The sequence below is a fragment of the Acidovorax facilis genome (assembly GCF_050626955.1).
Lineage (GTDB): Bacteria > Pseudomonadota > Gammaproteobacteria > Burkholderiales > Burkholderiaceae_C > Acidovorax > Acidovorax facilis.
In genome coordinates this window covers 4,706,287-4,763,258 of the sequence record NZ_CP192460.1, presented here as the reverse complement: position 1 = coordinate 4,763,258, position 56,972 = coordinate 4,706,287, and the positions used below count along the sequence as shown (strand labels likewise).

48 protein-coding genes, 1 pseudogene and 1 riboswitch (1 of these 50 running past the window's edge) are annotated in these 56,972 nt (G+C 61.5%); of the genes and pseudogenes, 21 read left to right on the top strand and 28 right to left on the bottom strand.

The window, feature by feature from the left end:
- The 5 genes from ACQ4MJ_RS21850 to otnI all read right to left on the bottom strand — a co-directional run.
- Positions 1 to 112 carry the start of a lysophospholipase gene (locus tag ACQ4MJ_RS21850; RefSeq protein ID WP_431151288.1) on the bottom strand. Its footprint begins 767 nt before the window's first position, so 112 of the gene's 879 nt are visible here — the first part of the coding sequence; the start codon lies at positions 110 to 112; the stop codon falls past the left edge of the window.
- 155 nt (positions 113 to 267) lie between these two features.
- Positions 268 to 1,749, bottom strand: coding sequence for a M20 family metallopeptidase (locus ACQ4MJ_RS21845; protein WP_431151289.1), 1,482 nt, complete (start codon positions 1,747 to 1,749; stop codon positions 268 to 270).
- A 183-nt stretch (positions 1,750 to 1,932) separates the two neighbouring features.
- Positions 1,933 to 3,189, bottom strand: coding sequence for a GGDEF domain-containing protein (locus ACQ4MJ_RS21840; RefSeq protein ID WP_121421690.1), 1,257 nt, complete (start codon positions 3,187 to 3,189; stop codon positions 1,933 to 1,935).
- 120 nt (positions 3,190 to 3,309) lie between these two features.
- Entirely contained in the window at positions 3,310 to 5,370 is a 2,061-nt protein-coding gene (locus ACQ4MJ_RS21835) for a methyl-accepting chemotaxis protein (protein ID WP_431151290.1), read from the bottom strand.
- 229 nt (positions 5,371 to 5,599) lie between these two features.
- On the bottom strand, positions 5,600 to 6,412 hold the full coding sequence (gene otnI, locus ACQ4MJ_RS21830; RefSeq protein ID WP_431151291.1) for a 2-oxo-tetronate isomerase: 813 nt from the start codon (positions 6,410 to 6,412) through the stop codon (positions 5,600 to 5,602).
- A 191-nt stretch (positions 6,413 to 6,603) separates the two neighbouring features.
- Between otnI and ACQ4MJ_RS21825 the strand changes: the two genes are divergently transcribed.
- A complete protein-coding gene (locus ACQ4MJ_RS21825; protein WP_431151292.1) occupies positions 6,604 to 7,074 on the top strand; it encodes a MerR family transcriptional regulator in 471 nt (156 codons plus the stop codon).
- Positions 7,075 to 7,146: 72 nt separating this feature from the next.
- Entirely contained in the window at positions 7,147 to 7,782 is a 636-nt protein-coding gene (locus ACQ4MJ_RS21820) for an NAD(P)H-dependent oxidoreductase (RefSeq protein ID WP_431151293.1), read from the top strand.
- Here ACQ4MJ_RS21820 and ACQ4MJ_RS21815 read toward each other — a convergent pair.
- From ACQ4MJ_RS21815 to ACQ4MJ_RS21800, 4 genes are all read right to left on the bottom strand, one after another.
- On the bottom strand, positions 7,766 to 8,896 hold the full coding sequence (locus ACQ4MJ_RS21815) for a glycerophosphodiester phosphodiesterase (protein ID WP_431151294.1): 1,131 nt from the start codon (positions 8,894 to 8,896) through the stop codon (positions 7,766 to 7,768). The genes ACQ4MJ_RS21820 and ACQ4MJ_RS21815 overlap by 17 nt on opposite strands.
- A 68-nt stretch (positions 8,897 to 8,964) precedes the next feature.
- The gene (metW, locus tag ACQ4MJ_RS21810) at positions 8,965 to 9,549 is read right to left on the bottom strand and encodes a methionine biosynthesis protein MetW (protein WP_108498592.1); all 585 of its coding nucleotides are present in this window, start codon (positions 9,547 to 9,549) and stop codon (positions 8,965 to 8,967) included.
- A complete protein-coding gene (metX, locus tag ACQ4MJ_RS21805; protein ID WP_431151295.1) occupies positions 9,546 to 10,676 on the bottom strand; it encodes a homoserine O-succinyltransferase MetX in 1,131 nt (376 codons plus the stop codon). The genes metW and metX overlap by 4 nt, the downstream gene beginning before the upstream one ends.
- 132 nt (positions 10,677 to 10,808) lie before the next feature.
- Positions 10,809 to 11,375 (bottom strand): TMEM165/GDT1 family protein, encoded by a 567-nt coding sequence (locus tag ACQ4MJ_RS21800; protein WP_121421696.1) that lies wholly within the window; start codon positions 11,373 to 11,375, stop codon positions 10,809 to 10,811.
- Between the two features lie 9 nt (positions 11,376 to 11,384).
- Positions 11,385 to 11,577, bottom strand: a riboswitch (yybP-ykoY riboswitch).
- A 333-nt stretch (positions 11,578 to 11,910) separates the two neighbouring features.
- Here ACQ4MJ_RS21800 and ACQ4MJ_RS21795 point away from each other — a divergent pair.
- Together ACQ4MJ_RS21795 and ACQ4MJ_RS21790 are read left to right on the top strand one after the other, a co-directional pair.
- Entirely contained in the window at positions 11,911 to 12,303 is a 393-nt protein-coding gene (locus tag ACQ4MJ_RS21795; RefSeq protein WP_100408622.1) for an RNA recognition motif domain-containing protein, read from the top strand.
- 272 nt (positions 12,304 to 12,575) lie between these two features.
- Positions 12,576 to 13,103 (top strand): RNA recognition motif domain-containing protein, encoded by a 528-nt coding sequence (locus ACQ4MJ_RS21790; RefSeq protein ID WP_431151296.1) that lies wholly within the window; start codon positions 12,576 to 12,578, stop codon positions 13,101 to 13,103.
- Positions 13,104 to 13,235: 132 nt separating this feature from the next.
- On the opposite strand, the gene ACQ4MJ_RS21785 is transcribed toward ACQ4MJ_RS21790, so the two are convergent.
- From ACQ4MJ_RS21785 to ACQ4MJ_RS21770, 4 genes are all read right to left on the bottom strand, one after another.
- Positions 13,236 to 14,015 (bottom strand): SDR family oxidoreductase, encoded by a 780-nt coding sequence (locus tag ACQ4MJ_RS21785; protein WP_431151297.1) that lies wholly within the window; start codon positions 14,013 to 14,015, stop codon positions 13,236 to 13,238.
- A gap of 27 nt (positions 14,016 to 14,042) precedes the next feature.
- Positions 14,043 to 14,666: an LPS export ABC transporter periplasmic protein LptC gene (gene lptC / locus ACQ4MJ_RS21780; protein WP_121421699.1), complete on the bottom strand. Its 624-nt coding sequence runs from the start codon at positions 14,664 to 14,666 to the stop codon at positions 14,043 to 14,045.
- Positions 14,667 to 14,733: 67 nt separating this feature from the next.
- On the bottom strand, positions 14,734 to 15,297 hold the full coding sequence (locus tag ACQ4MJ_RS21775) for a KdsC family phosphatase (protein ID WP_121508088.1): 564 nt from the start codon (positions 15,295 to 15,297) through the stop codon (positions 14,734 to 14,736).
- Between the two features lie 120 nt (positions 15,298 to 15,417).
- Positions 15,418 to 16,419: a KpsF/GutQ family sugar-phosphate isomerase gene (locus ACQ4MJ_RS21770; RefSeq protein ID WP_431151298.1), complete on the bottom strand. Its 1,002-nt coding sequence runs from the start codon at positions 16,417 to 16,419 to the stop codon at positions 15,418 to 15,420.
- 125 nt (positions 16,420 to 16,544) lie between these two features.
- Here ACQ4MJ_RS21770 and ACQ4MJ_RS21765 point away from each other — a divergent pair, with 125 nt between their 5' ends.
- Positions 16,545 to 18,530: a monovalent cation:proton antiporter family protein gene (locus ACQ4MJ_RS21765; protein WP_055401241.1), complete on the top strand. Its 1,986-nt coding sequence runs from the start codon at positions 16,545 to 16,547 to the stop codon at positions 18,528 to 18,530.
- Positions 18,531 to 18,756: 226 nt separating this feature from the next.
- On the opposite strand, the gene ACQ4MJ_RS21760 is transcribed toward ACQ4MJ_RS21765, so the two are convergent.
- The gene (locus tag ACQ4MJ_RS21760; protein ID WP_431151299.1) at positions 18,757 to 21,810 is read right to left on the bottom strand and encodes an EAL domain-containing protein; all 3,054 of its coding nucleotides are present in this window, start codon (positions 21,808 to 21,810) and stop codon (positions 18,757 to 18,759) included.
- 194 nt (positions 21,811 to 22,004) lie between these two features.
- On the opposite strand from ACQ4MJ_RS21760, the gene ACQ4MJ_RS21755 reads away from it, so the two are divergent.
- Positions 22,005 to 22,559, top strand: coding sequence for an adenine phosphoribosyltransferase (locus ACQ4MJ_RS21755; RefSeq protein WP_121421703.1), 555 nt, complete (start codon positions 22,005 to 22,007; stop codon positions 22,557 to 22,559).
- A 45-nt stretch (positions 22,560 to 22,604) separates the two neighbouring features.
- On the opposite strand, the gene ACQ4MJ_RS21750 is transcribed toward ACQ4MJ_RS21755, so the two are convergent.
- The 7 genes from ACQ4MJ_RS21750 to rpmH all read right to left on the bottom strand — a co-directional run bounded on the left by ACQ4MJ_RS21750 (position 22,605) and on the right by rpmH (position 28,506).
- A complete protein-coding gene (locus tag ACQ4MJ_RS21750) occupies positions 22,605 to 23,522 on the bottom strand; it encodes a hypothetical protein (RefSeq protein WP_055401235.1) in 918 nt (305 codons plus the stop codon).
- 110 nt (positions 23,523 to 23,632) lie between these two features.
- Positions 23,633 to 24,124 carry a Crp/Fnr family transcriptional regulator gene (locus ACQ4MJ_RS21745; protein ID WP_055401233.1) on the bottom strand — a complete coding sequence of 164 codons (492 nt, stop codon included), beginning with the start codon at positions 24,122 to 24,124 and terminating at the stop codon, positions 23,633 to 23,635.
- Between the two features lie 143 nt (positions 24,125 to 24,267).
- Positions 24,268 to 25,692 (bottom strand): tRNA uridine-5-carboxymethylaminomethyl(34) synthesis GTPase MnmE, encoded by a 1,425-nt coding sequence (gene mnmE, locus ACQ4MJ_RS21740; RefSeq protein ID WP_431151300.1) that lies wholly within the window; start codon positions 25,690 to 25,692, stop codon positions 24,268 to 24,270.
- 94 nt (positions 25,693 to 25,786) lie between these two features.
- Positions 25,787 to 27,496, bottom strand: a complete 1,710-nt coding sequence (yidC, locus tag ACQ4MJ_RS21735) for a membrane protein insertase YidC (RefSeq protein ID WP_121421705.1) — start codon at positions 27,494 to 27,496, stop codon at positions 25,787 to 25,789.
- Positions 27,493 to 27,786 carry a membrane protein insertion efficiency factor YidD gene (gene yidD / locus ACQ4MJ_RS21730; protein WP_176889075.1) on the bottom strand — a complete coding sequence of 98 codons (294 nt, stop codon included), beginning with the start codon at positions 27,784 to 27,786 and terminating at the stop codon, positions 27,493 to 27,495. Before yidD ends, yidC begins: the two co-directional genes overlap by 4 nt.
- Positions 27,783 to 28,298, bottom strand: a complete 516-nt coding sequence (locus ACQ4MJ_RS21725; RefSeq protein ID WP_055401229.1) for a ribonuclease P protein component — start codon at positions 28,296 to 28,298, stop codon at positions 27,783 to 27,785. The genes yidD and ACQ4MJ_RS21725 overlap by 4 nt, the downstream gene beginning before the upstream one ends.
- A 73-nt stretch (positions 28,299 to 28,371) precedes the next feature.
- On the bottom strand, positions 28,372 to 28,506 hold the full coding sequence (gene rpmH, locus ACQ4MJ_RS21720) for a 50S ribosomal protein L34 (RefSeq protein ID WP_005798102.1): 135 nt from the start codon (positions 28,504 to 28,506) through the stop codon (positions 28,372 to 28,374).
- 430 nt (positions 28,507 to 28,936) lie between these two features.
- Between rpmH and dnaA the strand changes: the two genes are divergently transcribed.
- From dnaA to ACQ4MJ_RS21680, 8 genes are all read left to right on the top strand, one after another.
- Positions 28,937 to 30,361, top strand: a complete 1,425-nt coding sequence (gene dnaA, locus ACQ4MJ_RS21715; protein WP_121421707.1) for a chromosomal replication initiator protein DnaA — start codon at positions 28,937 to 28,939, stop codon at positions 30,359 to 30,361.
- Positions 30,362 to 30,491: 130 nt separating this feature from the next.
- Positions 30,492 to 31,610 carry a DNA polymerase III subunit beta gene (dnaN, locus tag ACQ4MJ_RS21710; protein WP_055401227.1) on the top strand — a complete coding sequence of 373 codons (1,119 nt, stop codon included), beginning with the start codon at positions 30,492 to 30,494 and terminating at the stop codon, positions 31,608 to 31,610.
- Positions 31,611 to 31,754: 144 nt separating this feature from the next.
- Positions 31,755 to 34,370, top strand: coding sequence for a DNA topoisomerase (ATP-hydrolyzing) subunit B (gyrB, locus tag ACQ4MJ_RS21705; RefSeq protein WP_055401225.1), 2,616 nt, complete (start codon positions 31,755 to 31,757; stop codon positions 34,368 to 34,370).
- 261 nt (positions 34,371 to 34,631) lie between these two features.
- The gene (locus tag ACQ4MJ_RS21700) at positions 34,632 to 35,672 is read left to right on the top strand and encodes a hypothetical protein (protein ID WP_431151301.1); all 1,041 of its coding nucleotides are present in this window, start codon (positions 34,632 to 34,634) and stop codon (positions 35,670 to 35,672) included.
- Positions 35,673 to 35,681: 9 nt separating this feature from the next.
- Positions 35,682 to 36,233, top strand: a complete 552-nt coding sequence (locus ACQ4MJ_RS21695) for a MarR family transcriptional regulator (protein ID WP_317359953.1) — start codon at positions 35,682 to 35,684, stop codon at positions 36,231 to 36,233.
- A 116-nt stretch (positions 36,234 to 36,349) separates the two neighbouring features.
- Positions 36,350 to 37,471: an E2/UBC family protein gene (locus ACQ4MJ_RS21690; RefSeq protein ID WP_431151302.1), complete on the top strand. Its 1,122-nt coding sequence runs from the start codon at positions 36,350 to 36,352 to the stop codon at positions 37,469 to 37,471.
- Positions 37,468 to 38,853 carry a ThiF family adenylyltransferase gene (locus ACQ4MJ_RS21685; RefSeq protein WP_431151303.1) on the top strand — a complete coding sequence of 462 codons (1,386 nt, stop codon included), beginning with the start codon at positions 37,468 to 37,470 and terminating at the stop codon, positions 38,851 to 38,853. The genes ACQ4MJ_RS21690 and ACQ4MJ_RS21685 overlap by 4 nt, the downstream gene beginning before the upstream one ends.
- A complete protein-coding gene (locus tag ACQ4MJ_RS21680; protein ID WP_317359962.1) occupies positions 38,853 to 39,185 on the top strand; it encodes a DUF6527 family protein in 333 nt (110 codons plus the stop codon). The genes ACQ4MJ_RS21685 and ACQ4MJ_RS21680 overlap by 1 nt, the downstream gene beginning before the upstream one ends.
- Before the next feature lie 488 nt (positions 39,186 to 39,673).
- Here ACQ4MJ_RS21680 and ACQ4MJ_RS21675 read toward each other — a convergent pair.
- From ACQ4MJ_RS21675 to ACQ4MJ_RS21655, 5 genes and pseudogenes are all read right to left on the bottom strand, one after another.
- Positions 39,674 to 40,647, bottom strand: a pseudogene (locus ACQ4MJ_RS21675) (integrase core domain-containing protein).
- Positions 40,648 to 40,789: 142 nt separating this feature from the next.
- Positions 40,790 to 42,823 carry an N-6 DNA methylase gene (locus ACQ4MJ_RS21670; RefSeq protein WP_431151304.1) on the bottom strand — a complete coding sequence of 678 codons (2,034 nt, stop codon included), beginning with the start codon at positions 42,821 to 42,823 and terminating at the stop codon, positions 40,790 to 40,792.
- 35 nt (positions 42,824 to 42,858) lie between these two features.
- On the bottom strand, positions 42,859 to 45,411 hold the full coding sequence (locus ACQ4MJ_RS21665; RefSeq protein ID WP_431151305.1) for a DEAD/DEAH box helicase family protein: 2,553 nt from the start codon (positions 45,409 to 45,411) through the stop codon (positions 42,859 to 42,861).
- 2 nt (positions 45,412 to 45,413) lie between these two features.
- Entirely contained in the window at positions 45,414 to 45,602 is a 189-nt protein-coding gene (locus ACQ4MJ_RS21660; RefSeq protein ID WP_317359971.1) for a hypothetical protein, read from the bottom strand.
- A gap of 583 nt (positions 45,603 to 46,185) precedes the next feature.
- Positions 46,186 to 47,052, bottom strand: a complete 867-nt coding sequence (locus ACQ4MJ_RS21655; protein ID WP_431151306.1) for a competence protein CoiA family protein — start codon at positions 47,050 to 47,052, stop codon at positions 46,186 to 46,188.
- Positions 47,053 to 47,085: 33 nt separating this feature from the next.
- On the opposite strand from ACQ4MJ_RS21655, the gene ACQ4MJ_RS21650 reads away from it, so the two are divergent.
- A complete protein-coding gene (locus tag ACQ4MJ_RS21650) occupies positions 47,086 to 48,138 on the top strand; it encodes a hypothetical protein (RefSeq protein WP_431173678.1) in 1,053 nt (350 codons plus the stop codon).
- Between the two features lie 128 nt (positions 48,139 to 48,266).
- Here ACQ4MJ_RS21650 and ACQ4MJ_RS21645 read toward each other — a convergent pair whose 3' ends face one another.
- Entirely contained in the window at positions 48,267 to 48,902 is a 636-nt protein-coding gene (locus tag ACQ4MJ_RS21645; protein WP_431151308.1) for a hypothetical protein, read from the bottom strand.
- Positions 48,903 to 48,904: 2 nt separating this feature from the next.
- The gene (locus ACQ4MJ_RS21640) at positions 48,905 to 49,390 is read right to left on the bottom strand and encodes a helix-turn-helix domain-containing protein (RefSeq protein ID WP_137745952.1); all 486 of its coding nucleotides are present in this window, start codon (positions 49,388 to 49,390) and stop codon (positions 48,905 to 48,907) included.
- A gap of 16 nt (positions 49,391 to 49,406) precedes the next feature.
- Between ACQ4MJ_RS21640 and ACQ4MJ_RS21635 the strand changes: the two genes are divergently transcribed.
- The 6 genes from ACQ4MJ_RS21635 (at position 49,407) to ACQ4MJ_RS21610 (ending at position 56,408) form a co-directional block, all read left to right on the top strand.
- Complete coding sequence (locus ACQ4MJ_RS21635; protein ID WP_395457196.1) at positions 49,407 to 49,685, top strand: hypothetical protein; 279 nt, start codon at positions 49,407 to 49,409, stop codon at positions 49,683 to 49,685.
- Between the two features lie 496 nt (positions 49,686 to 50,181).
- Entirely contained in the window at positions 50,182 to 50,829 is a 648-nt protein-coding gene (locus tag ACQ4MJ_RS21630; RefSeq protein WP_431151309.1) for a TnsA endonuclease N-terminal domain-containing protein, read from the top strand.
- Positions 50,810 to 52,801, top strand: a complete 1,992-nt coding sequence (locus tag ACQ4MJ_RS21625; protein ID WP_431151310.1) for a hypothetical protein — start codon at positions 50,810 to 50,812, stop codon at positions 52,799 to 52,801. The genes ACQ4MJ_RS21630 and ACQ4MJ_RS21625 overlap by 20 nt, the downstream gene beginning before the upstream one ends.
- Complete coding sequence (locus ACQ4MJ_RS21620; RefSeq protein ID WP_431151311.1) at positions 52,798 to 53,838, top strand: TniB family NTP-binding protein; 1,041 nt, start codon at positions 52,798 to 52,800, stop codon at positions 53,836 to 53,838. The genes ACQ4MJ_RS21625 and ACQ4MJ_RS21620 overlap by 4 nt, the downstream gene beginning before the upstream one ends.
- A complete protein-coding gene (locus tag ACQ4MJ_RS21615; RefSeq protein ID WP_431151312.1) occupies positions 53,838 to 54,536 on the top strand; it encodes a TniQ family protein in 699 nt (232 codons plus the stop codon). Before ACQ4MJ_RS21620 ends, ACQ4MJ_RS21615 begins: the two co-directional genes overlap by 1 nt.
- A gap of 555 nt (positions 54,537 to 55,091) precedes the next feature.
- The gene (locus ACQ4MJ_RS21610) at positions 55,092 to 56,408 is read left to right on the top strand and encodes a hypothetical protein (RefSeq protein WP_431173677.1); all 1,317 of its coding nucleotides are present in this window, start codon (positions 55,092 to 55,094) and stop codon (positions 56,406 to 56,408) included.
- Positions 56,409 to 56,972: the final 564 nt, after the last annotated feature.

Here is a 56,972-nt window from a genome sequence, read left to right as displayed (position 1 = left end):
GGCAGGGCTCGCCCTCGGGCAGGGGCCAGTCCTGCACAGCCAGGTTTTCGCCGTCGCTGGCGGTGAAGGTGGTGAGGGTGGAGGGAGCGAGTTCGTCGGCGTCGAGGGTCATGGCGAAAGGGCTGGCACGGACAGGGGAGCAGAACGCGGATCAGGCGGGGCGCAACACGGGGGATGCCGAGCAAGGGCCGCCCCGCAGCGAGGGCATCGTCCCCCTTCCCGAAGTCACGCAGCGACTTCGAGAGAAGGGGGAAGACGCGCAGCGACTCAGGGGGTTGTACCCGAGCTTTCCGCCATGCCTGCAATCACCTGCGCCACGGCGGCGGTGAGCTTTTTGGCGTAGGGCACATGCAGGAACTCGTTGGGGCCGTGGGCGTTGCTCTTGGGGCCGAGCACACCACACACCATCATTTGCGCGGTGGGGAAGCCTTCGCTGAGCATGTTCATGAGCGGGATGGTGCCGCCCTGGCCGATGTAGCCGCAGGGCGCACCAAAGTGGGCCTGCGAGGCGGCGTTGAGCGCCTGCTCGAACCAGGGCGTGGTGGCGGGGGCATTCCAGCCTGTGGCGCCGCTCATGCTCTGGAAGGTGACCTTGGCCTGGTAGGGCGCGTTGTCTTCCAGCAAGGCCTTGAGTTCCTGCACAGCCTGGGCGGCATCTACCAGGGGCGGCAGGCGCAGGCTGAGCTTGAAGGCGGTGTAGGGGCGCAGCACATTGCCTGCGTCCTGCAGGGCCGGGAAGCCTTCGGCGCCGGTCACGCTCAGCGTGGGCTCCCAGGTGCGCTTGAGCAGGGCCTGCAGCGGGTCGGTGGTGGTGGGCAATGCAAAGGTGGTGGAGCCGCCGCAGTCGTAGTGCGCCCAGGGGAAGCGCTTGTACACCTCTTCGCCCAGGATGCCCGCCGTGGCGCGGGCCTGGGCCAGGCGGTCGGCAGGCACTTCGCAATGAAAGCTCTGGGGCAGGAGACGGCCGGTGGCACTGTCTTCGAGCCGGTCGAGCACCTGCCGCATGATGCGGAACGACGAAGGCACCAGGCCCGAGGCGTCACCGGAGTGGATGCCTTCGGTGAGGATCTCGACCTTGAGCGTGCCGGTGGCCATGCCGCGCAGGCTGGTGGTGAGCCACAGCTGGTCGTAGTTGCCGGCGCCCGAGTCCAGGCACACCACCAGTGCCACGTTGCCCATACGGGGCTTGAGGGCGTCGATGTAGGGCAGCAGGTCGCGCGAGCCGCTTTCCTCGCAGGTCTCGATCAGGCCCACGATGCGCGGGTGGGGCACGTTCTGGCGCTTGAGCTCCTGCACGGCCGCGATGCTGGCGTAGACCGCGTAGCCGTCGTCGGCACCGCCGCGGCCATAGAGCTTGCCGTCTTCGTATTTGGGCGTCCAAGGGCCGAGGTCGTTGCGCCAGCCGCTGAACTCGGGTTGCTTGTCGAGGTGGCCGTACATGAGCACGGTATCGGTGGCGCCGGCCTGGGTGGCGTCGATTTCAAAGAACAGCACGGGGGTGCGGCCTGGGAGGCGCACGATTTCGAGCGTGAGGCCTTCAACCTTCTGCGACTCGACCCACGCGGCGGCGTTGCGCACCACGGTGTCGAGCAGGCCCTGCTCGGCCCAATCGGGCGAGAACATGGGCGACTTGGCGGGGATGGCGATGTAGTCGGTGAGCTGGCGAACAATGTCGTTGTCCCAGGCTTGGCTGACCCGTTCGAGGGCCAGGGCGGGTTGCAGGGCGTGGGGGGGGACTCGGGCGTTCATGGGCAGCTCTCCTGAATACGGCGGATCTTGTGGACCGAAACCAGCATTCCAACACAACGCCTGTGCGGGCGCCATGGCAGGTATCCATACACCCGCGACATAGTCTGGCAGCGCTGTGGCAGGGGGCGCAGCTCTTCTTCGGGTGGTGCGCCCAGCGTGGCCCGTCCCGCGTCCCTCTTGGGGTCAATACCGAGAAACAGGATGCGTGTCGGGATTGGCCTGTGCCGCCGCCAGGGAGGCGGGGCGCCGCAGGCTGGTGGACACCTCCACCCGGTTGCGGCCGTTTTCCTTGGCCTGGTAGAGCGCACGGTCGGCTGCGGCGATCAGCATGTCCCAGCTGTCGCCGGGCTCCAGCCGGCCGCCAAAGACGCCAATGCTGACCGTGACGGCAATGCCCAGGGCCGCGTCGGTGGTTGCATCTGGCGCGGCTCCGCCCACTGCGCGGATGCGGCAGCGCGATTCCTCCACCGCCTTGCACAGTTCTCGCGCCAGCTGCTCGGCCCCCAGCAACGTGGTGTCGGGCAGCACCACCATGAATTCCTCACCCCCGTAGCGGCCCACCAGGTCCTGCGCCCGCACGCGCTCGCTCAGCACATTGACCACGCTGCACAGCACCTGGTCACCGGCGGGGTGCCCGTAGCGGTCGTTGACCCGCTTGAAGTGGTCGATGTCCACCATCATGAGCGCGATGGATTCGCGCGAGCGCACGGCGCGCGAGACGTCGCGGTCCAGCGCCGCGATCAGCGAGCGGCGGTTGGCCACGCCGGTAAGCGGATCCAGCGCCGCCATGATGCGGTTGTTCTCGTCGGCACGGTCGCGTGACATGAACACAAATCCCATGGAGCTGATGAGCACCACAGAAAACGTGGCCATGAAGGTCAGCGTCTGCAGCAGGCTGCCCTGGAGGATGCTGGTGGCCGTCTGGCTTTCGCCCAATGCCAGCAACGCGCGGCCGCCCAGCACCAGCGCCTCAAGGCCCAGCCCGGCCACCAGCAGCCACTGCCCGCGCCCCACGGTGGCATGGCGGCGCTCCAGGGCCGCTACCAGAGCCCACACGGCCTGCAGCCCGATGACCAGGCCCACAAAACTCGCGCGCGCCGGAAAGTTGTCGATAAACACGATGACAAAACACGTGACCAGCGCCGACGGTGTGAGCAGCAGCAGCCACCGTGGCGGGCGCCCCTGGAACTGGTAGATCGCGGCGATCATCCCCACAAACACGCAGGACAGCAGCAGGTTGCCCAGCACGATGGACACCACATCCGGCACCAGGCCCCGCAGCATGATCAGCAAATGCCCGACGGCATTGACCATCAGGGCGGCCGCCCACCGCCCCAGGCCATCGCGCCGACGCCCCCAGCCCACCACAGCCATGGAGGCGGCCATCATGAGCGAACTCACGATGATCATGACCAGCATGGTGGGAACGTGGGCGGCCATGGATGGGGGTGGGCGGTGTGGTGGGGGGTTTCAGATCAGCATAAACGAAGGTCTGCAGACCGCAAACCGCCAGATGACCACGCGCCCCCGCCGCACAGCCGATTGGTCGGGTGCAGTGGGCTATTGCAACTGGGCGGGTGCGCGCGCGCCACTGCCGGGGGCGTGCACCGCCTCGCCCTCGCCCGTTTGTGCCATGGGCGCGGCCAGGGCCGCGCGCTGGGTGTAGCCGATACCGCCACCGGCCGCGCCCTCGGTCCGCGAGAGCTTGAACACCTGCACCGCCCCCGCCAGGCGGGAGGCCTGCTCCCGCAGGCTTTGGGCTGCGGCGGCGGATTCCTCCACCAGGGCAGCGTTCTGCTGTGTCATCTGGTCCAGTTGGTTCACGGCAGTGTTGACCTGGCCGATGCCGTCGGACTGCTCGCTCGATGCCGCTGTGATCTCTCCAATGATGTCGCCCACGCGTTTGACCGAGCCCACGATCTCGTCCATGGTGGTGCCCGCGTTCTGCACCAGGCGTGCGCCCGATTCCACCCGCTCCACCGAGGCGCCAATGAGCGCCTTGATCTCGCGCGCGGCCTCGGCACTGCGCCCTGCCAGACTGCGGACCTCGCTGGCCACCACGGCAAAGCCCCGGCCTTGTTCACCTGCGCGGGCGGCTTCCACCGCTGCGTTCAATGCCAGGATGTTGGTCTGGAACGCAATGGAATCGATCACGCCGATGATGTCGGCAATCTTGCGCGAGCTTTGGTTGATGTCGCCCATGGTGGTGACCACCTCGCCCACCACCTGGCCACCGCGTGCGGCCACGGCGGCGGCGGTGCTGGCCAGCTGGTTGGCCTGGCGCGCGGCGTCGGCCGACTGGCGCACGGTGGAGGTGAGGTGCTCCATGCTCTGCGCGGTCTGCGCGAGGCTGCTGGCCGTGGCCTCGGTGCGGGCCGACAGGTCCTGGTTGCCGCTGGCGATCTCGGCGCTGGCGGTGGTGATGCTGTCCACCGCCGTGCGCACCTGCTGCAGCATCTGCGTGTAGCGCTGGCGCATGCCTTCCACCTCCTGCACCAGCGCGCCGATTTCGTCGCGCCGCGTGGTGCGGAATTCTTCGGTCAGGTCGCCCTGCGCTACCAGGGTGATGGCCTGGGTCAGGTCCTGCAGCGGGCGGCTTACGCCCCGGCGCAGCATGAGGAACAGGCCGATGGCCAGCAGCACCACGGCCACGGCCATCAACCCCCACACGGCGAGCGTGACGCGGCGCTGGCTGGCCATGGCCTCGCCATCGGCCACCTCGGCCACCACCCACCAGCCGCCGCCGGTTTTGCGCACCAGGGCCCAGGGGTCTTCGGCGCCTGCGCCCAACACGGGGGCGGCTTCACGAACAAAGCCATCGGGCGATGCGGCCAAGGCTTCAAAAAACGGGCGGGCCTGGGGGTAGGCTTCCAGCACACGCTTGCCGCGTGCGGTGGGGTGGTACACGAACACCGCCTTGTCGAGCGAGGTGCCGGGGTTGATCACGTACGTGCCGCCATGCTCGAAGAATTTTGTCTGCGCTACCTGCTTTTGCAGCATGGCGTGGAACACGCTGATATCGTTGCCGATGAACAGCAGCGCAATCACCTTGCCCGATGCATCCTTGGCGGGCAGGTAGTGGCCCATGAAGGGCTTGCCGCCCACCACGGTGACGCCGGTGTAGGGCTCGCCTTTGGCCACGGTGGCATAGGCCGGGTCGTCCTTGCCCAGCGGCGTGCCCTGCTGGCGCGCGCCCTGTTCGTTCTTGACCGAGGTGGTGATGCGCACGAAGTCATCGCCCTTCTTGGCGAACACGGTGGCGATGCCGCCGGTCTCGCTGGCGAATTTATCGACCGAGCCATAGTCCTCGTTGACCAGCGCACCGTAGCTGCGCAGCTCGCCCGTGGCCTCGTCGAGCTGCATGGTGGCCTCGAAGTAGCGCTGGAAGCCCTTCATGGTCAGCTGCACCAGCTCGCGGTTGGTGTTGTCGGCCGCGTCCAGCGACTGGGCCACGCTCTGCGCGGTGTCGCCCACACTGGAGGCGACCAGGGCGCGGGTGCTGCGCTCGGTCAGCACGGCAATGGCCAGCCCCACCAGCACCAGCACCAGGGCCACCAGCGCAATGGCGGTCAGCGTGACCTGGCGCGCGACGGAACGGTTGTTGGCAAGGGAAGCAGCCATGCAGTGTGTCTCCTGGAGATTGAAAGCCCAAAGCCGGCTGTCGCCGGTCTGCGGTCACTCTACGTCCAGAGGCTTGTTACATTTATTCACGCATTCCCTTACGCAAAGCTGCGTACCTCAACGCCGCCGATGTGTGAGTCATGGCCTGCGAAACTGGCACTGCCCAAGCCGAGGACGCCGAGCAAGTACCGCCCTACAACGAAGGCGTAGGGGGAAGGCGCAAAGCGACTCAGCGGATATTCCCAGTCATCCAGCCCAGGCCTTGCGAGGTGCCCGCTGCGGGCCGGTATTCGCAGCCGACCCAGCCGCCGTAGCCCAACGCGTCGATGGTGTCGAAGAGAAAGGGGTAGTTCAGCTCCCCCCGGTTAGGCTCGTGGCGCCCGGGCACACCGGCAATCTGAACATGCGCCACCCGGCCCGTGGGCAGGTACTGGTGCAGCTTGGTGGCCACGTCACCTTCCACGATCTGGCAGTGGTAGAGGTCCATCAGCACCTTGAGGTTGGGGGCCTGCGCCGCATCGAGCAGCTCGTGCGCGTGATCCTGCCGGTTCAGAAAGTAGCGCGGCATGTCGCGCAGGTTGATGGGCTCGATGAGGATGTCGCACCCCGCACGCGCAGCCTCGGCCGCCGCCCAGCGCAGATTGCCAACGCACAGGTCCTTGAGGGATTCGCGCTCCACGCCGGGCGGCACGATGCCCGAGAGCACGTGGATGCGCGGGCAGCCCAGCACCTCGGCATAGCGCAGGGCTTCTTGCACGCCCGCGCGGAACTCGGCCTCATGCCCAGGCAGCGCTGCGGTGCCGCGCGCGTTCTGGTCCCACGCCGCCGCCATGCGGCTGCGGTCGGTGCCGCCAGGCGGGGCATTGAACAGCACCAGCTGCAAGCCGTTGTCCGCAAGCCGGGCCGCCACCTCGACGGGCTCGAAGGCATAGGGAAACAAGAACTCCACCGCCGTGAACCGGTCGCGCGCCGCAGCGGCAAAACGGTCCAGAAACGGCAGCTCGGTGTACATCAGGCTCAGGTTGGCGGCAAACTGGGGCATGGCGGGCGCGGGCGGAAGGTGGAATCAGAGCGCAGCAGCTTATCGTGCAGCATCGGGGCCAGCAGCCCTTGACAAGCCTCAACCAGGCTCCACCCATGAAAAATATGAGCAAAATTGTCACCTAGCGCTTAATGGGTAAGCGCCAGTAGCTATTAATTTGATAGTATTTTGCTCTCCTACCAGGACACCCAATGCGCATCGGAGAACTCGCCCAACGCACCGGCACCACGCCCAAGGCCATCCGGCTGTACGAGGCCCGGGGCCTGCTGGGCACGGTGGCGCGTGCAGGCAGCTACCGCCACTATGGCGAGGCCGATGTAGCCCGCGTGTTGCTGATCCGCCAGGCCCAGGCGCTGGGTTTTCGGCTGTCGGAGCTGGATGGCCTGCCCCACATCGACACCGCTGCAGGCTGGGAACGCATGGCCCAGCTGGTGGCCGGGCGGCGGGCCGCCGTGGCGCAGGAGCTGGCGCGCCTGTCAGCGCTGGACGCGCAGCTGGCGCTGTTGGAAGCCGAGCTGCACACCTGCGACACGCTGGCCGTGCCCGTGGCACCCGAAGCCTGCGCTGCGCCCTCCACACTGGCGGTGGCACCTCCAGCGCACAACCCCGCGCAATTTGGTGCAGCTACCAAGGCGGGCGCTGCGAGATTCACCGCGACTTGACCTGACCGCTTGACTCTGCCCCGTGGGGCAGGGTGACCATGGCGCCATCAACAACACCGTGATGGAGCGTCTGTGGCAGAGCAACAAAACATTCTGGTCATCCTGGGCCACCCCACCGCCGAGAGCCTGTGCGCAGGCATGGCACGTGCCTATGCCGACGGCGCCAGGCGCGCAGGGGCGCAGGTGCGGTTTCTGGACGTGGGGCAGCTCGCCTTCAACCCGCTGTTTCAGGGCTACGGCGCCGCCCAGCCGCTGGAGCCCGACCTGCTGGCCGCGCAGACCGACATCACTTGGGCCCATCACCTGGTCTGGGTCTACCCCATCTGGTGGGGCGCCATGCCCGCGCTGCTCAAGGGTTTTATCGACCGTGTGCTGCTGCCGGGTTACGCCTTCAAGTACCGCAAAGGCTCATCGCTGTGGGACAAGCTGCTGGCCGGCCGGTCGGCCGAGCTGCTGGTGACCATGGACTCGCCGCCCTGGTACTTTCGCTGGGTCACGCGCATGCCGGGGCACCACCAGATGAAGAAGGCCATCCTGGAGTTCTGCGGCATCAGCCCCGTGCAGGTGCACAGCTTTGGCCCGGTGCGCAGCGCCAGCACCGAGCGGCTGGCGCAGTGGGTGGAAAAGGCGCGGCAACTGGGGTTGCGCCAGGGGGCACGCTCCGCGCCGGGTAAGCCGCGCCCGGCACCCGTCACTTCGTCGCCGTGAATGCTTGAACGGCAGCTCGGCCCACGGCCGGGTCATCGGTGAAGAAGCCATCGATGCCTGCGCGCAGATAGGCCGTGATCTCGCCCACGCTGTCGCCGCGCACGGTGCCATCGGTGGCGGGCGCCTTTTTCAGCCCGGCGGGCAGAAAGGCGTTTTCGGGCCGCAGCGTCCAGATGTGTACGCCCAGGCCTTCGGCGCGGGCGCGCGCCACCAGCGTCGTGGGCTCGCCGGGAATGCCGTCCTTGACCGGCATCACCAGGGTCTTGAAGGGGCCGATGGCATTGGCATAGGTGGCCACCTGCTTGAGGCCCTCGGGCGTGATGAGGTCGGCATAAGCGCGCGTGTTGGCCGCGCCCTGGGCTACAAAGTCATAGGGCCGGCCCGAGGGCGCCACCAGCTGCACTAGGCGCACGCTGCTGAGCTTGCGGATCGCCTGCAGGTTGCTGACCTCGAACGACTGCACGAACACGGGCGCGTCCTTGTGGTTCCAGCCGTTTTTCTCCAGCACGGCCAGCAGCGGCGCCTCCAGCGGCAGGCCGATGGACTGGAAGTAGGTGGGGTGTTTGGTCTCGGGGTAGATGCCGATGGTCCTGCCCGTCTTGGCCGTGGCCGCCTTGGCCAGGTCGATCACCTCCTGCAACGTGGGCACCTCGAACCGACCGTTGTAGGCCACGTTGGCCGGGCGCTGTGCAGGGATGCGCTCGCGGGCGCGCAGGGTTTTGAGCTCGGCCAGCGTGAAGTCTTCGGTGAACCAGCCGGTGATGGCTTGGCCGTCGATGGTCTTGGTGGACTTGCGCGCGGCGAACTCGGGGCGGTCCACCACGTCGGTGGTGGCTTCCTTCACAGAGCCATCGGCGCCCAGGATGGCAATGGCGTTCTCGTGCCGGGCCACCAGCACGCCGTCCTTGGTGATGACGAGGTCGGGCTCGATGATGTCGGCGCCGTCGTCAATGGCCTGCTGGTAGGCGGCCAGCGTGTGCTCTGGCCGCAGCGCCGAGGCGCCCCGGTGGGCAATGACGGTGGGGGTGGGTGGCCAGGCCTGGGCCACGGCGCCCAGCGCCCAGGTGGTGAGCAGCGCGGCGGCAGTCACGGCGCGCAGTGCAATGCGTTTCATGCGGGTCTCCTACAAACGGAGCCCGCACCTTAGCCGATGCGGTTGACAGCGTCGTGTCGCGAGGAGGCCTACGCGTGTTCGAAGTGAAAAACGGCCGTGCCCGCGCGTGCATTGGGCAGCCAACGCACCTCTTGCCCGTCCTGCAGCCCGAAGGAGTCGAGGATGCGCAGGCTGTTCTTGGTGGCCAGCACTTCGAAGTCTTTGTAGGTACCCACGCGGATGTTGGGCGTGTCGTACCACTGGTAGGGCAGGCGCCGCGTCACGGGCATGCGCCCGCGCAGGATGGACAGGCGGTTGGGCCAGTGCGCGAAGTTAGGGAAGGCCACCACACCCGTGCGGCCCACGCGCGCCGTCTCGCGCAGCATGGTTTCGGCATTGCGCAAGTGCTGCAGCGTGTCGATCTGCAGCACCACGTCAAAGCTGTTGTCGTCGAACATGGCCAGCCCCTCGTCGAGGTTGAGCTGGATCACATCCACACCGCGCTGCACGCAGGCCAGCACGTTGGCGTCGTCGATCTCCACGCCATAGCCACTGCAGCCGCGCTCGCGCTGCAGGTAGTCGAGCATGGCGCCGTTGCCACAGCCCAGGTCGAGCACGCGCGAGCCGGGGGGCACCAGGCGCGCCAAGGCTTGCATCGCCGCTTTTTCGGTCATGGTTGCAACTCCTTGGCAATGCTATCAAAGTAAGAGCGCATGACGCCCATGTACCGGGCGTCATCGAGCAAAAAGGCATCGTGCCCGTGGGGCGCGTCGATCTCGGCGTAGCTCACGCAGCGGCGGTTGTCGAGCAGGGCCTTCACGATCTCACGGCTGCGCTTGGGCGAGAAGCGCCAGTCAGTGGTGAAGCTCACCAGCAGGAAGCGTGCGGTAGCGCGCGCCAGCGCCCGGGTGAGGTTGCCGCCATGGGTGCGCGCGGGGTCGAAGTAGTCGAGCGCGCGGGTGATGAGCAAATAGGTGTTGGCGTCGAAGTAGTCGCTGAACTTGTCGCCCTGGTAGCGCAGGTAGCTTTCAATCTGGAACTCGATGTCCTGCGTGCTGTATTTCAGGTCGATGCCTTCACGCAGCTGACGTCCGAACTTCTCATTCATCACGTCGTCGCTGAGGTAGGTGATGTGGCCGATCATGCGGGCGATGCGCAGGCCACGCTTGGGGATCACGCCATGGCGGTAGAAGTGGCCGCCGTGGAAGTCCGGGTCGGTCACGATGGCGCGGCGCGCCACTTCGTTGAAAGCGATGTTCTCGGCCGTGAGGTTGGGCGCGCTGGCCACCACCACCGCGTGGCGCATGCATTCGGGGTACTGCAGCGTCCAGCTCAATGCCTGCATGCCGCCCAGGCTGCCGCCCAGCACGGCGGCCAGTTGCTGGATGCCCAGACGGTCGAGCAACCGCGCCTGGGCGTTGACCCAGTCTTCCACCGTGACCACGGGGAAGTCCGCGCCGTAGACCTCGCCCGTATCGGGATGGTTGTGCATGGGGCCGGTGGAGCCAAAGCAGGAGCCCAGGTTGTTCACGCCGATCACGAAGAAGCGGTCGGTGTCCACGGGCTTGCCGGGGCCGATCATGTTGTCCCACCAGCCCTCGCTCTTGTCCTGCCCGGCGTAGACGCCCGCGACGTGGTGCGAGGCATTGAGGGCGTGGCACACGAGCACGGCGTTCGAGCGGTCGGCATTGAGCGTGCCGTAGGTCTCGTAGGCCAGGTGGTAGTCGCGGATGGACGCACCGCTTTGCAGCGGGAGCACCTCCGGAAAATGCATGGACTGGGGCGTGGCAAAAAACGACATAAAAAAACCCGGCGTCGCTAAAAACGAGGCCGGGCGGATGTGTCGGACGGGTCTTTAGCAGGATTTATAAAGCGCCCGCAAGCTGTGGCAAATCGGCGCGTCTGGCAAATATACCAAAACGGCCGCTGCTGCTCACCCGGCGGGCGTGAAGATCGCCACCAGCCCCAGCACCAGAAAAATCACCGCCGAGACCACATGGACGGCGCGAATGGGCACGCGGCGAGTGATGCGCTCGCCCAGCCATACCACCGGCGCGTTGGCGATCATCATGCCGAGCGTGGTGCCCGCCACCACCCACAGGTAGGCGTTGTACTGCGCGGCCAGCATGACGGTGGCGATCTGGGTCTTGTCGCCCATTTCGGCCAGGAAGAATGCAACCACGGTGGTGCCAAACACCCCCCAGCGTGGCGATCCGTCGGCTTCGCCTTCGTCCAGCTTGTCGGGGATCAGCATCCACACCGCCATGGCGATGAACGATGCACCCAGGATCCAGCGCAGTACCTGGGGGCCGAGGAACGTGGTCACCCAGGCACCCAAAGCCCCGGCCAGGCCGTGATTCACCAGGGTCGCCACCAGGATGCCAAGCACGATCGGCCAGGGTTTGCGAAAACGTGCGGCCAGCACGAGCGCGAGCAGCTGCGTCTTGTCGCCCATCTCGGCGAGCGCGACGATGGCGGTAGAAATGAAGAAGGCTTCCATGGGGGAGGGGGTCCTATCCGGCCGGATGGGTGGAAAACGCATTGACTGCACCCCGACTCCGGCCATGTGGATCGGTTTGCAGTCAATGGTCTCGCCCAGCTCAAAAGCCGCATACGCCATAGGTTTCGAAGAACCCAAGTGTGTTGACGCATGCCCCCGGCGCATTGCGCGGCCGGGCGGGCTACTCCCCAAAGACTCGCGGATTTTACCCTGCTTCCGACAGGGAAAACTGGCGGGTGGTTGCCGAAAGGTGGCGACGGGCCAGGTTCGGGTGGCTGTTCAGACCCTGCGGGTTTCCCCTGAAAACCACCGTTGCACGCTCCAAAATACCCACAAATTTGTGCAGGATGGATGGCTTGATCCAGAAATAAACCCCACACGCCTCATAAAGTGATTAATAATGGGTTCGCTTTTCTGCTTGCAGGAAAGCAGTTAGCTTAGCGGTGAATGGTCAGTTTCGCGTCTTTGAAGTCGTCACAGGTTTGTTGATTGCGTCGGACTCCATCGCGTTTTTGTGTTTTTTCAGGAGTCCTTCATGGGCAACAAACTTTACGTGGGCAACCTGCCCTACTCTTTCCGCGACGAAGATCTGCAACAGACCTTCAGCCAGTACGGCTCGGTCGGCAGCGCCAAGGTCATGATGGAGCGCGACACCGGCCGCTCCAAGGGTTTCGGCTTTGTCGAAATGGGCAGCGATGCTGAAGCCCAAGCCGCCATCCAAGGCGTGCATGGCACCAATTTCGGTGGCCGTGACCTCGTGGTCAACGAAGCCCGTCCCATGGAGCCCCGCGCTCCCCGTAGCGGCGGCTTCGGCGGCGGCAACGGTGGTGGCGGCGGCTACGGCGGTGGTGGCGGCGGCGGTTACGGCGGTGGCCGTAGCGGCGGCGGCGGTGGTGGTGGTTACGGCGGTGGCCGTAGCAGCTACTAAAAAGACCTTGCTGGCAGACCTTTGCGGTCTGCCAAAGGCAAAACAAAGGAGCCCCTGGGCTCCTTTTTTCATGCCTGCGCGGCATCGCCACCACAGTCGGCATTGCCGCTTGCTTTTTCCGCAAAAGTGTGGCGCATAATGAGCCAGCGGGGTTTCCCCCGCTTAAAGTTTGCGGTGATCCGTCAGTTTCGCGCTGAGAGCGTCATTGAGATTAGCTGGCTGCGTTTTCGGGACTCCATCGCTTTTTCCATGTGTTTTTGAGGAGTCCCTCAATGGGCAACAAACTGTACGTCGGCAACCTGCCGTACTCGGTGCGCGACAGCGATCTCGAACAGGCCTTTGGCCAATTCGGCGCAGTGACCAGCGCCAAGGTCATGATGGAGCGCGACACAGGCCGCTCCAAGGGCTTTGGTTTCGTGGAAATGGGCAGTGACGCGGAAGCCCAGGCCGCCATCAATGGCATGAATGGCCAGCCACTGGGTGGCCGCAGCATCGTCGTGAACGAAGCACGCCCCATGGAGCCCCGCCCACCCCGCAGTGGCGGATTTGGCGGCGGTGGCGGCGGTTACGGCGGCGGTGGTCGCAGTGGTGGCGGCGGTTACGGCGGTGGCCGTGAAGGCGGTGGTGGCTATGGCGGCGGCCGCGAGGGTGGCGGCGGTTACGGCGGCGGTGGTGGCGGTGGCCGCAGCGAAGGCGGATTCCGCAGCCCCTACGGCTCTGGCTCCCGCAACGGCGGTGGCGGCGGTGGCCGCAACGGCGGTGGTGGCGGCTATGGTGGTGGTGGTGGCAACGGCTACTGAAGCAGGCCAGTGACGTTTCTCTGAAAGCCCCCTCGGGGGCTTTTTTCATGCACGACCGCCACGTCTTGCTTCTATCGCAGCCAGGACCGCCCCGAACCGGCGGCCAAAAACCACCTCCGGTGGACCTAGGAGCTACTGCTCGCTCTGCCGCCGCTTGCGCGGGCGCCCGGCCAGCAGCTTGTCGAACAGCACGTTCGGCACCATGCGCAGCAACTTGGCAACCACCCCCATTTGCCAGGGGATGACCCGGTAGCTGACACCGGCCGTGATGGCCCGGAAGGCACGGTCCGCAAAATCATCGGCCTGCATCAGAAACGGCATGCTGTAGCGGTTCTGGCGGGTGAGCGGCGTGTCGATGTAGCCCGGAGAAATGGTGACCACACGCACTCCGTGGGGGCGCATCTCCCCGCGCAGGCTCTCGCAGTAGCTGATGACGGCCGCCTTGCTGGCGCAATACGCACCATGCCCGGGCAGGCCACGGATGCCTGCCACGCTGCCGATGCCCACCAGCGTGCCGCTGCCACGCTGCGCCATCGCGTCCGCAAAGGGATGGAAGGTGGCCGCCACGCCGATGTTGTTGGTGGCAAAGGTGCGTGCCATCACGTCGATGTCGTCGCGCACTGCCGTGTCCATGCCCACACTGATGCCCGCATTGGCAATGACCACGTCAGGCACCCCTTGGCGTGCGATGCAATCGCGGCCCGCAGCAACGATGCTGTCGGTCACGGCTACATCTGCACTATAAATTTCGTAGCTGTCAGCGCTTATTCCTTGAGCCCTAGCCCATGTTTTGACCTCAGAAGTGCGGCGCGCCACCAGGGCCAGGCGGTAGCCCGACCGGTGAAAGCGCAGGGCCAGGGCCTGGCCGATGCCGCTGGACGCGCCGGTGATGAAGACAAGGGGAGTGGTCATGCAGGTTCGGGACGTGGGCAACGCGTACTAGGGTTTGGCCGCGCCGGGCTGGAGCACGCCACGCACACGTCCGCGCAGCTGCAGCACCTGGTCGAGGTTGTCGTAGTCCATGCCGTCGGCCGTGAAGCGATCATTGCCGCGCGTGAGGGTGACGGGCTTGTCGGAACGCACGCGCTCGGTGTTGGTGTAGGCGTGCAGGAATTCGCTGCGGAACTCCAGCCGAGGCTGGGCGGGTGACCCAGGCTTGGCGGGCAGGGGCTCGCGCGTGACGATGGCATTTCCAAACAGCTGCACCTCCGAACCATCGGCGTTGGTCAGGGCGCGGTCTGCCGTGGCCACGGTGAGGCGGCCCTGCGGCGTCACCGAGCGCATGCGCGCTTTGTCGATCTCCAGCGTGTCGGAGTCGGGGTAGTGCCGCGCTTCTTCGCCCTGCACTTCGCTTTGCAGGCGCCCGCTCGCGTCAAAGCTTTTTACCGAGAACGACTTCATGAAATAGTCGGGCTGGTTGCCTTGTTGGCGCTCGATGGCAGGCAGCAGGGGCATGGGCGCGTTGCGCACCAGCCACCAGGTGCCCAGCGCCAGCAGCCCCATGAGCACGACGGGCAGATAGAGCGAGAACTGTTCCCAGCCCTGGCGGACCCAGTTGCGCATCACGGTGTTGCCTCCGGGCTAGGCACGACAACCTGGCAGGTGGGGAAAGAGCGCAGAAAACCCCGGTTCATGCGGTGTACTCCGCCAGCAGTGCGGCATAACGGCCCGAGGCCACCAGCAGCAGATCACACAGTTCGCGCGCGGCACCATCGCCGCCCCGGGCCTGCGTCACAAAATGGGCGGCGTGGCGCACTTCGGCCTGGGCGTTGGCCGGGGCGCACGCGAAAGCACTGCGGCGCATCACCGGCAGGTCGGGCCAGTCGTCACCCATCGCAGCAGCCTGGGACCAGTCCAGCCCCAGCGTGGCCAGCATCTGCTCAGCGGCGGGGCGTTTGTCTTCGGTGCCGAACACCGCGTGTTCGACCCCCAGCGCCTTCAGGCGCACGCGCAGCGGTGCGGAGTCGCGGCCCGTGATGACCGCAGGCGTGATGCCTGCCTTTTGCAGCAGCTTGAGCCCATGCCCGTCCAGCGTATTGAAGCGCTTGAGCGTTTCGCCCGATTCGCTGAAATACAGGCCGCCATCGGTCAGAACGCCATCGACATCAAAGAAAGCGATACGCACGCTCTGGGCGCGCAGCAGCAGCTCGGGGGGAAATTGCAGCACGGGCAGGGTCATTTCAATAAGAGGCATGCAGATCGAACGGGCACAGCCAAGACCAGTGCACCCGTGGAACCGGCTTCGCCGGGCCACCGGGTGCGTCCCCTAAGGGGGAAGGCGCGCAGCGACTCAGGGGGGTCATATGAAGTGAGGTCATATGACTTTGGCTCGCATCAGGTCGCCGATGTGTACCACGCCCGTCAGCAGGCCAGCGGCGTCCACCACCAGCACGCTGGTGATGGCATGCGCCTCCATCATTTCGGCGGCGTCCACCGCAAGGGCATCCGGGGCAATGCGGCGCGGGTGGGGGTGCATGACCTGGCCCGCCGTGGCCGTGCGCAGGTCGGCCCCGGCCTCGATGCGGCGGCGCAGGTCGCCGTCGGTGAAGATCCCCAGCACCTGGCCGGCGGCATCCACGATGGCCGAGGCGCCCAGGCCCTTGGCACTCATTTCGCGCATAAGGTCGCTGAAGGAGGCGTCGGGCGCCACACGCGGCACCTCGCTGCCGGTGCGCATGACATCGCTCACATGGGTGAGCAGCTTGCGCCCCAGCGCACCGCCAGGGTGCGAACGGGCAAAGTCTTCAGGGCGGAAGCCCCGGGCGTCGAGCAGGGCTACGGCCAGCGCGTCACCCATGGCCAGCTGGGCTGTGGTGCTGGCGGTGGGGGCCAGGTTCAGGGGACAGGCCTCACGCTCCACGCTGCAGTCGAGCACCAGGTCGGCATGGCGGGCGAGCGTGGACTGCAGCCCGCCGGTCATCGCGATCAGCGGGGCGCCCAGGCGCTTGAGCACGGGCAGGATGGCCGTCAGTTCACCACTTTCGCCACTGTTGGAGATCGCCAGGACCAGGTCGTCGCCCGTGACCATGCCCAGATCGCCGTGGCTGGCCTCGGCCGGGTGCACAAAAAACGCCGGCGTGCCCGTAGATGCCAGCGTGGCTGCAATCTTGCGGCCCACGTGGCCGCTTTTGCCCATGCCCATCACCACCACACGGCCACGGGCCTGCAGCACCATCAACACAGCCTCGGCAAACACGCCATCGACGCGGGCCGCCAGCCCGGTCAGCGCCGCCGCCTCAATGTCAAAGGTCTCGCGGGCCAGGCGCAGGGCCTGTTCGGCGTCAAAAGGGGGCAGCGTGGCGGGCACAGGGATCATCCGGTGGATTCTATCGACCGGGCATGCCTGCGCGGGTGGCAGATTTTTTGCCCTGGCTCTGGCATGGACCCTGCTTCGGACAGAAAACACCGAGGGCCGCAGGAAGGCTCGGATAGCATCGAACCATGTCCTCACTCGCCCTCACCTTGCTTTACCTGTTGGCCGCAGTGCTGGGTGTTGTGGTCTGCCGCAGCCTCAAGCTGCCACCCATGCTCGGCTACCTGGCTGCGGGGGTGCTCATTGGCCCCCATGCGCTGGCGCTGACGCAGAACTCGGAAGGGGTGCGGCACCTGGGCGAGTTTGGCGTGGTGTTCTTGATGTTCGCCATCGGGCTGGAGTTCAGCCTGCCCAAGCTGCGCGCCATGCGGCGCCAGGTGTTCGGCCTGGGGCTGATGCAGGTGGTGCTGACGATGGTGGTGGTCACCGGCGCGGCACTGGTGCTCTCCCGCTGGGTGGGCGGCGTGTGGGATATGGGCTGGCAGACGGCGCTGGCGCTCTCGGGCGTGATGGCGATGAGCAGCACGGCCATTGTGGTCAAGCTCATGGCCGAGCGGGCCGAGCTCGAAAGCGAACATGGCCGCCGCGTGATGGGCATTCTGCTGTTCCAGGATCTGGCCGTGGTGCCGCTGCTGGTGTTGATCCCCGCGCTGAGTTCCTCGTCAGACCAGCTGCTGACCGCGCTGGCGTGGGCGCTGGTCAAGGCCACGGTGCTGGTGGGCATTCTGCTCACGGGCGGGCAGCGGTTCATGCGCTGGTGGCTCACGCTGGTGGCGCGGCGCAAGAGCGAGGAGCTGTTCATGCTCAACCTGCTGCTGATCACGCTGGGCCTGGCCTGGCTGACCGAACTGGCGGGGCTGAGCTTGGCGCTGGGCGCCTTCATCGCGGGCGTGCTGGTGTCCGAGACAGAGTACAAGCACCAGGTGGGCACGGACATCCGCCCGTTTCACGACGTGCTGCTGGGGCTGTTTTTCATCACCATCGGCATGATGCTGGACTGGCACATCCTGGTGGACCGCTGGGCGCTGGTGCTGGCCCTGCTGACGGTGCCGCTGGTGGTCAAGCTGGGGATCATCCTGGTGCTGGCCCGCAGCATGGGGGCCACCACGGGCGTCGCCCTGCGCACCGGGCTCTACCTGGCCCAGGCGGGGGAGTTCGGATTTGTGCTGCTGTCGCTCACGCAGGCCAACGGGCTGGTGCAGCCCGCGCTGATGAACCCCATCCTGGCGGCCATGGTGCTGTCCATGCTGGCGACGCCCTTCCTCATCATGTACAGCAACCGCATCGTGATGAAGCTGGTGGCCAGCGACTGGCTGCAGCAGTCGCTGCAGATGACGTCCATCGCGCGCAAATCCATCAACACCAGCAAACACGTGATCATCTGCGGCTACGGCCGCTGCGGACAAAACCTGGCGCGCATGCTGGAGCATGAAGGCATCCCCTACATGGCGCTGGACCTGGACCCGGACCGTGTGCGCCAGGCCGCCGCTGCGGGCGATTCGGTGGTGTATGGCGACGCCACCCGCCTGCAGGCGCTGATGGCCGCTGGCCTGGTGCGTGCCAGCGCGGTGGCGATCACCTACATCGACGTGCCGGCCGCCCTGAAGGTGCTGGCCAACGCGCGCTCGCACGCACCGCAGGTGCCCGTGGTGGTGCGCACGCAGGACGACCTGCACCTGGACAAGCTGCAAGAGGCGGGCGCCACCGAGGTCGTGCCCGAGGCCATCGAAGGCTCGCTCATGCTCGCCAGCCACGCGCTGGCCCTGGTGGGCGTACCCATGCGCCGCGTGCTGCGCCTGGTGCAGGACCAGCGCGATGCGCGCTACAACCTGCTGCGCGGCTACTTCCACGGCGCCGACGACGACACGGCCAACGAGCGCGACCAAGAACGCCTGTCCACCATCAACCTGCCGCCCGGCTCCACGGCCCTGGGCCGCAGCCTGGGCCAGCTGGCCCTGCCCGCCATGGGCGTGCGGGTGGTGAACCTGCGGCGTGGCAACGGCCACATCAGCGCAGCGGAGGACGACGCACAGTTGGCCGAAGGCGACACGCTGGTGCTCTCAGGACACCCGGCGGCGCTGGCGCTGGCGGAGGACAAGTTGTTGCGGGGGTAAAGGCAGGGTACATCCCCCTGAGGCACTGCGTGCCTTCCCCCTTCTCTCTACGCGCTACGCGCTACGCGCTCCGGGAAGGGGGACGATGCCCTCGCTGCGGGGCGGCCCTTGCTTGGCATCTCTCGCCTAGTGCGTGCCAGTGGCTGAGGCTGGCGCCAAAATTTGAATTAAATATGGCTCTAGCGCTTATCTACCAAGCGTCAATAGCTATCCATTTAATAGCAAACTACAAAAGCTCGGCGGGCCCGGGCCGCCCGAACAGATAGCCCTGGAACTGCTGGCAACCGTTGCGCAGCAGGAACGCGCGCTGCCCTTCGGTTTCCACCCCTTCGGCCACCACGTCCAGACCCAGGCTGTGGGCCAGGGTGATGATGGTGCAGGCGATGGTGGCGTCGTTGGGGTCGGTGAGCACGTCGCGCACAAAGCTCTGGTCGATCTTGAGCTGGTCCAGTGGCAGGCGCTTGAGGTAGCTCAGGCTCGAATAGCCCGTGCCAAAGTCGTCCAGCGAGAAGCCCACGCCGAGCGTGCGCAGTGCCTGCATCTTGAGGATGCTGTCTTCCACGTCATGCAGCAGCAGGCTTTCGGTCAGTTCGAGCTTGAGGTGCGCCGGGTCCGCCCCGCAATCGCGCAGCACGCTGAGCACTTCGTCGGCAAAGCCGGGTTGGCGAAACTCCTGCGCGCTCACGTTCACGGCCACGGTCCAGTCCGCAGTGTGCGGCGCTGTTGCCCAGAGCGCCAGCTGGCGGCAGGCCATGGTCAGCACCTGGCGCCCTAGCGCCAGGATCAGTCCGGTCTGCTCTGCCAGGGGGATGAAATCGCCGGGAGGCACCATGCCGCGCTGCGGGTGGTTCCAGCGCACCAGCGCCTCGGCCCCCAGCACCTTGCCGGCCTCGTCCACCACCGGCTGGTAGTGCAGCAGGAACTCGTTGCGCAGAATGCCCTGCCGCATGTCGCCTTCCAGCGCCGACCTCGCAGACGCCGCCGCCTGCATGGCAGGGTCAAAGAAACACAGCGTGTTGCGGCCCTGCGCCTTGGCCTGGTACATGGCCAGATCGGCGCGCTGGAGCAGCTCCTGCACGGGCAGCTGCACACCGCGAAAAAGGGCAATGCCGATGCTGGGCGTGCTGTGCACTTCGCTGTTTTGCACCACGTAGGGCTCGTTCAGCGCCGCCAGCACCTTTTGCGCCACGGCCTCGGCTTCGGCGGCCGCAACGTCCACCTCGGCGTGGAGGCCCTGCAGCACCACCACGAACTCGTCGCCACCCAAACGCGCCACCGTGTCGGTGGCGCGGACGCACGCGCCGATGCGCCCGCCCACCTGCACGAGCAGCCGGTCTCCCCACTCGTGGCCCATGGTGTCGTTGATGCCCTTGAAGTTGTCGAGGTCCAGGAACAGCAAAGCCCCGTGGCATCCCTCCCGCGCACACGCGTTGGCCGCGCGGTCCAGCCGGTCCATGAGCAGCCGCCGATTGGGAAGGCCGGTGAGTTCGTCATAGAAGGCCAGGCGCTGGATCTCGGCCTCGGCCAGCTTGCGTTCGGTGATGTCGCGCGCCACGCCCCGGTAGCCCGTGAACTGGCCGGCACCATCAAAGATGGGCTCCCCGCTGATGGAGACCCACACGGGCTTTCCGTCTTCGGTCAGGCGCTGCATTTCAAAGTCGTGGAACACCTCGTGCGCCTCCAGTTGCCTGCGGTGCTCCAGCCATTGGCCCTCGCTCACAAAGGTATTGGGCAGCTCCCAGCGCGTGCGCCCGTAGTGCATCTCGTCGGGTACACCGGCATCGTTGTAGGGGTTGCCGTCCAGGCGCACAAAGCGGAACTGCGCATCCTGCTCCCAGTACCAGTCGGAGGACAGGTGGGTGAGGCTGCGCCAGCGCGATTCGCTCAGGCGCAAGGCCTCCAGGGTGCTCAGGTAGTCGGTCACGTCCGTGAAAGTGCGCACGCGCCCCCCTGGCTCCAGGGCCCGGGTGCGCACTTCGATGTAGCGGCCGTTGTGGGTGCGCCGCACATAGGTGTCCGGCATGGTGAGCTTGCCACCGTGGGCCGCATATTCCGACGCCACATAGTTGCGCGCTGTGGGTTCTATCAGCTCAAATCCGGTGCCGAAATCGCCCCGTTCGGTCTGAAACCGCACCACGTCCTCGACTTTGGGCTGGGCGGCCAGCAGGGATTCGGGCAGGTCGAGCAGCTCCAGATAGCGCCGGTTGTAGACGCGGATACGTCCCTCCGCATCCACGTTGGTAATGCCTTGCGACACGCTGGCCAGCGTGCCTTCGAGGGCGCGCGTCTTCTCCGCCAGCAACGCGCTGGTGCGCGCGAGTTCCACCTCAACCGCGCTGCGCGCCAGCTCGGCTCGGCGGGCCATTTCCAGCTGGCCCACGGTGTTGAGCAAGGGCTGGAGAAACTGCACGTCTGCCGCCGAATACCCCTCGGGCCGATTGGCCAGGCCCACCATGGCCACCAGTTCGCCCGCCGCATGGATGGGCAGCCCCAGGTAGGTGTGCAGCGGGGGATGGCCCGGGGGCGTGCCCGCGCTGCGCGTGTCGTGGCCTGCATCGTTGGTGAGCACCGGCTCGCCCGACACCAGCGCCGCGCCCACCAGGGACTGCAGGTTGTCGAACACCATGCCTTCTTCTGCGTGCTGGGCATAGAGGGCATGGGAGGCCTCGTCCCAACTGATGTCCGTCATCGCATGCACCCGCAGGAAGGGATGCCCGTCGGCGGCACGTTGTACCTGGCCCACCAGGCCAAAGGCACTTTGCGTGAGCGACATCAGCTCCTTGAGCAGGGCCTCGAACGCGGCGCGCGGGCCCGAACTGGCGATGAACATGGCCTGCGCGAGCGATATCGCCTGCAGCAACCGGTGCTGGCGCGTCAGCATGGCCTCTGCCACCAGCCGGGCACGGGCGCTGGAACTGCGCTCCAGCACCGCATCGATCTGCGCGGGCAGGGTCAGCAGGTAGTCCAGCGCAGGGTCCTGCACAGCATAGTCATCAAAGCCGTGGCGCAGGGCCTGGGCCGCATGGGTCTCGGCGCCCTTGCGCACGATGATCATGGCCGGGACGCCATCGAGCAGCCGCAGCAGGTCAAAGGCCGAGCCATCGACGCTGCGCTGCGCCGCCAGCACAATGTCCGGCCTGCTGTGCTCCAGGTGGTCCCGGGCCTGCGCCAGCGACTGAGCCACATCCACCCGCCAGCCGGACCAGGGGTCTGCGAGCGCATCCACCACCGCCTGCGCGTGGTGGTGATCGCTTTCGATCAGCAGGATGGAGATGGGCATGGCCGATCGGCGTTGTGGAGTGGTCCAACGGGGGGCGTTACCAAGGGTGTAACAGCACGGAAACATTATGGGGGCTTGCAGCGCTCCGGGCACACCCCCAGGGCACCCACCCCCGGCTGGATACACTTTGCCCCACAACGGCCTTTGGCCTGCGCACGTTTGCGCGTGCAGCCTTTCTTTACCCCCTCGACCCCATGCAGCCACTCAGCGTCAACGAATACCTCCGCCAGCACATCCGCACCGTACCCGACTGGCCCGCGCCCGGTGTGCAGTTCCGGGACATCACCCCGCTGCTGCAGGACCCCAAGGTGTTCCGCGTGCTGATCGACGCCTTTGTGCACCGCTACATGGACAAGGCGCTGCGCCCGGATGTGGTGGCCGGGCTGGATGCACGCGGCTTCATCCTGGGTGCCGTGGTGGCCTATGAACTCAACGTGGGTTTTGTGCCTATCCGCAAGAAGGGCAAGCTGCCCTTCACCACGGTGGAGGAAACCTATGAACTTGAATACGGCAGCGCCACGGTGGAGCTGCACACCGACGCCGTAAAGGCAGGCGACCGCGTGCTGCTGATCGATGACCTCATTGCTACGGGCGGCACGATGATGGCGGGCCGCAAGCTGCTGGAGAAATTGGGCGCGACGGTGACCGAGGGCGCCGCCATCGTGGACCTGCCCGAGCTGGGAGGCTCCAAACGGCTGCGCGAATCCGGCCTGCCGCTGTACACGCTGGTGGACTTCGAGGGCCACTGATCACGGCCGCCCAGAGTCCGACGAGCTGCGGCCCGCAGGGTCAGGTCAGTTCAGCTCGCCGTACTGGGTGCTGCTCAGGTCCGGCGCGGGGCCATCGGACCCGGGCATTTCGGTGTCTTCAAACCCCGTGGGCTGCGAAGGCGGCAGCAAAGGCCCCGAACGCACAGGCACACCGGGCTTTGCCGCTGCCAGCGGCACTGCGGCGGTGGTGCCTGCCGCCGAGGCCAGGGCGCGCTTGAACGCCGCCACTTCGTCCGCCTCGATGGGTTCGTACCGTGGTGCTGGGCGTGGTGCGGCGGCGGGCGCAGTGGGCGCCGCAGCAGGCGCAACCGCCGGAGCAGCCAGGGGAGGGCGCAGTGGCGCGGGGGCCGTGGCGGCGGCTGTCGGCACGGGCGCCACCGGGCGGGCCGGGGTGGCCACCACCGGAGCGGGTGCCGTAGCCACCGGAACCGGCCGCCGGGCCAGCGGTGGTGCTGCCTGCAGGGAAGCCCCCTGGGGCGCAACCCCCTTCTGGGGGATACCCACTGCCACGTGGTCATTGATGCGCCAGTACACGGCGGTTACCAGGATGTCGTAGCGGGTTTTGGCCGTCTGGGCAATCAGCGCCTCGATTTCGGACAGGCGCACAGTTTCTCCACCGTATTCACGCGCCAGGTCCATCATGACCAGAAACTGGCGCCCACGCTGGTCCAGCGACAGCACCTTGAACTTGTAGCTGGCCGACAGCACACCGGCCCGCACCATCGCGTCGCGGACCACCGTGTAGAGCAGCTCGCGGCGCTCCATGCGTTCGTTCTTGCGGTTGGCGGCGTGCTCGGGAGGCAGGGGCTCCACCAGCGGTTTGCCCTGGCGGCCTGGCGAGAGCGGTACCGTGGCATCGGCATTCAACAGGCCCGACGGTTCGGCCATGGGCCGGGGCTTGGGGGGAGCAGGTTTGCGGCTAAACCAACTGAACAGAGACATGGCTTGCTTTCTACGGGACGGCGCCAGAAAAATCCAAATTGAGTGTAACTTGCTGTACACCCATTCTTGCCCCGCAAAAGCCCGCAGGCCACCACCACATCGGTGGTCTGTCAGGTGGCCGCAACGCGGCGGCGGCGATTGCCCAGCCGCTTGGCCAGTACCGCCCCAGCGGCCATCACCAGGCCCAGCGCAATGGCAGGCTGGCGGATGGAAAGTTCGGTGAAGCGGATGGCGGTCAGGCTCCACAGCTTGCAGGGCGCGCTGGCCTGCACGGTGGCGCTACGGGAGCGGTGCGAGAAAAACGCACCTTCGCCCACCACGGAGCCTGCCCCGACGATCGCCAGACGCAAGCGCTCTTTTTCGTCCTGGTAGTGCACGCTCAGGCTGCCGCTTTCCACCAGGTACAAGGTGCGGTCTGTAGCGCCCTGCGTGAACAACACCTGTCCGGCGGGCATGACCACGGGCAGAAGGTAAGACGAGAGGATGTCCCACTGCGCCTGGGTCAGCGGGTTGGTCATGCTGTCGTCGGCACTGGCCTGTGCGATGGCATCGATCAGACCTTGCAGGTCTACCTTGGAAACAACAGGCGTGGGAACATTCATGGTTTGCCGAAAGTACCCTTGTTACAGATTGCGCACAAGCGCTGTTTACGTCCATTTACAACATAAGCGACAGGCGGCGGCCTGTGCGCCCTGGTCGGAGGCCAGTCCGTTCAAACTGCACGAACAGTCGCACTTCTGCGGACCTATTTGCCAATACAAAAACTGGAAAAAATGACGCCCAGCAGGTCATCCGAGCTGAACTCGCCGGTGATGGCGCTGAGGGCATTCTGGGCCAGGCGCAACTCTTCGGCCAGCAGATCCAGCGCCGGGCCCTGGGCCTGCAGCTGGTCGGCCGCCTCTTGCAAGTGAGCCCCCACGGCCTGCAAAGCCTCCACATGCCGGGCGCGGGCAATGTAGAGGCCTTCCGGCGCAGACTGCCAGCCGGCTACTTCCAGAAGCAGGCGCCGCAGACCATCCAGGCCCTCGCCCGTCCGGGCAGACAGGTGCACGCCAGGCCGGGCGTTTTCACCCGCCGCCGCAGCCGCCCCTGGCGCCCGGTCGAGCTTGTTCCAGACGTCAATCACGGGAATGCTCTTGGGCATTTTTTGGGCCATGGCGCTTGCTATATCGGCGTCACCAGCTATGTATTCAGGAGCATCCGCACGCTCCAGGTCATGCAGGAACAGCACCGCGTCGGCCCCGGCAATTTCGTCCCAGGCGCGGGCGATGCCGATGCGCTCCACCTCGTCCTCGCTGTCGCGCAGGCCGGCGGTGTCGATGATGTGCAGGGGCACACCTTCGATCTGGATGGTCTGCTGCACCTTGTCGCGGGTGGTGCCTGCAATGGGGGTGACGATGGCCAGCTCGGCCCCCGCCAGCGCGTTGAGCAACGAGCTTTTACCGGCATTGGGCTGGCCTGCGATCACCACCTTGATGCCCTCGCGCAGCAGCGCGCCCTGGCGCGCCCGCTGCATCACAGAGGCCAATGTTTGCTGCAAATTCGATAGCTGTCCATGCGCATCTGCCTTGCGCAGGAAGTCGATTTCTTCCTCAGGGAAGTCCAGCGTGGCCTCCACCAGCATGCGCAGGTGGATGAGGGCATCACGCAGGCCATGGACCTCGGCCGAAAAAGCCCCGGTCAGCGAGCGGCTGGCGCTGCGGGCAGCCGCCTCGGTGCTGGCGTCGATCAGGTCGGCAATCGCCTCGGCCTGGGCCAGGTCGATCTTGTCGTTCAGGAAGGCTCGTTCGGTGAACTCGCCCGGCTGGGCGACGCGCAAGCCGCGCAGATTGGGCTGGCCGGTAGCAGGGTCGGTGGCGGCACCCGCCTCCAGGCAGCGTGCCAGCAGCAGTTGCAGCACCACCGGGCCACCGTGGGCCTGCAGCTCCAGCACGTCTTCGCCGGTGTAGCTGTGCGGGCCGGGAAAGTACAGCGCCAGCCCCTGGTCGATGGCCTGGCCCTGCGCATCGCGAAAGGGCAGGTAGGTGGCCTCGCGGGGCTTGAGGGTGCGCCCGCAAACCGCCTGCACCAGCGCATCCAACCCGCGCCCTGACACGCGCACGATGCCGACGGCCCCACGCCCCGGGGCGGTGGCGATGGCGACGATGGGGTCTTGGTGGCGGGCAAGCATGGTGGTGACTGTACAGGGTGGATGGGCAAGAAAAAGGCCGCTTGCGCGGCCTTTCGGGAGTCAGTTCATTGATGTCAGCGTTGCCGCTGCGGCATCACTTGAACTTCGGCAAGTTAAATTGCGGTGGCACGCCCATGCGGGTGTTGATGAGCCACTGCTGCGCAATCGACAGGATGTTGTTGGTCAGCCAGTACAGCACCAGGCCGGCCGGGAAGAAGAAGAACATCACGCTGAAGATCAGCGGCATGAACCACATCATCTTGGCCTGCATCGGGTCTGGCGGCGCGGGGTTCAGGGCTGTCTGCAGCAGCGAGCTGGCCGTCATCAGCAAGGGCAGGATGAAGAACGGGTCAGGCGTGGAGAGGTCGTGGATCCAGCCGATCCAGGGCGCGTTGCGCATTTCCACGCTGGACAGCAGCACCCAGTACAGCGCAATGAACACAGGGATCTGGATCATGATAGGGAAGCAGCCGCCCATAGGGTTGACCTTCTCCTCGCGGTAGATGCGCATCATCTCCTGCTGCATCTGCTGCGGCTTGTCCTTCAGGCGCTCGCGCATCTCCATGATCTTGGGGTTGATGGCCTTCATCTTGGCCATGCTGGCGTAGGCCTTGGCGTTGAGCCAGTAGAACGCGATCTTGAGCAACAGCACCAGGGCGACGATGGACCAGCCCCAGTTGTTCAGCAGCTTGTGCAGCTGGTCCAGCAGCCAGTACAGCGGCTTGGACAGGATGGTGAGCCAGCCATAGTCCTTGACCAGCTCCAGGCCGGGGTACAGCTTTTCCATCATCGTTTCGACCTGCGGGCCAGCGAACAGGCGCGCATCGATGGTCTTGGTGGCACCGGGCTCGATGGCGCCCAGCGAGGTCAGCATGCCCACTGAGTACAGGTTGGTGTCCACCTTGCGGGTGAAGGGCTCGCGCTGCACACCGTCGGCCAGCAGCCATGCTGTGGCGAAGTAATGCTGCACCATGGCAACGTAGCCGTTGGGCGAGTCCTTGGGGATGTCGATCTTGCCGTTGTCGATGTCCTTGAACTCGATCTTCTGGTACTTCTTGGCGTCGGTGTAGACGGCCGGGCCGGTGAAGGTGGAGTAGAACGACGACTCTCCGGGAGGCTTGTTGCCATCGCGCACCAATTGCAGGTACAGCTGGGGCGACACCGCCGCGCTGCCCGTATTGACGATGTCGTGCTTGACAGCGATGTCATAGGCGCCACGCTTGATGGTCCAGGTCTTGACCAGCTTCACGCCGCCCTGTGCAGGCGATTCGAAGCGGACGCTGATTTCATCTTCACCGTCCTTGAGTTCACGCGGGCCGGGCACCACGGTCATGGCAGTCTTGTGGGTGGGGAACGTGCCACCGATCAGGCCGGTTTGCGCCACATAAACGCGCTGGGCGCTTTCGTCCAGCAACAGGAAATTGCGGGCCTTGTCGGCCATGTCGGCGTGCTTGAGCAGCTCGGCATGCGTGAGCGAGCCGCCTTCGCTGTCAAACACCAGGCGATACAGGTCGGTCTTGACTTCGATGCGCTCACGGGGGGCAGGTGCTGCCGCAGCAGCCGCTGGCTGGCCCGGCACGGCGGAGGCCCCCGTCGCTGCAGCGGCCACGGGTGCACTCGTGGAAGGCACGCTGGCAGCCCCGGTCGCGCCCGACGCAGCGCCAGCAGCGGCGGGTGCCGTCACGGCGGGCGTGGTGGGGAAAAAGGTGGCCTTGTTGCCGTTGTGCAGCTGCCACTTGTCCCACAGCAGAACCATGGAAAAGCCAAAAATCACCCACAGGATGGTGCGGCGAATGTCGTTCATGAAGACTTCTTTGGTGAGGATGGTTGGGTGTTGGAAGGATGAAGCCGCGAGAAAAGCCGCATGCTGCGCGGCAATTGTTGCGGGACCGGGTCATGGCCCCCGTCACACCAGGGGTGGCAGCGTACCAGCCTGCGCACCGTGAGATAGCTACCCGCCGCAGCGCCATGCTGCTCCAGCGCCTGCAGCGAATAGACCGAGCAGGTCGGTTCAAACCGGCACGACGAACCCAGCCAAGGGCTCAGGAACAGCCGGTAGCCCTTGACGACACCGATCAAGAGGCGCTGCATCAGCATGGCACCACCGGCTCTGCAACACCACCTTGTTGCTGCGCGGGGGAAGCAGCACCGGCCCCACCTGCACGCCGTGCGGCGTAGCCAAACAGCTGCAACAGCTCTGCCCGCACCGCCTGCTTGAGCTGGTCGGACGTAGCGCTCACGAACTGCTTGCGGTCAAACGCCGTGCGCAGACGCACCACATGGGCGGCCTGCGGGAGCCGCGCTTCAAACGTGGCGCCCACGGTGTAGATCTGTCGCTTGATGGTGTTGCGCGTCACCGCGCGGCGCGCCCAGCGCTTGGGCACCATGGCACCCAGCCAGACGCCCTGCACGGCAAACAGGGCCTGCGGCCCTTGCTGTTGTGGCAAGGAGCCGGGCCCTGTGGGTAAAGCAGCACTGGCTTGGCGGTCAGCCGCAGCACCTTCGGCATCCAGCACCAGACGGTGCAGCACAAAATGCGCTGTACGGGAGACAGTGCCCCCCGCCATGGTGGCCTGGAACTGCGGACGGGTTTTCAGCCTGTGCATGCAAGCGCCCCGTTTGGAACCTGGCGGTACAAGCCGGGAACAGGCGGGGAGCAGGCCGTAGACCGTAGCGGCCTTAGACGGCCAGGCGCTTGCGGCCCTTGGCGCGGCGTGCGTTGATAACGGCACGGCCGCCGCGGGTCTTCATGCGGACGAGGAAACCGTGGGTGCGCGCGCGGCGCGTCTTGGAGGGCTGATAAGTACGTTTCATGGTGCTATTCCTTGAGGTTCAGTTCCGGACTGCTGCTCTTGAACCCCCTGCAATCTGCGCAGCCACGCCCTGTACAACAGGACTTTGGCGGCAGATCCACGGGGCAGAAATAACGGCGCGCCGGGTCAAATCACCCTGAACACATTCAGGGAAACCCGAGATTATCGCAGGCTAGCCAGCTGCTGGCAATGCCTTTTGGCTGGCAGGCTTATCTCCGGATCACGTTTCGGCTTGTTTTATCGCGGCTTATCGCGGTTCACGGCAACTACGGCTGCAGTTTTCAATGGGTACACGCCAGCACCACAGCGCCCCCTGAACGACTATCAACACCTCTGACCACCGCAGTTTTCAAATTGTGGATAACTATTTGACAAGCTACAATCCGCCGCCCAGCCCCGTTCCTCCTATCCACAACAAGAATCCCCCTGAAATGATCGAGGAACCCTCCCGCAGCCCCCAACATTCACCCGGTGCAGATGCCGGCCAGGGCCTGTGGCAAGCCTGCGTAGAGCAACTGGCGCAAGACCTGCCCGAGCAGCAGTTCAACACCTGGATCAAGCCCCTAATTGCCCAGGTGGCCGAAGACTTCTCCAAGGTCACCGTGCTGGTGGGCAACCGGTTCAAGCTCGACTGGATCCGGGCGCAATATGCGGGCCGCATTGCCGCATTGCTCGAAGGCCTGTATGGCCAGCCCGTCACCCTGGAGTTAGCGCTCGCTCAGCGGGAATCCGTTGTACGCACTTACGCACGCCCCGCAGCGTCTGAACCATCGAACACCGCAACGCAGTCCGAACCGCCATCGAGCCACAGCGATGAAGCCTCGGCGGGCGCCTTCCGCAACCGGCTCAATGCAGGCCTCACCTTTGAGACGCTGGTGGAAGGCACGGCCAACCGCATGGCGCGCTCGGCCGCCATGCACGTGGCGGGCATGCCCGGCCACCTGTACAACCCGCTGTTTATCTATGGCGGCGTGGGTCTGGGCAAGACTCACCTGGTGCACGCTGTGGGCAACCGCCTGCTGCAGGACAAGCCCGACGCCAAAGTTCTCTACATCCATGCCGAGCAGTTTGTGTCGGATGTGGTTAAGGCCTACCAGCGGCGCACCTTTGATGAATTCAAGGAGCGCTACCACTCGCTCGACCTGCTGCTGATCGACGATGTGCAGTTCTTCGCCAACAAGGACCGCACGCAGGAAGAATTCTTCAACGCGTTCGAAGCCTTGCTGGCCAAGAAGTCGCACATCGTGATGACGTCGGACACGTATCCGAAGGGCCTGGCCAACATCCACGAGCGGCTGGTGTCGCGCTTCGACTCGGGCCTGACGGTGGCCATCGAGCCACCCGAGCTGGAAATGCGCGTGGCCATCCTGATCAACAAGGCCCGCGTCGAAGGCACCGAGATGCCCGAAGAAGTGGCATTTTTCGTGGCCAAGAACGTGCGCTCCAACGTTCGCGAGCTCGAAGGCGCGCTGCGCAAGATCCTGGCTTACTCGCGCTTCAACCAGAAAGAGATTTCCATCCAGCTCGCCCGCGAGGCGCTGCGCGATCTGCTGTCGATCCAGAACCGGCAGATTTCTGTGGAAAACATCCAGAAAACGGTGGCTGACTACTACAAGATCAAGGTCGCCGACATGTACAGCAAGAAGCGCCCGGCCAGCATCGCCCGGCCGCGCCAGATTGCGATGTACCTGGCCAAGGAACTGACGCAAAAGAGTCTTCCCGAGATCGGAGAATTGTTTGGTGGGCGCGACCACACCACCGTTTTGCATGCAGTGCGCAAGATTTCGGGCGAGCGCCAGCAGCTGACCGAGTTGAACCAGCAGTTGCATGTGCTGGAACAGACCCTGAAAGGCTGACAACCGGTGGGAGAGACCCCGAAAAGAACCCGCCCGGTAAACGGGCAAAATGGCGGGTTATACAGCAGGGGGAGGCACGACCTGTGCCGCTGTCCACGCACCGTCCCAAAAACCACAAGAGGTTGAAGACATGATCGTCCTGAAGGCAACACAAGACAAGGTTCTCGCGGTTCTGCAATCCGTGGCTGGCATCGTGGAGCGCCGCCACACGCTGCCCATCCTGGCCAATGTGCTGATCCGCAAGACGGGCAATGCCCTGCAGCTGACGACCAGCGACCTCGAAATCCAGATCCGCACCACGGCTGAGCTGGGCGGCGACACCGGCGACTTCACCACCACCGTGGGGGCGCGCAAGCTCATCGACATCCTGCGCACCATGCCGGGCGACCAGACCGTTAGCCTCGAATCGGCACAGTCCAAGCTCATCCTGAAAGGCGGCAAGAGCCGCTTCACGTTGCAAAGCCTGCCGGCTGAAGACTTCCCGCTGGTGCAAGAGTCTGCCGCCTTCGGCCCCGTGTTCGCCGTGCCGCAAAAGACGCTGAAAGATCTGCTCGGTCAGGTGTCGTTTGCCATGGCGGTGCAGGACATCCGCTACTACCTCAACGGCATCCTGTTCGTGGCTGAGGGCAAGCAGCTGTCCCTGGTGGCCACCGACGGCCACCGCCTGGCTTTTGCCAGCGCCACGCTGGATGTGGAAGTGCCCAAGCAGGAAGTCATCCTGCCGCGCAAGACCGTGATCGAGTTGCAGCGTTTGCTCAGCGATGCGGGCGGCGAGAACCAGCCCCACATCGAGATGCAGTTCGCCAACAACCAGGCCAAGTTCACCTTTGGCGGCATGGAGTTCGTCACCAAGCTGGTCGAGGGCAAGTTCCCCGACTACAACCGCGTGATCCCCAAGAACCACAAGAACAGCATCACCCTGGGCCGCGCCCCGCTGCTGGCCAGCCTGCAGCGCACGGCCATCATGACCAGCGACAAGTTCAAGGGCGTGCGCCTGAATCTGGAGCCCGGCACCCTGCGCGTGGCGTCGAACAACGCCGAGCAGGAAGAGGCCGTGGACGAGCTCGACATCGACTACGGTGGCGACACCATCGAGATCGGCTTCAACGTGACCTACCTCATCGACGCCCTGGCCAACATGGGCCAGGACATGGTGAAGGTGGAGCTTTCGGACGGCAACAGCTCTGCGCTGCTGACCATCCCCGAGAACGACAGCTTCAAGTACGTGGTCATGCCAATGCGCATTTGAGGCGGCCCCCGCCTTGCTGCACAGCCTGACCACGACGACTACCGTTTTGATAGCTGCTAGCGCTTACTGGATAAGCGCTAGAGCCCAATTTGACCCATATTGACACATTGGAAACCCCGGTTTCCACGGATCCCAAGGCCCACCATGACCGTTGACAACATTCCCTCCGAGCCCGAAGACACCGGCGTCTCCGGCCATGTTGAGCCCACCCTCGCCAAGATCGACACCAACCAGGCCGGGGCCAGCGAAAGCTACGGCGAAGGCGCCATCACCATCCTCGAAGGCCTGGAGGCCGTGCGCAAGCGCCCCGGCATGTACATCGGCGATACCAGCGACGGCACCGGCCTGCACCACCTGGTGTTCGAGGTGGTCGACAACTCCATCGACGAAGCCCTGGCCGGCCACTGCGACGACATCGTCGTCACCATCCATTCCGACAACTCCATCAGCGTGACCGACAACGGCCGGGGCATTCCGACCGGCGTGAAGATGGACGACAAGCACGAGCCCAAGCGCTCGGCCGCCGAGATCGCACTGACCGAACTGCACGCGGGCGGCAAGTTCAACCAGAACAGCTACAAGGTCTCGGGCGGCCTGCACGGCGTGGGCGTGAGCTGCGTGAACGCGCTCAGCAAGATGCTGCGCTTGACCGTGCGCCGCGAAGGCAAGGTGCACGCGCTGGAGTTCAGCAAGGGCTTCGTGCAGAACCGCATCGTGCAGACGGTGGACGGCGTGGAAGTCTCGCCCATGCAGGTGCTGGACGACACCGACAAGCGCGGCACCGAAGTGCACTTCTTGCCCGACACCGAAATCTTCAAAGAGAACAACGAGTTCCACTACGAGATCCTGGCCAAGCGCCTGCGCGAACTCTCGTTCCTGAACAACGGCGTGCGCATTCGCCTGAAGGACGAGCGCAGCGGCAAAGAAGACGACTTCTCGGGCGCTGGTGGCGTGCGCGGCTTTGTGGAGTTCATCAACAAGGGCAAGACCGTCCTGCACCCCACCTCGTTCTACGCAGCGGGCGAGCGCCCGGCCGAGACGTATGGCGGCATCCCTGGCACCCACATCGGCGTGGAAGTGGCGATGCAGTGGAACAGCGCGTACAGCGAGCAAGTGCTCTGCTTTACCAACAACATCCCCCAGCGTGACGGCGGCACCCACCTCACCGGCCTGCGCGCCGCGATGACCCGCGTCATCAACAAGTACATCGAAGAAAACGAGTTCGCCAAGAAGGCCAAGGTCGAAGTGACCGGCGACGACATGCGCGAAGGCCTGTGCTGCGTGCTCAGCGTAAAGGTGCCCGAGCCCAAGTTCAGCAGCCAGACCAAGGACAAGCTGGTATCGAGCGAAGTGCGCGCCCCCGTGGAAGACATCGTGGGCAAGCTGCTGACCGATTACCTGCAGGAGCGCCCGGCCGACGCCAAGATCATCTGCGGCAAGATCGTGGAAGCCGCCCGCGCCCGCGAAGCCGCCCGCAAGGCCCGCGAAATGACCCGCCGCAAGGGCGTGCTCGACGGCATGGGCCTGCCCGGCAAGCTGGCCGACTGCCAGGAAAAAGACCCGGCCCTGTGCGAGATCTACATCGTGGAGGGCGACTCCGCCGGCGGCTCCGCCAAGCAAGGCCGCGACCGCAAGTTCCAGGCCATCCTGCCGCTGCGCGGCAAGATCCTGAACGTGGAAAAGGCCCGCTACGAAAAGCTGCTGACCAGCAACGAAATCCTCACGCTGATCACGGCCCTCGGCACCGGCATCGGCAAGGCCGGCGGCACCACGGGTGGCGATGACTTCGACGTGGCCAAACTGCGCTACCACCGCATCATCATCATGACCGACGCCGACGTCGACGGCGCCCACATCCGAACCCTGCTGCTCACCTTCTTCTACCGCCAGATGCCCGAGCTGGTGGAGCGCGGCCACATCTACATTGCCCAGCCACCGCTGTACAAGGTCAAGGCCGGCAAGGAAGAGCTGTACCTGAAGGACGCCCCCGCGCTCGACGGCTTCCTGCTGCGCATTGCGCTCAACCACGCCAGCGTGACCACCGGCGGCGCCAACCCACAAACGCTGACCGGCGACACCCTGGCCGAACTGGCGCGCAAGCACCAGATCGCCGAGAGCGTCATTGCGCGCCTGGGCAACTTCATGGACGCCGAAGCCCTGCGCGCCATTGCCGACGGCGTGAGCTTGAAGCTCGACACCGTGGCCGACGCTGAAGCCAGCGCCGTGGCCCTGCAGGCCAAGCTGCGCGAACTGAACACCACCGGCGCCCCCGCCGAAGTGGCTGGCGAGTTCGACGCCCGCACCGACAAGCCCCTGCTGCGCATCAGCCGCCGCCACCACGGCAACATCAAGAGCAGCGTCATCACGCAAGACTTCGTGCACGGCGCCGACTACGCCGCCCTGGCCGAAGCCGCAGAGACCTTCCGCGGCCTGCTGGGCGAGGGCGCCAAGGCCCTGCGCGGCGAAGGCGAAAAGCAGAAGGAAGAAAAAGTCGGCGACTTCCGCCAGGCCATGAAGTGGCTGATCAGCGAAGCCGAACGCAGCACATCCCGCCAGCGCTACAAGGGCTTGGGCGAGATGAACCCCGAGCAGCTGTGGGAAACCACGATGGACCCCAACGTGCGCCGCCTGCTGCGCGTGCAGATCGACGACGCGATCGAGGCGGACCGGGTGTTCACGATGCTGATGGGGGATGAGGTGGAGCCGCGGCGGGATTTCATTGAGACGAATGCGCTGCGGGCGGGGAATATTGACGTTTGAGCATCGTGTAGGTTCTCGTTGATCTTGCAAATATTCTCAGCACTTGCAAATAGCGCTAAACAAAACGCCCAATCATGTTGGGTGTTTTTTAGTTTGTTCAACTAGAGCATCCCGCGTCCCGCCCAGTAGTACCCTCATCTGCAGATTACCGGTCAATCCAACACGTCTTGCTTTTCCGCTCGCGAAGACCTTTATCATCGGAAGATGTGGTGGCACCTACTGACATATCTCGGCAAAAATCCTGGTACTAAAGCCAAGGATATGGCCGCCGTTCTGGGTCAGGAGAAAGCTGCAGTCAACAAGATCCTGTACGAACACAGCGACAAGTTTCTCCGAAACGATGACTTTGAATGGTCGGTGATTGGCTCTGAAGAGCTACAAATAGAGTTCCCCAAAGACACATGGCTGTCTTCCAAGGATTTCGAGGCCATCCTTTCTAGAAACTGCACGCCTTGGCATGATGACTGCGAAAGTGTGGTCTTCGTGTTCAAAAAGGAGTCCAGGCTGCTGCTCGACGCGCTTGCCAGGCTGCTGGCAATATGTAATCAGCTTGACGCTGCGGGAAAGCGAGTGTCTCTGGATTTCAGTGAATGTCTTAGCACCCGCAGCTACCTTGATCGAATGGACTTCTTCGAAGTGCTCGGATCGAATATAGCGGTCCTTCCAAAGCGGCCGAATGCTCGACGCGGGGCACTCTATCAAGGCAAAAACGATGGCGTAATTGAGCTCCGCACCATCGACCCGGCAGAGCCGAACAACGAGATTCCGCGTCTCCTAGAACGTAGCTTCGTAAATTGTGTCAGCGAGAGCTACTCGACGCTGGCCTTGACCGTCATCGGCGAACCGTTCAAAAACGTGTTGGATCACTCACACTCAAGTCTCGCAGGCTTCGCAGGATTGCAGGCCTATAGACAAAGAACACGTATCCAGGTGGTGATTTCTGACAACGGGCTGGGTATCGTCGGCACGCTTCAGCCTATCTTGCATAGGCGATATCCAGACATCGCGGCGCGCATCACAAGGTCAAACGAACATTCAGGCATCGCCTTGCTCAAGGAGGTGTTTTCCACGGGCCAAATCAGCCAAGTAGATGAGGATGGCCGAGGCACAGGTCTGAAGATGTCGGGCGACCAAGCTCGGAAATATCACGCTAGGATTTCTGTGCGGCAAAAAGACTTTGAACTATGCATCGACCATCGGCCCGAACGTACGCGCTACACCCCATACACGAACCTAGTTCGTATTGATGGTACTCATATCAGCTTCGACTTCAAGCTTGACGGACGTACAATCGGCGATTAAATTAACCATATGAACCAGAACTCCATCGTTGTGAAGCTTCGGACATTCACGGATAGCGATAGGCCGTTCGGGAACAGCGAAGGTAGGGATACCTTCCGAAAGCTATCGGATTTTGTAGAGGGAAAGCATGGTGTGTGCGTCTTCGGCATCTCGTTTGATGGCATCACCGCAACGGACGCTTCCTTCGCACGTGACAGTGTTGTTTCGCTGGCTAAGCAGCTTAGAGGCGAGCGGGGCTTCTATCTCACCGACCTTAAGAACCGCGACCTTATCGACAACTGGAGCTATGCCGCTAAGGCGAAAGATCAGCCTTTGGTGATTTGGTCAGGCCAGCAGTTTGAGGTTATAGGCCCTGACCTCACGCCCGCGACTCGCACCTTAGTCGAGTATGTTCTAGGCAAAGGGGAAGCGCTTGCCTCCCAAGCTGCAGCTGACCTGGGCATTTCCGTTCCCAACGCAAGCACCCGGCTCAAGACGCTGGTGGCCCAAGGCTATCTTCTACGCGTCGAAGAAGGTGCCGAGTCGGGCGGCATCGAGTTCAAGTACAAGCCAATCCGCTGATTCTGATTAAACTGCTTGCATTAAGCAGAAGTTTTAGTGTACGATCTAACCCAGCTCGAGGCATCAAGTCGCGAGCGAAGTTAAACAGCTTCATTGAAGCAGAAAGGTCTACCAATATGGAAACGACTCTCCCCGCCGCAGCTCCGCTCGGCACCGCCAACGCTCAAGCACACGATATTCACGTGATCCGTGATGAACTATGCGTAGTCGAGGCTGTCCCTGTGCCGCGCCACTCTCTAGAAGGGAAGGACATACTTGCCGCCGCAGGCCGTCCGGCTGACGCCGACCATATCGTGCTGCAGGTCCTCAAGACCGGCGGTCTCGAAACCATCCGCCTGCACGAGCAGGCAAATCTTGCGCTGGGCACCAAGTTCGTCTTGGCTACCGGCGACCGCCTCTACCGCTTCGGCGTCGGCGTCGGCGAAGACTCCTACGAGTGGCCCTATCGCTTCATTTCCGGCCAGTTGATCCGTGAGCTGGCGGCTGTGCCCGACAACCAGCAAATCGAGATCCTCCGCAATGGTGTTGCAGCCGTGGTGCTGCCAGCCGAGCGTATTGATCTCGCTGAACCCGGCGTTGAAAATTTCGCCAAGGTCACCAAGGTCTGGAAGCTCAAGGTCCACGGCGTGATACAGGAATGGGACAAGCCCGAGGTCAAGGTTGCGGACGCGCTGGCTCGCGGAGGTTACGACCCGAAGTCGTGGGACATCCTCCTAATCGTGCAGGGCGAGAAGACGAAGGTGACGCCCGACTACGTGGTCGACCTGCGCACCCCAGGGATCGAGAAGATCCGCCTGATGCAGCGCACTGTCATCAACGGCGACGGCCAGACGCTGGCGGCACGCCGTCAGTTCAAGGTGTTGGCCGACGACGAGAAGTTTCTCGACGACCTCGGTCTGCGTTGGGAGACTGTGCTCGAAGCCGAACGCCGCTGGCTGCTGATACACGACTACCAACTACCGGTCGGTTATGCGCCCTCGGTGGTCACCCTGGCTCTTGATATCCACCGAGAATACCCGGTCACTCAAATCGACATGTTCTACTTCACGCCGTTCGTGCGCCGCGCCAACGGCGCCGAGATCCCCAGCACTCAGGTGAGGGCCATGATTGGTGGCATGGAGTTCCAGGGTTGGTCGCGCCACCGTACGGAGGCCAGTAAATGGGATGAGCACACCGACAATGTGCGGTCCCACATGGTGCTGGTCGACACCTGCTTGGCCAAGGAGTTGGACGAATGATCCCGCGTGCGACTCTGACCCTGACGGTGGCCGCGCATGCGCAGCTGCTGGCTCACCTCTTCCCCGGCGACGGCAAGGAGGCAGCAGCTATCCTGATCTGTACGCGCGTGCCTGGCCCGCGCCTGCGGATCCTGGTCCGTGACGTTATCGAAGTACCGCACGAGGCCTGCACCAACCGCACAGACCGCACGTTGGCTTGGCCGGGCAGCTATGTCGAACAGGCGATTGATGTCGCGGAACGCGATCGCCATGGCATCCTGCTCCTGCACTCCCACCCAGGTGGCTACGCGGCGTTCTCCGATACCGACGACGAAAGCGACCGCAGCATCATGCCCTGCATCTTCGATGCGTTCGAAGGGCTGCACGGTTCCGCGGTGATGCTGCCCAATGGCTGCATCTTCGCAAGGCTCTATGACCAGCACGGCAGCCACACGCCCGTGGACATGGTGTCGATCGCCGGCGACGATATCCGCTACTGGTGGCGCGACGACCTCCTGAACTCAGCGCAGCGCCCGATGGCCTTCACGTCCGGCATGACCAGCGAGCTTTCGCGGCTCACGGCCTGCATCATCGGCGTGTCCGGCACCGGGTCCCCTGCGGCAGAGCAGGTGTGCCGCCTGGGATTTGGGCGCGTGATCGGTATCGACTTCGACCGTATGGAGCGAAAGAACCTCAATCGGATACTGAATACCACTCTCGCCGACGCCGTCGCCGGCCGCTCGAAAGTGGTCACGTTCAGTGAACGCGCCAACCAGTACCGGGAGGCGCCCTACTTCGAGGGGGTAGATGCCAACGTCATGACAAGGGGCGCGGTGCTGGCCGCCGCGCAGGCCGACGTCATCTTCTGCTGCGTTGATTCGCTCCGGGGGCGCATGGTGGCCGACCGCATCGCGGCCGCCTTCCTGCTGCCGCTCATCGATATCGGCGTCGCAATTCCGACCCGGAAAATGGGGGATGGTGTCGCCATCGCAGAGGTTTGCGGCCGCATCGACTACGTTTTTCCGGGCGGCAGTTCTCTGCGTGACCGTAGTGTCTACACGCCCGAGACGCTGCTTGCCGAGTCGCTAGCCGAGGTGGATCCTGCGGCTCACGCCGAACAGGTGAAAGCAGGCTACATCCAGGGGCTGCCGGAGCAGGCACCGTCCGTCATCGCGCTCAACATGCGGGCGTCCAGCGCCGGGGTGCTGGAATTCATTGCGCGTGCGTACCCCTACCGCCATGAGCCGAATGGTCTCTACGCCCGGACGGACTTCATGCTCGCGGAAAACATTCAGGAATTTACGGCCGAAGATGCCTTCAAAACGAAGCCGACATCGCTGCTTGCCAGCGGTGCAGCCGAGCCGCTGCTGGGCCTGCCGGCGCTTAGCACGGAGGGCGTCTGATGCGCTGGGTCAGCGGTTTCTGGCAGGCGCTTAAGGCATGGGCCGCGCCAACCCGCCGGGTCGCGGTGGTCGTGGAGGGCGACACGCCCACCTCGCTGCCGCGACTTGACCTCGTGCTGCTCACCGAGGGGGGTGAGCCATGGTCAGCGGTCATGCTTTGCCCCTGCGGCTGTGGTCAGACTGTCGAGCTCCCGCTTCTGCCCCAGGTTAAGCCGAGGTGGAGTCTGGAGGTCGACGCCCAGGGGCTGCCGACACTACGTCCTTCGGTCTGGCTGACGGGCGGGTGTAGGTCGCATTTTTTTCTGCGCAAGGGGAAAATCATCTGGGTGTGATGCGCCGAGAAAAATATCTAGCGCTAGTTTCAACTCTGAGCCATTGGATTGGCCCCACCGAAAGTGGTGGTGAGCTTCTTTGCTTTGCTGGCGAGTGACCGGAGATGTCAGATTGCAGCAGTTCGTTCACCGAATCCAAAGAATGGGATGTGATAAGTCGAGTTCAATCAGCGAATGTCCTCTTCAATGGTTTTTGTTTATTGTTCTACCGATGGATGCAGAGCATCATTTCCTTGGCGAGATATTTGACTAAAGTGAAGGTGCCGTGAATGACGAAGTCACGCGGAATGCGGGCGTACCAGCTCTCGACCAGGTTGAACCACAACGAATATGTTGGGGTAACTTATTCAGCGTACCGACAGCAGCCTCTGCTACCGCAGCGCTCTACGAATACTGGGGTGCAAACATGTAAACCGAACTGCCAGCTGCGTGCGTTGGAGAATGGCTTAGGTTGGCTCGCGCCCTTTCTCGGTTGCGGTCAAAAGTACCTAGCTGTCGCATACAGGACGGTTATATGGCCGCTTGAGAAACAGGTGCGGGTGAGATGCGTGCCACTCCTTCATGGCCTGCATCGGCGTACTGCGTTTGAGCGCTGACTGCGGCAACTGGTGGTTGTACAAGGCCACACAGCGCAGCAAGGTCTGCTCCATGTCTTCGCGGCTGTTGAACCTGTGGGTCTTCAGAACATAAGCAATGCGGCCGTTAAACCGCTCAACTACGCCGTTGGTTCTGGGCGTCCTGGGCTTGTGGTCAATCGGTGCTCTACGCCCAGCTCTTGGCACAGTTGATCTAACTCATGGTTGCCGCTGGGTTCGCGTTCCTTGCTAGCAAACAGACGGTCCGTGGACTCTTTGCCGTTGTCGGTCTGCAGTCTGGTGATCCTGATAGGACATGCCTTGTGCAATGCCTTCAAAAAAAGGACTGCGCACTGGCGGCTGTCTTGTTGGTTTTGAGTTACACGAACACCCATCGGGTAGCCCAGTGGATGCCGACGAACAGGTAGCGCCGTTGCGATTCGTTCTGCATCTTGGGCAGATACTTCAGGTCCATGTGCACATAGTCAGGCTCGTAGCTCTTGATGGCCTTGTAGGCCACCGCAGGCTCCTGGGGCTTGAGGGCCTTTATGCTCCCCGCTCCATGGCGGCGCAAGCACCTGTCCAGCCCGGAGCGTGAGACGGGTTGGCGGAGAAACTCCCGTGTCACGGCCAGCGGGTCATCCAAAGGCAGCAGCAAGGTACGCCGCAAGTGAACCACCACTGTTTCTTGTGCTGGCGTGAGCACCGTCTGCGGGTGGTGGGCAGTGTGAGAGCGGTCTGCAAAGACGGAACGCGTCTTCCACTTGTAGACCCTCTGCTCAATGAGCCCAAAGCGCTGAGCCAGGACGCTGGCGGGTTCATCACTGGGTGCGATCTCGGCACGCACGGCGGGCGTGGTGCGGGCGTTCTTGCAGGGCTATCAACATGGCTCCACTCCCTGGATGGATTGCAAGGACTCTATCAACTCTTGCAGATTCCCTCGGGCCATGAAGATTGGATAGCGTTTGGAGTCTATGCAATCGTCCGGGATGCGACACTTAACTTTTAACAGCGATCCAAAAAAATTTATTATGAGATATTCAACGAAGGGGATACTTTTTGAATGGCTAGCAGTTTTCCAATCTGCTTCCTGATCTCCGATACAACATCCTCGGATGATGGAATGCCAAAATTGATCTCATCCCCAATGGCGCTCAGCTTATCGGCAGCTTCTTTCGCTAAAATTCCGCGGACTATTCTTCTTTGCTCGTCGATGTGTGGCAATGGAATGAGAATCTTTTTTAGCGCATTCTCGTCCAAGGTGACATTCGTGGCTCCGCACATCATCGGTACCAAGAGCTCATCTTTGAACTTGGATAAGTACTCATGGACGTATCTGATCTCTACTTCCTCAGCATTCATTGCTTCTAGACAGCACATCGTATCTGCTAGAGCAAATTTGCCTTCTTGATAATGTAGGCGCTTGATGTCGGCCTTACCATGACCCGAAGATGAAACGAGCGGGATGCAGCTAGCCTTGAAATCAAACGAATAATCTACCGACGCCTTCCTATCTGTTGCAGGAACCACGAGCGGAAATTCACCAGGAGGTGTGTTCATATTTGAATGTCTCCCCCTGTGAATATAACAAAGCTTGCCGAGCTCTTTTGCCCCAGGCATACGTTTTCGAAGATCTTGAAATGTGCGCTCAAGCATGTACCACCTTCCAACTAGGTGACATCCAGCAGAAGCGAGAATATTTTCTCTGCTAACCATGATAAAGCTCGGTCGTGAAATTTGAGAGGTGTCTTCTAGTTTTCCTCGCCTGAAATTCTCTATCAGCTCTAGGGCCGAAGGAAGTTCGTTGTCCTCAACGGCTTGCCTTGTGTCTGTTTGCGTATACCCATCCGCACCAATGTTAATGAATAAAATTCTCTCCGTACTTTTGGCGAATTGTTTGTCAATGATAAGAATATGCGTTTTAACACTGGCGTACGGTTTGAAAACGCCGTGAGGCAATTCAATAACTGCGATCAAAGATTTTTCTTGAATTAATCGCCTCCGCATCCCGACGTAAGCCGATTGACCAACAAAGACAATGCCTTCAGGAACAATTACTCCGGCCTTCCCTATGGGTGACAAGTGTTCTGCAATATAGTCAAGGAAAAGTAACTCAGCGCGCTTCGACTGTAGGCTGAATTTTTTGTGCGGTTTGATCCCACCCTTTGGGGTCATAAACGGTGGGTTGGCTAAAATTGCGTCATAGCTCTCTTGCCAGTGATCCTCCTGAGTTAAGGAGTCATACTCTTCGACCAGTGGCGATCGGAAACCGTGTAAATATAGATTTACTAATGAAAGCCTCACCATATCGGGTGAAATGTCGAAGCCTTTGATGTTTTGGTGAATTCTCTGACGCTCAACGGGAGTCAAAAGACTCCCGCTATAATGCATTGGGCTTTCAATTGATGTCTCCGCAACTGAAGCTCCTTGCTGCATTTGCCAGTTGTTTTGCTCTTTGATTGGCGAGTTCTCCCGGAGGATGTGCTTGTACGCCGAGATCAGAAATCCCGCAGTGCCGCAAGCGGGATCCAGAATCCTGTCATTCTTTTTCGGTCCAACGGCTTGGACCACGAAGTCAATGATGTGGCGCGGCGTGCGAAATTGACCTGCATCGCCTTGGCTACCCAACACTGAAAGCAGATATTCAAAGGCGTCACCCAATCGCTCGGAATGGTCGTAGGAGAATCCATCGATTTCCTTCAAAAACGCCTTCAGCGTTTCCGGGTCGCGGTACGGCAGGTACGCGTTTTTGAAGATGTCTCGGAACAGCGCAGGCAGGTGCGTATTCTCAGTCATCTTGCCAATGGCCTCAGAGTAGAGGTTCAACGTGTCCTGGCCGCCCAGGCTAGGCGCCAGCAGTTTGCTCCAGCTGTATTTCTCAAAGCCATTGACGAAGAAGCTGCGCTTGCCGCCGAACTCTTCTGACTGGGCATCCATGTCGTCCATGAACTTGTAGATCAGTGCGATGGTGATCTGCTCGACCTGACTTTTGGGGTCGGGCACCTTGCCGACGAGGATGTCTCGGCAGGAATCGATTCGGCGTTTGGTGTCGGTATCCAGCATGGTGTTGTTCTTCTAGCTCAGCCGCCTACGGCGGCTTACATAAATTGGTTTAGCGGTACATAGTCTTTGACGTACTCAGGTATGCCTTCGCGCCACTCAGACGGCACAGCACGTAGGTCACCCACGCCGAAGGCCGGGTTGACGTTCAGCTCGCCAAAGCGCTTGTCGTCGATGATGGCCCGCAGTGCTGCATCGGTGGCATACGCCTTGAAGAAGTACTTCATGGCCAAGACCGCTGCACCCTGGTCTTCAGCCAGCTTGCTCTGGTTGGCCAGCAGGAACTCCTGGAATTCATCTTCCAGCAATTCATCTTTGCTCTTGAAGTATGGGATCAGGCCGAAGATCTTCTGCAAGATTTCCTTCAGACTCAGACGCCGATCTACTCCAGCTGCGCGACGCAGCTTTTCCAGGTTGAAGTACTCTGTCGGTTTGTCGAACAGATGGCTGGCCACATAGTCTAGGGCCAGCTCCCACTGCTCGTTTTCAACTTGATGTTGCAACACTGGGTCTGCCTTGACCTGCTCCTCGAATTTCTCGAAGAACATTCGATCGATTTTCATGCCTTCGTGGCCGATTTGGTGCTCGGCTACATGGTGCATGGCATCGACGCCTGTGTGCTCGTACATGCCAGTAGTTCGCGGAGGTGGTGGTGGCTCACCACCCTGTCCATCACCCTCAGCACTTCGGGCCGGGAGCTTCAGAACCTCGTCGTAGTCGAACTTTTCCTCGAAGTACTCGCAGTTGGCGAAGAAGTCGAAGAACTTGAACCGGGTCTTTTCAGGCTCGGTGATCAGTGGCTTCAGATCGTCATCGAACAACTGCTCAAGGAAGTTGTGCTTGCGAGTGCCGCGCCCTTTGATCTGCACAAAATCGGACGGCGAGTACACCGGGCGCATCAATGCCAGGTTCAAGATGTCCGGGCAGTCGTACCCAGTGGTCATCATGCCCACGGTGACGCAGACGCGTGCCTTGCTGGTCTTGTATGAGGCATTGAAGTTGCCCCAGCCCAACAGGTTGTTGTTAGTGAAGTTGATGGTGTACTGCTGTGCATCTGCCACGCTGGATGTGACCTGCACCGCAAAGTCTGACTGGTACTTACCGGGCCAAAGCACTTCCGCCAGCTCGTTTAAGTCCTGGGTGAGCTTGGCTGCATGGTTTTGACTGACTGCGAACACCAGACCCTTGCCGAACTCGCCTGTCACAGGGTCACGCAGACCGTTCTTAATGAAGGTCTGGCAAAACAGCTCGTTAGTTGCATTGGAGAAAAACTTTCTCTCGAAGTCCTTTGAAACGAAGCTTTGTTCCTGCTGCCCATCCTCGCCGACGGGAGCCATCACAGCATAGCCCTGCTCGGACAACAGCTTGGTGGTGATGTCGGTCCTGGCATCGACCACAACAGGGTTGATCAGGAAGCCGTCCTTGACGCCATCCAGCAGCGAGTAGCGGAAGGTAGGCTGCCCGGAATCGCAACCGAAGGTGCGGTATGTGTCCAGCAGCAGGCGGCGCTCGTGCTCGCGCGGGTCGCGGGTATTGGGCTTATTCGCGTCAAAGCTCTTCAGATAGTCGCGCGGTGTCGCTGTCAGGCCAAGCTTGTAGCCAACGAAGTACTCGAATACCGCGCGGGCATTGCCGCCGATGGATCGGTGGGCTTCGTCCGAGATGACCAAATCGAAGTCAGTGGGTGAGAACAGGCGCTTGTATTTGTTGTTGAACAACAGCGACTGCACCGTGGTGACAACGATCTCTGCTTTACGCCAATCGTCACGGCGTTCTTTGTAGATGACTGTGGCGTAGTCGTTCTTCAGATAGTCCTTGAACGCCTTGGCAGCTTGATCCTCCAGCTCTAATCGATCCACCAGAAACAGTACGCGTCTGGCGTTGCTCGTGCGAAGGAACAGCTTGATGACGGCAGCAGAGGTCAGAGTCTTGCCAGTGCCAGTCGCCATTTCAAATAGGAAGCGGGTAGCCCCACCCGCTACGGCAATTTGAATTTCATTCAGTGCTTGCTTTTGATAAATGCGTAGAAAGCGGAGCTTGTTTTTCGCTATGAAGTCCTGACGTTCGTCAACATTTAGCCACCCGGCCTCTCTTTCGTAAGCAGGCATTTGGGTTTGGACAATGTAGTCGCACCCGATTGATTCAGCGACCAGTCGCTTCAGATCAGGCTCAAACTTCCGGTAACTCTGGAGGGAGTCAGGCGAAGGGAAAACAGTAATGACGTGCGGATTCCCCTGCTTTAAGTCCCAGAAGTAGTGAAGGTTACCGTTTGAAAGGATCACAAACCGGCAGTTCAACGACCTAGCATACTTGCGCGCCTGCTCCTTGCCCACTAGAGGATTCTTGTCTTCAGACTTGGCTTCCAGGACAACCTGCGGAAAGCTCTTGTTGTCCAGAAGCAGGAAGTCAACAAAGCCGTTTTTGGTTGACTCGAAGTTCTCGCCCAGATCGTTGATTTGGTCCTGGCTCAGCTTGACATTCGGCTCTAAAGCCACGTTAGCTTTACCCTTGGCATCCTCGAAAAAGCGCCAACCAGCGGACTCCAGCAGCTTATTGATTTTGATGCGCGCTTGCGCTTCGGCTTTCGCCATTCTTATGCGCCTCCGTCAGCTGGCTTATGTTGATTGCCCAGCTTGAGGTGGTGCGCACGGGCGTATTCCAGCACAAGGATTTCGATCATAGAAGCAACTGATCGACGCTCACGGTCAGCCGCCAAGCGCAAGAGCTTCTTGATATCGGCGGAGGTGCGGATGGAAAGGCTCTCGTCTTTCAGGCGTGACATGGAAGTTGTCTCCTCAATGGGGCCATGCAAATGTACTGCCTTCGCGATGTCCATAGCGCGTAGTGCAATTGGCGTGCGCAGGTTTGCGCAGCGGTGGAGTCCGCGAGAAATGTTCCTTGAATGCGAAATCCGGATTATTCGGACAAGGAGGCAAGCTGAGGCATACTTAACGCTGAACGACTGCAATCCGATGCGTCTTCCAGATCGTTGAAGGGTAGCTAGCTGCTAAGTCGAAAGCCGCGCTATGCTCCAATCGACAAGCAATTGGGCACGCCGGGCCTCAGGCGCGAAAACCGGCTGGCGCCGGCTTCCCCCTCGCGCGTCAAGTGGTATGCCACATGCCAAAGCAAATCAGTTGTTGCGCGTCATGTAGCACCTGCCATACGGCGCCTGGGCGTGGGGCAGGTGCGAACTACAGTGGCGTTGAGCCATGGCTTGTTGATTTCCACACAGAAGTGCTTCCCTAACCCAGTTCGCTTCTAGAAAACAAATAGTTTATGCCGTTCATGGTGCGAAGCTCATTGCAGTAGGTAGGCTCGCCATGTGTTCACATGCCGCCAAGCGCTCCAAGTCATGTTCGGCACTATGCGGCTGAAGCAATGGTGCGCAGCTGCAACCGAGCCTCCTGCGCCCTGAAGCGTGGAATGACCCAGCTATGGTACGCCTCACGGTACCGACCAAAATGTGCGCGTGCGACGGTTCGTACAACAGAGACAACGTCTGGGTCATATCGCACCGCTTTGATGGCGATATCTCCGCTGGGCAGCTCTTTTACCGATATCCAACGTCCATAGATCGTCACGATTTCCTCCGGGAGGAACCGTTGCGTAGGGGCGTTCTCAGTAGAAGCATCTACCGGCTGCTCGGCCTCAACGTTCTCGGGCCAGAGCCAAGCTTTTCCCGCAACATCTTCCAAGATGGCGTGTTTGACTTTGGCAACATCAAAGGCGGTGGGGGTGAACGCACAGAGATCAATCTCCAAAGCAGGTAGTTTTAGTTGCTCATAGGCTAGGCACTTGTCCGCACCGCAAAAAGACGAGTAGGCGACTTCAATGGCCACCTTCACCCCTGCAGCCGTCGCCGCCAACAAGTCGGGCCGCAACTCTCCAACAACAACTTCCTCCTCGATGTCAGTGCATGCCAACAGGATAGATTGATCTAACCGTCCGCCGAATCCCAGCGCTTGAGATGCAGCGGGAGTCACTGGTACTACCAACCCTCGGGCTTCGATGATCACTCTCTTGGCAAAGTGGTGCAGATCTGATTCGTAGCTAGAAGCGCAGGGCTCGGCGTTAGAGCTGTGCGCAAAGTGGTGCTCCCTGAGTTCGCCCTGCCGCGCAATTACTGGCTCACCGCAAACGGCACATCGACAATCACAAGCCAAGCCGCGCTCGACCTCGCTCACATGAACAAAACGATTGGATTCGTGCAACGCGAATAGTGACAACATAGGGATTCCAAGAGTTGAGTGGAGGAAAACCAAGTGTTGCGATCCGAATCCCTGCCAACCAGCCCTGAACCGGTTGCCAACGGGTTGACCCAGCCCACTTTTCGCGATCTGTTGCTGTGTATGCGCGACTGGCTGGACGTACAGCGCGATGAAGCCACGGCATCGAGGCTTGTGCGCGCATTGGTGAGCGAATCCATCACCCTAAGTGCCAATTCCAAGGGGGGACAGCCGCCTGAATTCGATGCACAGGAGCTCGCCGAGGCTTGCGATATGCCGGAGCAGGAAGACTATGAAGCGTCCTCGACCAAGGTCAAAAACGCTAACTTGACACGTTATCTCGAAAGTCGCCGATCAAGCGTCGAAGCCTTCTTTGAGGGACGAGGTTTCCGCCATGCGCTTCGACTAAAGAAACTGTCTCCCGGTGGTCGGCATCGTGCGCGATGGCTTCTGGAGGTCTACTCATTCGAAAATAATGATGACGCTGCAGAGGGGCAACCCGATGATCAACTAGTTGAAATCCTTTCAGATACCGACAAACAACAGATCAAGTACGTGTACGCTGAAGCAGGCTTAGTGAAGTGCTCATTCATCGCTAAGCCACTGCTTGGCACAGGATCGTTCAAGATCAAATCAGTTCGGGGCTTGGCATTCGGGGGCACCATCCTCCTGCCAGCGCTGTGCGTACTGTCGCTAGCTGGGGTTGGGTGGTTGCACCTTTTGGTCCACCGGCCATTGGCAACTTCAGACCTGGCCTTTGCCGTATTAGCGATTCTGAACAGTTGGATCTTGGCAAAAGCAATCCGCGATGGCTGGTGGCTGCTTTCAGATCGAATCGCTCCGGCGTCGGAGGTGCTGGTCAGTTGGAGGGAAGCCCCCGCTCAACTGGAAAGCTTTAGGGCGGGGGACGAGCGCGTTATCGGTTTGGTTCGGTATACCGCCACTTGTCCCGAATGCTCAGCAGCGGTTGAGTTGCGTTACGGGGAGGGACACGAACGGCGTCGGCTATTTGGCTGTTGCGTGGAGTCACCTCAGGAGCATGTGTTTACCTTTGATCGGGTTACCAGACGCGGCAGGCGTATTCGGTAACCGCGCTCAACCAAGCCATTGCGTCCTGGTTGCAACCGAACTGTATTGGGCAAGACACGTATCACCAGACAGTGTTCATCTACACCATCCGTTTGTGAAGAGACGCGTTAGTGAGAATCGCTGCAGAGCTAACGTTGATGCTGACGCTGCTCTTGCATTGAAATGACAGTAGCACTCTCGACGTTGTGCTGCTCCCCAAGGCGCTCAATGGTTTCGCCCGCGCTCGCTGCAGCGTCAAGCGCACGAGTCGTATACAAGCCCCATCCGGGCCAGATCAGCCAAAAGAGGAACGTCAACCCTCCAGCAACGGCGGCCCTGACCTCCCACCTAGCAGGTGACGAGACGACTTGGGCCATCAGCATCAGCCAAATTGCCAGAAAAATCCCCAGAGCAGACATCGCGAGAAGCGTGTAGCCCCAACCACGACGAACCTGCACCTTGTCGCTGACGCGAACGACATCTCGGTTCAGAGCCAGCACTCGAAGGTCAGACCTGGATGCCCCGGCCCGTTCGCTAGCCTCCAGGACGCGCATAACTACAGGATCAGAAGGTCTCCAATATCTGGCCCCTTTTACTAGCTTGCGATGCCGCTCAGTGAGCTGACGCACAGGCATTGAGTCCTCACCGAACTCCTCCAAAGCATTTGCCAGCTTTTTCTCATTGCGCCGAATCTGCCATTCTGTCCACCAGACGCCGGACCAGAAGCGATCCCGCGCTTTAAGAAACCCTTTGGCCGCATCCTTCAATCTAGAAGCAACAGCCATCATCAAGTGCCCGTCAGCCTGCGCAGCTCATCGCGCAATGAATCCAAGCTCTGGTCCTGACTGCTTTTGTCCTTGAGCGACGCACACAAGAGTTGAAAGAAGCGAGCTCGAATCTCGAGTGGCAGAGGCTCGCCATCCTCATCCACGCAGAACTCATCTACGATCCGATAGATGTTCAGCAACGCTAGACCGCTGACCATCAATTTGTCGCTACCGGCAGCCACCTGTCGAGAGCCGCTGACCAAGTAGGAGACATCGACACCAATTCCACGTAGCTTTTCCAAGTAAGCCACGTCGGGGGAGCGGATGTCGGTTTCATAGATGTGCTGAGTGGTACGGGCAACACCACCGACTTCGGCGAACTGCGTCTGACTTAGCCCCAGGCGGTCTCGCTCTTCTCTCAGCCGGCTCCCGAACGATTGGGAGTTGACGCAGCCGGGCGGGTTGATATGGTGTCCTGAATTCAGAACATTTTTGCCCGTTTTCATATTTTCTCTGCCCATAATGACCCAGATCGTACCAGTTTGTACTGTTGCTGACGTGCGTGCTGAGTTCAAGAAACGCGGGATCAGCGTGAGCGAGTGGGCACGTGTGCGCGGCGTTTCCGCCCAATTGACCTATCAAATCCTTGCCGGACGCAAGGCTGCCATCCGAGGTCAAAGCCACGAAATCGCCGTTTTACTGGGTCTAAAACCCGGTCTGCTTGGCAATGCCGATGAACTTCGGTTTGCTCACACCCCACCTATGACCGACTTGGCAGACAGCCAGTCCGAACAGTCATAAATTCATTTCTCGGCAGCCCAAGGCTGCCTTCCCCGCAATGATGAAACAACCAATCTCTCTCAAGGAGCCCAGCATGTCGCCGTAACTGCCAGCTGGGAAAGCACAACGCCCCGAAACCGTTGACGCGGTAGCGGGGCGTTTTGACGTGCAAGCAAATGGCTCTGCTTGTCTGCATTGTCTAAACGTACAGACGCGCTGTCAAGCGCGAGCGCTGCGGGCCAGCTCGCGCCTACGTACTGCTCTCCCACTCCCCTCAGAAGCCCAATTTCGTCCGCCGCACAGCGGCGGTGACTAGGTGCGCGCCCTTCCGGCGCAGTGGAGAGAAAACATGACTGCAAACCAATGACCTGAGACGGCCTTCGCCGTCACCAGACACCCTGCGACCCCGGCCTACGACCATAGAAAGGCGGCGGTTCGCAGTCCAGTTCATTTATTTCAACGGCATTTGCCCCTCACTTTTCACAGGGGCGGGCCCGACCATTCCTCAAAGAACAACATGAGAGCAAGAAAAGTCATAACCCGCAGCGGGCGCGGCATCCGGGGAAAGTTTCCCAGCAAAAAACTGCAAAAGCAGGTTCATTGGGAAACGCCTCTTGAGCGAGATGCAGCGCTGCTGTTCGAGTTGCACCCGCTCATTGCGTGGTACCAGGAACAGCCGAGCGAAGAGACGTACTACGACGAATGCGGAAAAATCCGCATCTGCTATCCAGACTTCTTGCTCCGCCTCGCCGACGGAAGCGAGGCGTGGATCGAAGTGAAGCGCAAAGTTGATCTTTCGCGCACCAAGATCAAGCGAAAGCTCGAACTGATCGCCCTTCGGTTCGCCGAGCAAGGACGCAGCTATCGAATTCTCAGCGAGGACCAAATTCGCCGGGAGCCGCTACACACCAATCTAGAAGAGCTATGGAAGGCCACGAGAGCCGTCCGGATTGACACGAGCGTGCATTCAGTCGTGAATGGTCTGAGTAACCACCGGCTTTATACGACGGCGGAGCTATCGGTACTTTTGGGCGACGAACAAATGGTCCGTGCGCTCATCGCGCGCGGCCAGCTGCGGACAAATCTTGAGCTGCAGCTCACTCCAGAGAGCAAGGTATGGACCGCACTGAACAAGGAGGCCGGCGATGGTGCGTTTCTCCTTTAGAAAGGGCCTTCGATTCCTGCAGGGCACGAAGATCTGGACGCTTCTCAAGCGTACGGCTACCTCCAAATTGCAGTTCGAACACGAAGACTCGGGCGACATCGAAGTCCTCACGGAGCAAGACGTGTATCGCCGTTGGTCCGATGCGACCTGGGAGGTCGACGAAACGTCACTTGGACCGACTAAAGAGCTCATCTACCTAGCAACACCCAAAGATCTTCGTTCACTCAAATCAGAGCAGCAAACAGAGGTAAAGCGAAAGCTCGAATACCTGAACCGAGCGCAGAAGCTCATGATGGAAGCGCCCAAGGGCTTTGTTTGCGATCCGGAGCGCCTCACCAAAGCTATACAGGTCATAGCCTTGGAGCAGGGCGACCAGACACCTCCTAATTGGTCCACGTTGTGGCGGTGGTGGACTGCGTTTCGGGCGACCCGTTGCTTTTCAAAATTAGTGGACCGCCGCTGCCGCAACCATTTCAAGACGGACCCGGTCCAATACAGCGTCTTCGAAGAAGTGGTCAACGAAGTCTTCTTGAACAAGCAGCGGATGCCCGGCAAGGCAGTGGCGGAGGGCGTAGCAGACCGCTTCGCGCGAATGAACCGTAGCTTGCCGCCTGATCAACAGCTCAAGCCACCGTCCAAGTCCACCATATACCGATGGCTCAACTCCCTGTACCGGGCTGTAGTGGACAGGGCTAGAGAGGGTGGCTCCTACACAGAACGGGAACTCCGAATTGTCACAGGGACGCTGAAGGTCAAAGACATTTTGGAGCGATGGGAGATCGACCATACGCCTCTCGATGTCCTCGTCGTGTGCCGCATCACGCGGATGGTCTTAGGTCGCCCATGGCTCACCTTGGTGATTGATCGCAAGAGCCGCATGATCATGGGCTTCTACATCAGCTTTCATGCGCCCTCCGCCTATTCGGTTCTATATGCGTTGCGCATGGCAATCCGCCCCAAGGATGAGCTGGTCGGATCCATCAAGGGAATCAGGAACCCCTGGCCCGCACGCGGTCTACCCGGAAAAGTCGTGGTGGACAACGGCATGGATCTGCACTCCGATGCTGTCGATCTGTTCGGTTTGGAAACGGGAATCGAGATTCAATTTTGCCCAGCTGCGCATCCTGAGTTGAAAGGTGCGATTGAGCGAGTCTTCGGCACCCTCAGCAGGGACTTGTTTCATCAGATGCCTGGGACCGTTTTTCACTGTGTTGACGAAAGGCGCGACTATCCGTCGGAAGAAACCGCTGCCTTGGACATCGACACCGTAACCCACATCCTTGTGAAGTGGATCGTGGATGTCTATCACTGCACGCCCCACAAAGGTTTGCAGGGAAAAACACCCTTATCTGTCTGGCAAGAACTCGAAGGAAAACGAGCCTTTGATTTGCCTGCATACCCGAGACAGCTTGATTTGATGGTCGGTCAAATCGCTAGTCGCACGCTATTTCACTACGGGGTTGAGTACGACCATGTTCGCTACAACTCTCCCACCCTTGGCTCGCTTCTTGAACGCTCGCGCGAAAAGCTTGTGGTCCAGATCCGGGTCTATGAACACGACATTTCGTACGTCGACGTACTCATGCCAGATGCGGACGAGTACATCCGTGTTCCGGCGAATGACCAAGAGTACTGCGAAGGTCTGAACCGTCACTCTCACCTGCTCGTGCGGCGGCAGGTGGTCAAACGCTTTGGCGATGAATGGACCCAGCAGCAGCTGCGCGAAGCCAAGGCAGAGATCCAGCAAATGATCGCCGACACGTTACGCAGCCACAAAACTGCCAACCGCAAAAAGGCTGCAGCCTTCTCAATGCAGGACAGCGATGCGGCAACCGCAGCCCGTGCAAGCGACGCCATGGATCAGGCGCTCGAGCCGTTGATTCTGGATAAAGCTCCACCGCTTCCCGTCCTAGCTCAGTCTACGTTGCTTCCTAAGTTCAATATCAGTACACAAAGCCTGGAGATGGCATGAGTAAATTTGAAAAACTCCGCATGCTTGGCCTCGCAAACAATGCAAACCCGGAGGACCAGACCCACTACATGTTCACGGTGCGCGATCGCATTATTGAACACGGCAGCTTTACGAAGGTTGTGCGAGCTATCGCTCAAGCGCACGAAAGATGGACGCTCGCAAAGGTCCCTGCGGCACTGCTGATCCACGGCCAGAGCGGCTGCGGAAAATCAACTGTCCTTCGGTACTACCTGCAGCAGTTTCCACGCCAAACCACTCCTCGGAAGACTGTCATTCCCATCCTGAAGGTGGTTACGCCCGAGGCTCCCACAGTCCGTTCGTTCACAGAAGCCGTACTGGTAGCCCTAGGCGACCCGGCAGCGGCACGTGGCTCAGCCGCCGTGAAAACCCAGCGCATCATGCATTTCGTGAGGGAGTGCGAGATTCAACTGTTTCTGATTGATGAATTTCATCACTTCTGCGACAGCAAGCGAACCGAATATCGACGGGTGACCGACTGGCTGAAAAACCTCATCAACGAATGCGGTGTACCCGTCGCGCTCTTTGGTTTGCCACGGGCAATTTCTGCGCTGAATTCCAACGAACAACTCAGGCGTCGATTCTCTTCTCCGATACATCTTGCGGAGTTCGGATTCACTACAGCCGAGGAACAACTCACCTTCCGAAGCGTTCTTCAGCATCTGCAGTCACTCATGCCCTATCAAAAGGGATTGAATTTGAGCGATTCCGATGTGGCAATGCGCTTTCACTTCGCCACCAACGGCTTGATCGACTACGTAGTCAAGTTAATTGATCAACTCGTGGTTGCCTCGGCTGGTGATCCGGACCCCACTGTGGACTACAAAGCTCTGCAACAAGCGTTCAAGGTCCAGATCTGGGCAGATGTTCCCGACGCACTCAATCCATTCAATCCGACCATCACACCGCGTCGGTTGGATCAGGCAAACGAGCCATTCTTTATCTGGGATGACCCTACCGCCTACACCCTTAGCCAACGCGCAAGGGCTGCATCCGGGTCTGGGAAGCGGAAGAAGTGATGGAAACATGCATCCCAATCTTGCTGTTGACTCCGCCTCTTGAAGAGACAGAAAGCTTACTTGCGTACATGTACAGGGCGGCTGAAGCAAACGCATATCCACGTTTTTATGTTGGCAATCCGCTTGCTCTGGCGCATTCGTTTTTGAGTCTTCTTGGAGATCGAAATCTAGATTTGAGCCTTGAACTCCGCCGTCGCTTGACGCCTGCACCAATTCTCGCTGTGAAACGATCTATGAAGCCATCGTTCTCCCGCCTTGGAGGGGATCAGCTGCCTTTTTCCGCCATACGCACCGGCACCCGCAACGTGTGTCCACGCTGCCTCGCCGAGCAGCCGTGGTGTCGCGGTGAATGGGAACTGAAATCGTACGTCGCGTGTGGAAGGCACGGTGTGCGCCTCGTGGATCAGTGCGACAAGTGCAAAGGAAAGCTCTATTGGAGGCGAACAGAGCTCACTCGTTGCTTCTGCGGAAGATCGCTCGCCGATATAGAAACACGAGGCGCAGTGATGTGGGAAACCCTGTGGTCCGTTCAGGTCGAGATTTCTTTCCGTGAATCCATCAACAACTTCCATCGCTTGAAGTCGCAGAGATTGACTGATACCCCGATGCGCCTGTTCCATCTTTTGGAAATGGCCAATGCAATCCGGGCTGGCTACTACCTCGCTTGCAGTCAAGGGGATGGACTATCACCCGACTAAAGCAAGTGCACAGACCATGTCGAGCTCAACAATCTTCGTGCTCTGACCTGATCGAACAGCGTGTTGAAGAGGCGACGTATGACCAGCTTACTGTTGCGACCATCCCCGCTAGAGGCTGAGGGCCCTAGCAGCTATAGGATGAGGCTGGCTGATTCGAACATGTTGCCGTTCAGTGCGATTGAGCAAGAGGACATGTACGGAGTCGAGGATGACCCAACCGCTACGCAGCTCTGTCTGCGTTGGCTTTGTCTGCAAGCAGACAAAGCTGCGTGGCTCCATCGCAGAGCCCGCTGGTGTCCGCGATGCCTGGGCGATCACGGCTTTGGGCGTGTAGGCTGGGAGCTGCTTTTTGCAGATGCGTGCACGACCTGCGGAAGTTGGCTCGTGGACGTTTGCCACCAATGCGGCAACCCAGGTACGTGGCATCGGCCATCCATGACACGTTGCCGATGCAACGCCAATCTCTGTGATGCTCCATCGAGTGCCGCGCCCCAAGCAGTTGTTCGATTGAGTCAATCCTTGGAACAGCTGGTACTAGGCCTTCCGGAAACGGAAATGCCGGAGCTCAAGCGGCTGTCCCCACAGCAATGCAGCCGGTTGGTCCGATTGCTTGGCGTTTACGGCTCTCCCCAACATGCGCGGGCACCGCAGAAGATAGCTACAGCAGAAGCTCTCGATGTCTCCTGGACGGTAAGCACTGTCGCGGCCGAGATGCTGGCGACCTGGCCAGCAGGGCTTCACCACATGCTGGAGCGCCAGAGCAAACTGGCCGCAGGTCACGCGAACTCGGGGCGATTGCCAGGCGTCTTTGGTGGGTTCTACCGCGCACTTTACGGGACCTTCAAAGACCCGGAGTTCGACTGGGTGCGCGCGGCATTCGAGGACTACATCGCTGGTCATTGGTCCGGCGCGATGGGCCGACGAAACCTTCGGATGCCTGACTCTCTGTGGTCAAGGTTGAACTGGGTACCGATCTCGGCGGCCGCGTCCCAAACTGGTCTATCCAAACAGCGGATTTCGGACCTGGTAGCTCAAAAAGAGCTTCAATCGGCACGGCGAACCACGGCGTCAGGACGCGAGTTTGTGATGATTCGTCAGGCGGATATCCAAGCCTTGGTCAGCGCCGGAACCGACGACGTCTGCTTGGCGGAAGCATCTTCGGTTTTGGGGGTAAAGCGCCAACGATTGAGCAGGCTATTGCCGTTTATCTGTGCTGATGCCAAGAAGTCAACCTTGCATGGCACTCCGTGGCTCATTCCAAGGGATTGGGTTCACAAGTGGACTGAAATGCTCGGCGCATTGGCCGAGCACGACACAGTTCCTTCCTGGACAATTTCTTTGGATCAACTGCTGCGCTATGGCCCCCTGGATGAGCAGCGACTCTGCGTTTTGCTAAGGGACGTCGAAGCCCGAGATTTCCAGCCTGTCGGCCGACACACCAACTCTGTTGGGTTGGCAGGGCTTTTGCTCCATCGCGATCACCTCATAGAAAGGTATGGAGGCCAGCGGAGCACCATCTTGCCTATCCCCGATGTCGCTGTCCGACTGGGTGTGAAGCAGGAGGTGGCATATGCACTGGTGAACCTCGGCCTCCTAGAGGTCGAGATATACACCTGCGGTCGTCGGCAGGCCCAAGGCGTAAGCGCAAGGTCGCTTGAAAAATTTCACACTGACTACGTGTTGGTCGCCAATGTGGCCAAGTCATTGGGCCGTTCTTCTCGCGCCGTAATCAAGGCACTTACCGACGACGTCATTGAACCGATTGCAGGACCTGCGCTGGGGAACTGTAGACAGACCGTCTACTTGCGGAAAGACCTGGAGACGGTCCCATGGATTGCTACAGGGAGTGGGGCAAAACCTAACCCGTGGTAGCGACGTAGCCTTTCCACCAATGCGACGAACTCCATTGACAAACGAAATAGGACAAATCACGCCCATCACTTTTTGGGCTTCGATGGAATGCTTCACACTGAGCACTGCTATTAACCCGCATCCTTTTGTCAATTGCACTCCGCAGAATGCGTGCTGCGATTTCTGCAGCTCCAACGCGAGGCAGAGGACACCTTTGAATCGCCCGCTGCCGCCTCAGCCTGGTTGCGCCGTGGGTTCGCGATGCTGGAAGGTGAGACTCTATTGGAGTGGCGCAGTCCTGGTACGGTGCGAAGCGGGTCAAGGAGCTTCTGGTTGCTCTCAAACACGGCGGCGTGGTTTGACCCTGTCCTTCAGCAGGATGGTCAAGCCGAAGCGACTTCTGTGGAGCGGCGGGACCAACGAACTACTGGCTTTGAAGGCGGCGAACAAAGCATAGGAAGGCACCGAAAGATTGTTTTCAATACTGGAACAGTTAGTTCGCGACTGGGTGGTTTTTCTCTGAACACTATCGGCGTACAGTTCATCCCATCGATGAGCCGAACCCGCAAGGCGACTCACCGAACC

Bases quoted from the DNA above. Each gene is read 5' to 3' on its own strand.
- ACQ4MJ_RS21845 (WP_431151289.1), bottom strand. From the start codon at position 1,749: ATGAACGCCCGAGTCCCCCCCCACGCCCTGCAACCCGCCCTGGCCCTC.
- ACQ4MJ_RS21840 (WP_121421690.1), bottom strand. From the start codon at position 3,189: ATGGCCGCCCACGTTCCCACCATGCTGGTCATGATCATCGTGAGTTCG.
- ACQ4MJ_RS21835 (WP_431151290.1), bottom strand. From the start codon at position 5,370: ATGGCTGCTTCCCTTGCCAACAACCGTTCCGTCGCGCGCCAGGTCACG.
- otnI (WP_431151291.1), bottom strand. From the start codon at position 6,412: ATGCCCCAGTTTGCCGCCAACCTGAGCCTGATGTACACCGAGCTGCCG.
- ACQ4MJ_RS21825 (WP_431151292.1), top strand. From the start codon at position 6,604: ATGCGCATCGGAGAACTCGCCCAACGCACCGGCACCACGCCCAAGGCC.
- ACQ4MJ_RS21815 (WP_431151294.1), bottom strand. From the start codon at position 8,896: ATGAAACGCATTGCACTGCGCGCCGTGACTGCCGCCGCGCTGCTCACC.
- metW (WP_108498592.1), bottom strand. From the start codon at position 9,549: ATGACCGAAAAAGCGGCGATGCAAGCCTTGGCGCGCCTGGTGCCCCCC.
- metX (WP_431151295.1), bottom strand. From the start codon at position 10,676: ATGTCGTTTTTTGCCACGCCCCAGTCCATGCATTTTCCGGAGGTGCTC.
- ACQ4MJ_RS21800 (WP_121421696.1), bottom strand. From the start codon at position 11,375: ATGGAAGCCTTCTTCATTTCTACCGCCATCGTCGCGCTCGCCGAGATG.
- ACQ4MJ_RS21795 (WP_100408622.1), top strand. From the start codon at position 11,911: ATGGGCAACAAACTTTACGTGGGCAACCTGCCCTACTCTTTCCGCGAC.
- ACQ4MJ_RS21790 (WP_431151296.1), top strand. From the start codon at position 12,576: ATGGGCAACAAACTGTACGTCGGCAACCTGCCGTACTCGGTGCGCGAC.
- ACQ4MJ_RS21785 (WP_431151297.1), bottom strand. From the start codon at position 14,015: ATGACCACTCCCCTTGTCTTCATCACCGGCGCGTCCAGCGGCATCGGC.
- lptC (WP_121421699.1), bottom strand. From the start codon at position 14,666: ATGCGCAACTGGGTCCGCCAGGGCTGGGAACAGTTCTCGCTCTATCTG.
- ACQ4MJ_RS21775 (WP_121508088.1), bottom strand. From the start codon at position 15,297: ATGCCTCTTATTGAAATGACCCTGCCCGTGCTGCAATTTCCCCCCGAG.
- ACQ4MJ_RS21770 (WP_431151298.1), bottom strand. From the start codon at position 16,419: ATGATCCCTGTGCCCGCCACGCTGCCCCCTTTTGACGCCGAACAGGCC.
- ACQ4MJ_RS21765 (WP_055401241.1), top strand. From the start codon at position 16,545: ATGTCCTCACTCGCCCTCACCTTGCTTTACCTGTTGGCCGCAGTGCTG.
- ACQ4MJ_RS21760 (WP_431151299.1), bottom strand. From the start codon at position 21,810: ATGCCCATCTCCATCCTGCTGATCGAAAGCGATCACCACCACGCGCAG.
- ACQ4MJ_RS21755 (WP_121421703.1), top strand. From the start codon at position 22,005: ATGCAGCCACTCAGCGTCAACGAATACCTCCGCCAGCACATCCGCACC.
- ACQ4MJ_RS21750 (WP_055401235.1), bottom strand. From the start codon at position 23,522: ATGTCTCTGTTCAGTTGGTTTAGCCGCAAACCTGCTCCCCCCAAGCCC.
- ACQ4MJ_RS21745 (WP_055401233.1), bottom strand. From the start codon at position 24,124: ATGAATGTTCCCACGCCTGTTGTTTCCAAGGTAGACCTGCAAGGTCTG.
- mnmE (WP_431151300.1), bottom strand. From the start codon at position 25,692: ATGCTTGCCCGCCACCAAGACCCCATCGTCGCCATCGCCACCGCCCCG.
- yidC (WP_121421705.1), bottom strand. From the start codon at position 27,496: ATGAACGACATTCGCCGCACCATCCTGTGGGTGATTTTTGGCTTTTCC.
- ACQ4MJ_RS21725 (WP_055401229.1), bottom strand. From the start codon at position 28,298: ATGCACAGGCTGAAAACCCGTCCGCAGTTCCAGGCCACCATGGCGGGG.
- rpmH (WP_005798102.1), bottom strand. From the start codon at position 28,506: ATGAAACGTACTTATCAGCCCTCCAAGACGCGCCGCGCGCGCACCCAC.
- dnaA (WP_121421707.1), top strand. From the start codon at position 28,937: ATGATCGAGGAACCCTCCCGCAGCCCCCAACATTCACCCGGTGCAGAT.
- dnaN (WP_055401227.1), top strand. From the start codon at position 30,492: ATGATCGTCCTGAAGGCAACACAAGACAAGGTTCTCGCGGTTCTGCAA.
- gyrB (WP_055401225.1), top strand. From the start codon at position 31,755: ATGACCGTTGACAACATTCCCTCCGAGCCCGAAGACACCGGCGTCTCC.
- ACQ4MJ_RS21700 (WP_431151301.1), top strand. From the start codon at position 34,632: ATGGCCGCCGTTCTGGGTCAGGAGAAAGCTGCAGTCAACAAGATCCTG.
- ACQ4MJ_RS21695 (WP_317359953.1), top strand. From the start codon at position 35,682: ATGAACCAGAACTCCATCGTTGTGAAGCTTCGGACATTCACGGATAGC.
- ACQ4MJ_RS21690 (WP_431151302.1), top strand. From the start codon at position 36,350: ATGGAAACGACTCTCCCCGCCGCAGCTCCGCTCGGCACCGCCAACGCT.
- ACQ4MJ_RS21685 (WP_431151303.1), top strand. From the start codon at position 37,468: ATGATCCCGCGTGCGACTCTGACCCTGACGGTGGCCGCGCATGCGCAG.
- ACQ4MJ_RS21680 (WP_317359962.1), top strand. From the start codon at position 38,853: ATGCGCTGGGTCAGCGGTTTCTGGCAGGCGCTTAAGGCATGGGCCGCG.
- ACQ4MJ_RS21670 (WP_431151304.1), bottom strand. From the start codon at position 42,823: ATGCTGGATACCGACACCAAACGCCGAATCGATTCCTGCCGAGACATC.
- ACQ4MJ_RS21665 (WP_431151305.1), bottom strand. From the start codon at position 45,411: ATGGCGAAAGCCGAAGCGCAAGCGCGCATCAAAATCAATAAGCTGCTG.
- ACQ4MJ_RS21660 (WP_317359971.1), bottom strand. From the start codon at position 45,602: ATGTCACGCCTGAAAGACGAGAGCCTTTCCATCCGCACCTCCGCCGAT.
- ACQ4MJ_RS21655 (WP_431151306.1), bottom strand. From the start codon at position 47,052: ATGTTGTCACTATTCGCGTTGCACGAATCCAATCGTTTTGTTCATGTG.
- ACQ4MJ_RS21645 (WP_431151308.1), bottom strand. From the start codon at position 48,902: ATGGCTGTTGCTTCTAGATTGAAGGATGCGGCCAAAGGGTTTCTTAAA.
- ACQ4MJ_RS21640 (WP_137745952.1), bottom strand. From the start codon at position 49,390: ATGAAAACGGGCAAAAATGTTCTGAATTCAGGACACCATATCAACCCG.
- ACQ4MJ_RS21635 (WP_395457196.1), top strand. From the start codon at position 49,407: ATGACCCAGATCGTACCAGTTTGTACTGTTGCTGACGTGCGTGCTGAG.
- ACQ4MJ_RS21630 (WP_431151309.1), top strand. From the start codon at position 50,182: ATGAGAGCAAGAAAAGTCATAACCCGCAGCGGGCGCGGCATCCGGGGA.
- ACQ4MJ_RS21625 (WP_431151310.1), top strand. From the start codon at position 50,810: ATGGTGCGTTTCTCCTTTAGAAAGGGCCTTCGATTCCTGCAGGGCACG.
- ACQ4MJ_RS21620 (WP_431151311.1), top strand. From the start codon at position 52,798: ATGAGTAAATTTGAAAAACTCCGCATGCTTGGCCTCGCAAACAATGCA.
- ACQ4MJ_RS21615 (WP_431151312.1), top strand. From the start codon at position 53,838: ATGGAAACATGCATCCCAATCTTGCTGTTGACTCCGCCTCTTGAAGAG.
- ACQ4MJ_RS21610 (WP_431173677.1), top strand. From the start codon at position 55,092: ATGCCGGAGCTCAAGCGGCTGTCCCCACAGCAATGCAGCCGGTTGGTC.